At 71.2% G+C, this 56,988-nt stretch carries 51 protein-coding genes (2 of these 51 only partly in view); 22 read left to right on the forward strand and 29 right to left on the reverse strand.

The window, feature by feature from the left end:
- The 3 genes from ACFY1P_RS10245 to ACFY1P_RS10255 all read left to right on the forward strand — a co-directional run.
- Nucleotides 1–308: the 3' end of a gamma-glutamyltransferase family protein gene (locus tag ACFY1P_RS10245; RefSeq protein ID WP_390750378.1), read on the forward strand. The gene continues 1,504 nt to the left of window position 1, outside the view; the window shows 308 of its 1,812 coding nt (coding positions 1,505–1,812); its start codon lies off the left edge, out of view; its stop codon occupies nt 306–308.
- 82 nt (nt 309–390) lie between these two features.
- On the forward strand, nt 391–1,218 hold the full coding sequence (locus ACFY1P_RS10250; protein WP_361527713.1) for an inositol monophosphatase family protein: 828 nt from the start codon (nt 391–393) through the stop codon (nt 1,216–1,218).
- Between the two features lie 28 nt (nt 1,219–1,246).
- Entirely contained in the window at nt 1,247–2,695 is a 1,449-nt protein-coding gene (locus ACFY1P_RS10255; RefSeq protein ID WP_361527711.1) for an NAD(P)/FAD-dependent oxidoreductase, read from the forward strand.
- Here ACFY1P_RS10255 and ACFY1P_RS10260 read toward each other — a convergent pair.
- From ACFY1P_RS10260 to ACFY1P_RS10275, 4 genes are all read right to left on the reverse strand, one after another.
- Nucleotides 2,683–3,267, reverse strand: a complete 585-nt coding sequence (locus ACFY1P_RS10260; protein ID WP_361527709.1) for a Clp protease N-terminal domain-containing protein — start codon at nt 3,265–3,267, stop codon at nt 2,683–2,685. The two genes, ACFY1P_RS10255 and ACFY1P_RS10260, sit on opposite strands and share 13 nt — an antisense overlap.
- A 99-nt stretch (nt 3,268–3,366) precedes the next feature.
- Complete coding sequence (locus ACFY1P_RS10265; RefSeq protein ID WP_361527707.1) at nt 3,367–4,173, reverse strand: maleylpyruvate isomerase family mycothiol-dependent enzyme; 807 nt, start codon at nt 4,171–4,173, stop codon at nt 3,367–3,369.
- Nucleotides 4,174–4,195: 22 nt separating this feature from the next.
- Complete coding sequence (gene ggt / locus ACFY1P_RS10270) at nt 4,196–6,046, reverse strand: gamma-glutamyltransferase (RefSeq protein WP_390750379.1); 1,851 nt, start codon at nt 6,044–6,046, stop codon at nt 4,196–4,198.
- Between the two features lie 885 nt (nt 6,047–6,931).
- Complete coding sequence (locus ACFY1P_RS10275; protein WP_390750380.1) at nt 6,932–7,831, reverse strand: SGNH/GDSL hydrolase family protein; 900 nt, start codon at nt 7,829–7,831, stop codon at nt 6,932–6,934.
- 152 nt (nt 7,832–7,983) lie between these two features.
- Here ACFY1P_RS10275 and ACFY1P_RS10280 point away from each other — a divergent pair, with 152 nt between their 5' ends.
- The 6 genes from ACFY1P_RS10280 to ACFY1P_RS10305 all read left to right on the forward strand — a co-directional run bounded on the left by ACFY1P_RS10280 (nt 7,984) and on the right by ACFY1P_RS10305 (nt 15,599).
- Nucleotides 7,984–9,003 (forward strand): IPT/TIG domain-containing protein, encoded by a 1,020-nt coding sequence (locus ACFY1P_RS10280; RefSeq protein ID WP_390750381.1) that lies wholly within the window; start codon nt 7,984–7,986, stop codon nt 9,001–9,003.
- Between the two features lie 146 nt (nt 9,004–9,149).
- Nucleotides 9,150–9,980: a TIGR03619 family F420-dependent LLM class oxidoreductase gene (locus tag ACFY1P_RS10285; RefSeq protein WP_361534753.1), complete on the forward strand. Its 831-nt coding sequence runs from the start codon at nt 9,150–9,152 to the stop codon at nt 9,978–9,980.
- A gap of 443 nt (nt 9,981–10,423) precedes the next feature.
- On the forward strand, nt 10,424–12,055 hold the full coding sequence (gene hutH, locus ACFY1P_RS10290; protein ID WP_390750382.1) for a histidine ammonia-lyase: 1,632 nt from the start codon (nt 10,424–10,426) through the stop codon (nt 12,053–12,055).
- Nucleotides 12,056–12,119: 64 nt separating this feature from the next.
- Nucleotides 12,120–12,572 carry an RrF2 family transcriptional regulator gene (locus ACFY1P_RS10295; protein ID WP_390750383.1) on the forward strand — a complete coding sequence of 151 codons (453 nt, stop codon included), beginning with the start codon at nt 12,120–12,122 and terminating at the stop codon, nt 12,570–12,572.
- Nucleotides 12,573–12,656: 84 nt separating this feature from the next.
- Nucleotides 12,657–13,847, forward strand: a complete 1,191-nt coding sequence (locus ACFY1P_RS10300; protein WP_390750384.1) for a globin domain-containing protein — start codon at nt 12,657–12,659, stop codon at nt 13,845–13,847.
- A 171-nt stretch (nt 13,848–14,018) separates the two neighbouring features.
- Nucleotides 14,019–15,599, forward strand: coding sequence for a CocE/NonD family hydrolase (locus ACFY1P_RS10305; RefSeq protein ID WP_361525987.1), 1,581 nt, complete (start codon nt 14,019–14,021; stop codon nt 15,597–15,599).
- Nucleotides 15,600–15,657: 58 nt separating this feature from the next.
- On the opposite strand, the gene ACFY1P_RS10310 is transcribed toward ACFY1P_RS10305, so the two are convergent.
- Entirely contained in the window at nt 15,658–16,827 is a 1,170-nt protein-coding gene (locus tag ACFY1P_RS10310) for a tryptophan dimethylallyltransferase family protein (protein ID WP_390750385.1), read from the reverse strand.
- 453 nt (nt 16,828–17,280) lie between these two features.
- Between ACFY1P_RS10310 and ACFY1P_RS10315 the strand changes: the two genes are divergently transcribed.
- The 3 genes from ACFY1P_RS10315 to ACFY1P_RS10325 all read left to right on the forward strand — a co-directional run bounded on the left by ACFY1P_RS10315 (nt 17,281) and on the right by ACFY1P_RS10325 (nt 26,272).
- The gene (locus ACFY1P_RS10315; protein ID WP_390750386.1) at nt 17,281–24,783 is read left to right on the forward strand and encodes an amino acid adenylation domain-containing protein; all 7,503 of its coding nucleotides are present in this window, start codon (nt 17,281–17,283) and stop codon (nt 24,781–24,783) included.
- Nucleotides 24,784–24,845: 62 nt separating this feature from the next.
- Nucleotides 24,846–25,076 (forward strand): MbtH family protein, encoded by a 231-nt coding sequence (locus ACFY1P_RS10320; protein WP_361525978.1) that lies wholly within the window; start codon nt 24,846–24,848, stop codon nt 25,074–25,076.
- Nucleotides 25,073–26,272: a cytochrome P450 gene (locus ACFY1P_RS10325; RefSeq protein ID WP_361525975.1), complete on the forward strand. Its 1,200-nt coding sequence runs from the start codon at nt 25,073–25,075 to the stop codon at nt 26,270–26,272. Before ACFY1P_RS10320 ends, ACFY1P_RS10325 begins: the two co-directional genes overlap by 4 nt.
- 86 nt (nt 26,273–26,358) lie before the next feature.
- Here ACFY1P_RS10325 and ACFY1P_RS10330 read toward each other — a convergent pair whose 3' ends face one another.
- Genes ACFY1P_RS10330 through ACFY1P_RS10350 form a run of 5 tightly spaced genes read right to left on the reverse strand, consistent with a single transcriptional unit; the run spans nt 26,359 to nt 30,611 of the window.
- Complete coding sequence (locus ACFY1P_RS10330) at nt 26,359–27,375, reverse strand: aldo/keto reductase family protein (RefSeq protein WP_390750387.1); 1,017 nt, start codon at nt 27,373–27,375, stop codon at nt 26,359–26,361.
- Nucleotides 27,376–27,423: 48 nt separating this feature from the next.
- The gene (locus ACFY1P_RS10335; protein ID WP_361525970.1) at nt 27,424–28,290 is read right to left on the reverse strand and encodes an amino acid ABC transporter permease; all 867 of its coding nucleotides are present in this window, start codon (nt 28,288–28,290) and stop codon (nt 27,424–27,426) included.
- The gene (locus ACFY1P_RS10340; protein ID WP_361525967.1) at nt 28,287–28,931 is read right to left on the reverse strand and encodes an amino acid ABC transporter permease; all 645 of its coding nucleotides are present in this window, start codon (nt 28,929–28,931) and stop codon (nt 28,287–28,289) included. Before ACFY1P_RS10340 ends, ACFY1P_RS10335 begins: the two co-directional genes overlap by 4 nt.
- Complete coding sequence (locus ACFY1P_RS10345) at nt 28,928–29,848, reverse strand: glutamate ABC transporter substrate-binding protein (RefSeq protein WP_361526001.1); 921 nt, start codon at nt 29,846–29,848, stop codon at nt 28,928–28,930. The genes ACFY1P_RS10340 and ACFY1P_RS10345 overlap by 4 nt, the downstream gene beginning before the upstream one ends.
- A 19-nt stretch (nt 29,849–29,867) precedes the next feature.
- The gene (locus ACFY1P_RS10350) at nt 29,868–30,611 is read right to left on the reverse strand and encodes an amino acid ABC transporter ATP-binding protein (RefSeq protein WP_390750388.1); all 744 of its coding nucleotides are present in this window, start codon (nt 30,609–30,611) and stop codon (nt 29,868–29,870) included.
- Nucleotides 30,612–30,818: 207 nt separating this feature from the next.
- Between ACFY1P_RS10350 and ACFY1P_RS10355 the strand changes: the two genes are divergently transcribed.
- Nucleotides 30,819–31,565, forward strand: coding sequence for a GntR family transcriptional regulator (locus ACFY1P_RS10355; protein WP_361525962.1), 747 nt, complete (start codon nt 30,819–30,821; stop codon nt 31,563–31,565).
- A gap of 21 nt (nt 31,566–31,586) precedes the next feature.
- Here the strand turns inward: ACFY1P_RS10355 and ACFY1P_RS10360 are convergent, their stop codons facing one another.
- Nucleotides 31,587–32,027 carry a DUF6278 family protein gene (locus tag ACFY1P_RS10360; protein WP_361525959.1) on the reverse strand — a complete coding sequence of 147 codons (441 nt, stop codon included), beginning with the start codon at nt 32,025–32,027 and terminating at the stop codon, nt 31,587–31,589.
- Between the two features lie 148 nt (nt 32,028–32,175).
- On the opposite strand from ACFY1P_RS10360, the gene ACFY1P_RS10365 reads away from it, so the two are divergent.
- Nucleotides 32,176–34,011, forward strand: coding sequence for an SGNH/GDSL hydrolase family protein (locus ACFY1P_RS10365; protein WP_390750470.1), 1,836 nt, complete (start codon nt 32,176–32,178; stop codon nt 34,009–34,011).
- A 24-nt stretch (nt 34,012–34,035) separates the two neighbouring features.
- On the opposite strand, the gene ACFY1P_RS10370 is transcribed toward ACFY1P_RS10365, so the two are convergent.
- Genes ACFY1P_RS10370 through ACFY1P_RS10380 form a run of 3 tightly spaced genes read right to left on the reverse strand, consistent with a single transcriptional unit; the run spans nt 34,036 to nt 37,114 of the window.
- Entirely contained in the window at nt 34,036–34,815 is a 780-nt protein-coding gene (locus tag ACFY1P_RS10370) for an exodeoxyribonuclease III (protein WP_361525957.1), read from the reverse strand.
- Nucleotides 34,816–34,846: 31 nt separating this feature from the next.
- Nucleotides 34,847–35,485, reverse strand: coding sequence for an MBL fold metallo-hydrolase (locus ACFY1P_RS10375; RefSeq protein WP_361525954.1), 639 nt, complete (start codon nt 35,483–35,485; stop codon nt 34,847–34,849).
- A 24-nt stretch (nt 35,486–35,509) separates the two neighbouring features.
- A complete protein-coding gene (locus tag ACFY1P_RS10380; protein WP_390750389.1) occupies nt 35,510–37,114 on the reverse strand; it encodes an alpha/beta fold hydrolase in 1,605 nt (534 codons plus the stop codon).
- 408 nt (nt 37,115–37,522) lie between these two features.
- On the opposite strand from ACFY1P_RS10380, the gene ACFY1P_RS10385 reads away from it, so the two are divergent.
- The 4 genes from ACFY1P_RS10385 to ACFY1P_RS10400 all read left to right on the forward strand — a co-directional run bounded on the left by ACFY1P_RS10385 (nt 37,523) and on the right by ACFY1P_RS10400 (nt 41,390).
- A complete protein-coding gene (locus tag ACFY1P_RS10385) occupies nt 37,523–37,786 on the forward strand; it encodes a CopG family transcriptional regulator (RefSeq protein WP_361525949.1) in 264 nt (87 codons plus the stop codon).
- The gene (locus tag ACFY1P_RS10390; RefSeq protein WP_229348399.1) at nt 37,783–38,196 is read left to right on the forward strand and encodes a PIN domain-containing protein; all 414 of its coding nucleotides are present in this window, start codon (nt 37,783–37,785) and stop codon (nt 38,194–38,196) included. The genes ACFY1P_RS10385 and ACFY1P_RS10390 overlap by 4 nt, the downstream gene beginning before the upstream one ends.
- Before the next feature lie 914 nt (nt 38,197–39,110).
- Nucleotides 39,111–40,223, forward strand: a complete 1,113-nt coding sequence (locus ACFY1P_RS10395) for a helix-turn-helix domain-containing protein (RefSeq protein ID WP_390750390.1) — start codon at nt 39,111–39,113, stop codon at nt 40,221–40,223.
- A gap of 3 nt (nt 40,224–40,226) precedes the next feature.
- On the forward strand, nt 40,227–41,390 hold the full coding sequence (locus tag ACFY1P_RS10400; protein ID WP_390750391.1) for a hypothetical protein: 1,164 nt from the start codon (nt 40,227–40,229) through the stop codon (nt 41,388–41,390).
- 14 nt (nt 41,391–41,404) lie between these two features.
- Here the strand turns inward: ACFY1P_RS10400 and ACFY1P_RS10405 are convergent, their stop codons facing one another.
- The 10 genes from ACFY1P_RS10405 to ACFY1P_RS10450 all read right to left on the reverse strand — a co-directional run bounded on the left by ACFY1P_RS10405 (nt 41,405) and on the right by ACFY1P_RS10450 (nt 51,546).
- Nucleotides 41,405–42,022 carry a hypothetical protein gene (locus ACFY1P_RS10405; protein WP_361525940.1) on the reverse strand — a complete coding sequence of 206 codons (618 nt, stop codon included), beginning with the start codon at nt 42,020–42,022 and terminating at the stop codon, nt 41,405–41,407.
- A gap of 1,350 nt (nt 42,023–43,372) precedes the next feature.
- Entirely contained in the window at nt 43,373–44,767 is a 1,395-nt protein-coding gene (locus ACFY1P_RS10410; protein WP_390750392.1) for a DEAD/DEAH box helicase, read from the reverse strand.
- Between the two features lie 201 nt (nt 44,768–44,968).
- A complete protein-coding gene (locus tag ACFY1P_RS10415) occupies nt 44,969–45,310 on the reverse strand; it encodes a TNT domain-containing protein (RefSeq protein WP_390750393.1) in 342 nt (113 codons plus the stop codon).
- Nucleotides 45,307–45,750 carry an Imm63 family immunity protein gene (locus tag ACFY1P_RS10420; RefSeq protein WP_390750394.1) on the reverse strand — a complete coding sequence of 148 codons (444 nt, stop codon included), beginning with the start codon at nt 45,748–45,750 and terminating at the stop codon, nt 45,307–45,309. The genes ACFY1P_RS10415 and ACFY1P_RS10420 overlap by 4 nt, the downstream gene beginning before the upstream one ends.
- A gap of 156 nt (nt 45,751–45,906) precedes the next feature.
- A complete protein-coding gene (locus ACFY1P_RS10425; RefSeq protein ID WP_390750395.1) occupies nt 45,907–46,476 on the reverse strand; it encodes a hypothetical protein in 570 nt (189 codons plus the stop codon).
- Nucleotides 46,473–47,591 carry an ROK family glucokinase gene (locus tag ACFY1P_RS10430; RefSeq protein ID WP_390750396.1) on the reverse strand — a complete coding sequence of 373 codons (1,119 nt, stop codon included), beginning with the start codon at nt 47,589–47,591 and terminating at the stop codon, nt 46,473–46,475. Before ACFY1P_RS10430 ends, ACFY1P_RS10425 begins: the two co-directional genes overlap by 4 nt.
- Nucleotides 47,592–47,778: 187 nt before the next feature.
- Nucleotides 47,779–48,567 (reverse strand): ATP-binding cassette domain-containing protein, encoded by a 789-nt coding sequence (locus ACFY1P_RS10435; RefSeq protein ID WP_390750397.1) that lies wholly within the window; start codon nt 48,565–48,567, stop codon nt 47,779–47,781.
- Nucleotides 48,564–49,604 (reverse strand): ABC transporter permease, encoded by a 1,041-nt coding sequence (locus tag ACFY1P_RS10440; RefSeq protein ID WP_361528258.1) that lies wholly within the window; start codon nt 49,602–49,604, stop codon nt 48,564–48,566. The genes ACFY1P_RS10435 and ACFY1P_RS10440 overlap by 4 nt, the downstream gene beginning before the upstream one ends.
- Complete coding sequence (locus tag ACFY1P_RS10445; RefSeq protein WP_361528260.1) at nt 49,601–50,581, reverse strand: sugar ABC transporter substrate-binding protein; 981 nt, start codon at nt 50,579–50,581, stop codon at nt 49,601–49,603. The genes ACFY1P_RS10440 and ACFY1P_RS10445 overlap by 4 nt, the downstream gene beginning before the upstream one ends.
- Nucleotides 50,582–50,826: 245 nt before the next feature.
- Nucleotides 50,827–51,546: a GntR family transcriptional regulator gene (locus ACFY1P_RS10450; RefSeq protein WP_361528294.1), complete on the reverse strand. Its 720-nt coding sequence runs from the start codon at nt 51,544–51,546 to the stop codon at nt 50,827–50,829.
- A 283-nt stretch (nt 51,547–51,829) separates the two neighbouring features.
- Here ACFY1P_RS10450 and ACFY1P_RS10455 point away from each other — a divergent pair, with 283 nt between their 5' ends.
- Entirely contained in the window at nt 51,830–52,459 is a 630-nt protein-coding gene (locus ACFY1P_RS10455; RefSeq protein WP_361528262.1) for a LysE family transporter, read from the forward strand.
- Between the two features lie 130 nt (nt 52,460–52,589).
- Nucleotides 52,590–53,279, forward strand: a complete 690-nt coding sequence (locus ACFY1P_RS10460; protein WP_390750398.1) for a DUF6875 domain-containing protein — start codon at nt 52,590–52,592, stop codon at nt 53,277–53,279.
- 197 nt (nt 53,280–53,476) lie between these two features.
- Here ACFY1P_RS10460 and ACFY1P_RS10465 read toward each other — a convergent pair whose 3' ends face one another.
- Nucleotides 53,477–53,698, reverse strand: coding sequence for a hypothetical protein (locus tag ACFY1P_RS10465; RefSeq protein ID WP_390750399.1), 222 nt, complete (start codon nt 53,696–53,698; stop codon nt 53,477–53,479).
- A 133-nt stretch (nt 53,699–53,831) separates the two neighbouring features.
- Here ACFY1P_RS10465 and ACFY1P_RS10470 point away from each other — a divergent pair, with 133 nt between their 5' ends.
- Both ACFY1P_RS10470 and ACFY1P_RS10475 read left to right on the forward strand, forming a co-directional pair.
- The gene (locus ACFY1P_RS10470; protein WP_390750400.1) at nt 53,832–54,653 is read left to right on the forward strand and encodes a Scr1 family TA system antitoxin-like transcriptional regulator; all 822 of its coding nucleotides are present in this window, start codon (nt 53,832–53,834) and stop codon (nt 54,651–54,653) included.
- On the forward strand, nt 54,650–54,844 hold the full coding sequence (locus tag ACFY1P_RS10475) for a DUF397 domain-containing protein (protein WP_390750401.1): 195 nt from the start codon (nt 54,650–54,652) through the stop codon (nt 54,842–54,844). The genes ACFY1P_RS10470 and ACFY1P_RS10475 overlap by 4 nt, the downstream gene beginning before the upstream one ends.
- A gap of 40 nt (nt 54,845–54,884) precedes the next feature.
- On the opposite strand, the gene ACFY1P_RS10480 is transcribed toward ACFY1P_RS10475, so the two are convergent.
- The 4 genes from ACFY1P_RS10480 to ACFY1P_RS10495 form a co-directional block, all read right to left on the reverse strand.
- Nucleotides 54,885–55,349 (reverse strand): hypothetical protein, encoded by a 465-nt coding sequence (locus ACFY1P_RS10480; protein ID WP_390750402.1) that lies wholly within the window; start codon nt 55,347–55,349, stop codon nt 54,885–54,887.
- A complete protein-coding gene (locus tag ACFY1P_RS10485; protein WP_390750403.1) occupies nt 55,346–55,630 on the reverse strand; it encodes a hypothetical protein in 285 nt (94 codons plus the stop codon). Before ACFY1P_RS10485 ends, ACFY1P_RS10480 begins: the two co-directional genes overlap by 4 nt.
- A 28-nt stretch (nt 55,631–55,658) precedes the next feature.
- Complete coding sequence (locus ACFY1P_RS10490) at nt 55,659–56,225, reverse strand: hypothetical protein (protein ID WP_390750404.1); 567 nt, start codon at nt 56,223–56,225, stop codon at nt 55,659–55,661.
- Between the two features lie 755 nt (nt 56,226–56,980).
- On the reverse strand, nt 56,981–56,988 hold the 3' portion of the coding sequence (locus ACFY1P_RS10495) for a polymorphic toxin-type HINT domain-containing protein (RefSeq protein WP_390750405.1). It continues 643 nt past the right edge of the window; only the last 8 of its 651 coding nucleotides appear in the window; the start codon falls outside the window, past its right edge; the stop codon is at nt 56,981–56,983.

The following is a 56,988-nucleotide window of genomic DNA, read 5'->3' on the forward strand; positions in this document are numbered from 1 at the left end:
CGGCCACGCTGCGCCCCGCCGTGCGCGGCGGGCCCGACCTCCAGGGCGCGATCGACGCCCCCAACTGGCACCAGGAGTCGTTCCCCAGCTCCTTCCACCCGCGCGCGACGCGGCCCGGCTCGGTCACGGTGGAGGCCCGGATCGGGGAGCCGGTCGTCGAGGAGCTGCGGCGCCGGGGCCACGACGTGACGATCGCCACATCGTGGTCGGAGGGGCGGCTGTGCGCGGTGGCGCGCGACCCGGAGACGGGCGTGCTGTCGGCGGCCGCCAATCCACGGGGCATGCAGGGCTACGCGGTCGGCCGCTGACCACGAGTTCCCTTCACCTGGAAGACATTCTGTGGCCATGACCACGCCCCCGGATGTCGGTGGGGCGTGGTTCGATGGACGCATGATCGATGAATTTCTCGCAGGTGATCTGAACAACGTCGAGGAGGCGATCCGCAAGGCGGCCGCCGCCGAGATCATGCCGCGTTTCCGGCAGCTCGCCGCCGACGAGATCGTCGAGAAGAACGGGCCGCACGACCTGGTGACGGTCGCCGACCGGCTCGCCGAGGAGCATCTGACCGCCTCGCTCACCACCCTGCTGCCCGGCTCCGTCGTCGTCGGCGAGGAGGCCGTGCACGCCGATCCCGGCATCCTCACCGCGCTGCGCGGCACCGACCCGGTGTGGATCGTGGACCCGGTCGACGGCACCCGGCAGTTCGTCCACGGCGACCCCGGCTTCACCACGCTCGTCTGCCTGGCCCACCACGGCGAGCTGCTCGCCTCCTGGACGTACGCGCCCGCTCTGGAGCTGATGGCGACCGCCCGCCGCGGCGGCGGTGCGGCGCTCAACGGCACCCCGCTGCGCTCCGGCTCGCCCGAGCCGGGCAAGGTCCTCGAAGTCGCGACCTCGCACTACGACTTCACGAACGACGAGCAGAAGCGCGTCCTGGCCGCGCTGCGCACGGACGGCGTCGCACCGCGCCCCTGCGGCTCGGCCGGGCTCGAATACCTCAACGTGGCGCGGGGTCACATCGACGCGCTCGCCTTCTCCTGGGAGAACGCCTGGGACCACGCCGCCGGGCTGCTGCTGGTCGCCGAGGCGGGCGGCGCGAGCGGTACGGTCGCGGGCGAGCCGTTCCGGATAGCCGGCGGCAACGCCCTGCCGTTCGCCGCCGCGCGGGACGAGGTGACGCTCCGGCATATCCTGGGCCTGCTGGCGTCCGCCGGCTGATCCACGGGGACGAGGGGAGTTGCGTCCGGTGCCCACCATGCTCGACGCGGTCGTCGTAGGTGCCGGGCCCAATGGGCTCACCGCGGCGGCCGAGCTGGCCCGCCGGGGCCTGGCCGTGGAGGTGTTCGAGGCCGCGGAGGGGATCGGCGGCGGGGCGCGCACGGAGGAGCTCACGCTCCCCGGCTTCCGCCACGACCCCTGCTCGGCCGTGCACCCGCTGGCGGCGGGCTCGCCCGCCTTCACCAGGATGCCGCTGGGGCGGCACGGCCTGGAGTGGATCCACCCCGAGGTGCCGATGGCGCACCCCTTCCCCGACGGCAGCGCCGCCGTCCTGTCCCACAGCGTCGGGGAGACGGCACACTCGCTGGGGCCGCGCGACGCGGGCACGTACCGGCGGCTGGTCGCGCCCTTCCAGGGGCACTGGGACGCGGTGGCCGGTGACTTCCTGCGCACCGCCTGGCAGGGGCTGCCGCGCGACCCCGTGCTCTACGCGCGCTTCGCCCTGCTCGCCGCGCAGCCCGCGGCCCTGCTGACGCGCCGCTTCCACGACGCGAAGGCCCGCGCGATGTTCGCCGGGCTCGCGGCCCACGGCATCGCACCGCTCAGCGGCTTCGGCACCGGCGGCATGGCCCTGATCTTCGCGCTCGCCGCGCACGCGGGCGGCTGGCCGGTGCCGCGCGGCGGCTCGCAGTCGATCGCCGACGCCCTCGGCTCGTACGTACGGGAACAGGGCGGCGCCCTCCACACGGGCTTCGAGGTCAAGCGCCTCGACGACCTCCCGCCCGCCCGCGCCTATGTCTTCGACACCTCGCCCACGGCCCTCGCCCGCATCGCCGGGCTCGGTGACGCCTATCGCAACTTCCGCTACGGCCCCGCCGTCTTCAAGATCGACTACGCGCTGAGCGGTCCCGTGCCGTGGGCGTCGGAGGCAGCGCGCCGTGCGGGCACGGTCCATGTCGGCCCGACGTACGAGGAGATCGGCTCCGCCCTCGGCGCCGCGCTCCACGGCGCCGACCCCTCGGTCCCCTTCCTCATCACCGCGCAGCCCAGCATCATCGACCCCACCCGCGCCCCGGAGGGCAAGCACACCTTCTGGGTGTACGGACACGTGCCCAACGGCTGGCGGGGCGACGCGACCGAGGTGATTGAGCGTCAGATCGAGCGCTTCGCACCGGGCTTCCGCGACCTGGTGCTCGCCCGTGCGACGGCCGGACCGCCGGAGCTGGCCACCCGCAACGCGAACTATGTCGGCGGCGACATCGCCTCGGGTTCCGTGGCGGGGCTCCGCTTGGTGATCCGCCCCAAGCCGGCGCTCGTGCCGTACGCGACGGCCCGCCCGAACGTCTTCCTCTGCTCCTCGTCCACGCCGCCCGGGCCGGGGGTGCACGGCATGTGCGGGCACCACGCGGCGCGGGCGGTCTGGCGCCAGCTCGGGGGGCGCCGGGGGCGGGCCGCCGGCGCGGGTTACGCGGCGTAGTACCGCACGAGGTCGGCCAGGGCCTCCGCCCGCACGGCCTTCGCTTCCGTGCCCATCCGGCGGAACATCCGGACGATCACCTCGTCCTCGGGGTCGAGGATGCCGTAGAGCACGTGCTCGGGCGCGATGCGGCTGTCGCCCTGGGGCACGGGCACGTCGCCCGCGTCCTCCAACGCCCTCTTGCCGTTGAGCGTGAACGGCAGGTGCTGCTGCATCTGCCGTGCCCGCACCACGGCCGGGTCCTCCCGCGGCTCCGCCTTGCGGCGGCCGAAGAACGACCGCCGCTGCCTGGGCTCGGGGGCGGTGTCCCCGGGCAGCAGGATGCCGAACTGGCGCAGCATCGCCGCGTCCCCCGCGGCCAGGCCGGCACCGCCGCGCACCTCGGCGACGAGCGCCTCCCGGCAGGCGTCGGCGGCGATGCCGTAGCGGGTCAGCGCGGGCGGCACGCAGCCCTCGCGGAAGAGTCCGAGCAGCAGGTGTTCGCTGCCGATCCACGGGTGTTCCAGCTCCCGGGCGACCTCCTGGGCGCGTATGACCGCCATCCGCGCGTTCATCGTCATCCGCTCGAACATGCCTTGCCTATCTCCTGAAGTGCTCGCCGTGGGCCCGGCCGACGTCACGGACCCGCACGTCAACCTACCGTGACACGCGGGCGGGGCCGGGCCCGGCGGTCACCGGGGAGGGACGAGGGCGAAGTACCGGTCGAGCACGCCCCGGTCGCCCGTCACATCGAGCCGGTCGGCGGGGATCCGGCCCCAGAGGAACAGCATCAGGTCCGAGGCCGTACCGGCCAGTTCGACGTCGGCGCCCGGATCGGCGCCCTCCGTGAGGTGGATCGCGTCGCCGTCGAACCGGGCGGTCCAGTCGCCCGTGCCGTCCGTCCGCCGGAACCGGAAGCGTTCGCCCGCCCCCGCCTGGGCCGGTGCCCAGGCACGCCAGGCCGGTGCCGTCACCTCGAACATCTGGGCCACGGCGTCCGCCGCGAGCTCCTCGTCCACCGGCCGGGCCGTGCCCATCGCGTTCTCGGCGTCCCAGCGGTGCACGGCCGCTTCGATGGCCTGCGTCCGCGTCCAGAAGGCGACGCTCCCGTCGGGCGCCCACGACCACACGCTCTTCGCGGGACCGGCCTCCCGGAACGCCTCCTCCAGGTCACGGGCCCCGGCCGCGAACCAGTCGGCCATGTTCTCCGGCACCGGCCCGAGGTTCGGCGCCCGGTCCGGTTCCGGCCAGCCCGCATGGCCCGCCGGGAGCCGCAGGAACGGGAGGCCGAGGGAGAGGGAGAGCCCGGCCGGTGGCGCGCCGGCCCCCTCCCTGACCACACCGGTCACAAAGCGATGCACCGCTCCCAGATGCAGGGTCAGGTCGGCCACCGACCACGCGGGGCACGTCGGCACCGGCGCCGCGCTCGCCCCGGCGGCCCGCCGCACCACGGCCTCGAACGCCTGCGCCTCACGGCGGAACTGCGCGAGAGAGTCCATGGCGTCACCCTGCCACGCACCCTCAGTGCGCCGGAAGCCGTCCGGCCGGTCGCACCACCATCGCCGAGCCACCGCCGCGCCGCACCTTCTCCGCGGCGGCCACCCAGCGGCCGTCGGGCAGGCGTTGCACGCCGGTGGCCGCGCCGATCTCCGGGTTCTCCGTGAAGGCGTGGCCGATGGCTTCCAGCTTGCCGCGCAACGGGCTGTTCCACAGGGCCGGTTCGAGCTCGGTCTTCGTCGCGTTGCGCTGGCTGGCGCGGGGCGCGGCGATCGCGTCGACCAGGGACATGCCGCGATCGACGTGGTTGAGCAGGGTCTGGAGGGCGGTCGTGATGATCGTCGCGCCGCCGGGCGAGCCGAGCGCGAAGGCGGGCCGGCCGTGGTCGAGGACGATCGTCGGCGAGATGGAGGACCGCGGCCGCTTGCCCGGCCCCGGCAGGTTCGGGTCGTGGACGCCCGGGGTGACGGGCACGAAGGAGAAGTCGGTCAGTTCGTTGTTGAGCAGGAACCCGCGGCCGGGGACGGTGATGCCGCTGCCACCGGTCTGTTCGAGGGTGAGGGTGTACGCGACGACGTTGCCCCATTTGTCGGCCACGGTCAGGTGGCTGGTGTTGTCGCCCTCGTACGGGGTGGCCGCCGCCTTGCCGCGCGTGCCGCAGGGCACGGGGTGGCGGGGGTCGCCTGGTGCGAGCGGGCTGGTCAGGACGTGGTCGTCCGACATCAGGCAGGCGCGGGAGGCGGCGAACGCCTTCGAGGTGAGCGCCTTGGTGGGCACCTTCTCCTGCGTGGGGTCACCGACCCAGCGGTTGCGGTCGGCGAAGGCGATCCGGCTTGCCTCGATGTAGCGGTGCAGATAGGTCTGTTCGCTCAGCCGGGAGAGGTCGCCGCGCTCCAGGATGTTGAGGGCCTCCGCGACGGTCGTGCCGCCGGAGGAGGACGGGGCGATGCCGTACACGTCCAGGCCGCGGTAGCCCGTACGGGTGGGGGCCTGCTCCTTGGCCGTGTACGCGCGCAGGTCCCGCTCCGTCAGGTCGCCGGGGCGGGCGACGCGGCGGGACTTCGGGTCGACGGGGGGTTTGCGTACGGTCCGCACGAGGTCGCGGCCCAGGTCGCCGCGGTAGAGGGCGCCGGTGCCCTGCCGGCCCAACTGCTCGTACGTACGCGCCAGATCCGGGTTCCTCAGCGTGCTGCCGACCGCCGGGGGGCGGCCGCCGGGGAGGTAGAGCGCCGCCGTGGCCGGGAAGTCCTTGAACCGCGACTCGTTGTCCGCGGTCTGCTTGCGGAAGGTGGCGTCGACGGTGAAGCCGGTGCGCGCGATGCGTTCTGCGGGCCTGAGCACCTGGCCGAGCGAGCGGCTGCCCCACGAGCGCAGCGCGGTGTCCCAGGTGGCGGGCGTGCCGGGGGTGCCGACGCTGAGGCCGCTGGTGACGGCGTCGGCGAACGGGAGCGGCTTCCCCTTCTCCAGGAAGAGGTCCTTGCCCGCGCTGAGCGGTGCGCGCTCGCGGCCGTCGATGGTGGAGACGCGGCGGCTCTTCGCGTCGTAATAGACGAAGTAGCCGCCACCGCCTATGCCGGCGGAGTACGGCTCGGTGACACCGAGCGCCGCCGCGGTGGCCACCGCGGCGTCCACGGCGTTGCCGCCCTTGCGCAGCACCTCGATGCCGGCGGCGGAGGCGTCCGCGTCGACGCTGGCCACGGCGCCGCCGTAACCGGCGGCGACGGGGGTCTTGGCGGGGGTGGGTGCGGGTGCGGCGGCGGGCGCGGCGGCGGTGGCGGGTGTGGGGCCGAGGCCGGCGATCAGGCCGATCAGGCCGGCGGTGGTGGCGGTGGCGAGCTTGGGCAGGTGCCGACGGGGCGTTCTCGCGCGGACCATCCCTACCTCCTTGCGGGTCGCGGGGCCCGGAGCCTACCCGTGGCTCGCTGGGCGCGCCACGGGTATGGGCCTGTCGTGGGACGGCGTCTTCCTTCTGTTTCCGCCTGCGGCGGGACGCCCTTACGGGCGTGGCCTCAAACGCCGGCCGGGCTGTGGTGGTGGGTGCCGGTGCGGGTCCGTTGCGCCTGCGGCGGGCGGCCTCAAACGCCGGCCAGGCTGTGGTTGTGGGTGCCGGGGGTGGGGCCTCCGGGCTGAGGACCTGGAACGCGGTGCGGGCACCGTTCTGCGTTTTGGGTGCCGTGAAGTCGCACCGCGTTCCAGAACCCCACCCTCCGACCCCACCCCCTCCCACCGGAGGGCAAGTGCGGGTTGCGAGGTGCGCCGCGTCCTTCTTTTCGCCCGTGCGGGGCGCTCATTCCAGCCCGGGTGCGCCATGCTTTTGTCTTTCAGCCTGTTGGGGGCGCCTCCCAGCGGTAGCTGGGGGAGTTTGAGGACGCGCACGCTGGGGGCACCTCCCAGCGGTAGCTGGGGGAGCTCCCGCCGCAGGCGGCAACGGGCGTGCAGGTCCGGGGTCTGGGGCAGAGCCCCAGTTTTGGGGCGCGCGATTCAGCCCGTCCGGCGTTTGAGGACACCGCGCGAAGCGCGGTCAGGGGGTCTGGGGGCTTGCCCCCAGTTTCGGGAAGGGGCGGGGTAGGGGAACAAAGCGCCGCAGGCCCCCCACGCGGCGGAGCCGCCCATCAGGTGCAGCCGGGAAGGGGCGGGGTGGGGGAACAAGCCCGCCGCAGCGCGCCCACCCGCCCACAAGCCGGGAGCTGGGGCGCGTGCCCCAGTGGGGAAGGGGCGGGGCCAGGGCGCGAACCCGGCCCCGCCCCCGCACCGCTGGTCTCAGCGCGTGCCGCCCAGCGTCGTCTGCACCGCCGTCGCCATCGCCGCCTCACCCCTCGCGTTCGGGTGGAAAGGAGCCGCCGGACTCTCCGGCTGCACACCCTCGATCCAGCGATCCGCCACGGGGGCGCACGTGTCGTAACCGACCGTCGGCCCGTAGGTGTCGGCGTAGCGGACATGTGCCTTGTCCGCCTGCTGCTTCAGCATCGCGTTGAGGGCCTTCTCCGTGTCCCGGAGGTAAGGGACGTCGCCCGCCGCGATCGGCACAGCCGGGAAGCAGCCGATGCCGCTGTCCGGCATGATCGAGGGGTAGCCGACGAGCGCGACGCGGGCGCGCGGTGCGCGCTGGTGCACGGCCTGGAGGACGGCGGCTATCTTGCGCGAGGCGCCCGCGATCCGGGCCGTGAGCTGGTCGCTGCCGTCCGCGTCGGTGAACTGCTTCTTGCAGGGCGCGCCCGTGGGGTCGGTCTGGGACAGCTTGGCGCAGGTGCCGATGATGTCGCTGAAGCCGATGTCGTTGCCGCCGATACCGACGGTGACGAGTGTGGTGCGCTTGTCCAGGGCGTTGAGCTGCGCCGGGTTCGCACCCTGCGCGCGCCACATGTCGTCGGTCTTGGCCCCGCTGCAGCTGACGTCCTTGAAGGTCGCGACGTGCCGCTTCGCGGCGGTCAGCGCCGGGTAGTTGACGCTGGAGCGGAGGCAGTCGCCGCCGGACTGCTGGGGGATGCCGGGGCCGGAGGTGTAGGAGTCGCCGAGGGCGACGTAGCGCTCGCCGCCGCTGCCCGGCGTGGCCTCGGCGGCCGTCGCGGGGGTGGCGGCCGTGGCCGCCAGGGCCGCGGCCGCGCCGAACGCCGCCACTGCCTTGCCGTACTGCCCACCGCGTCTGTGTACCTGTGCCACCAGTGCCTCCGATGTCGTTCCACGGTCCGTTCGACCGTCAATGCGTCGCAAGACTCGCTTCGTGGTGACCGTCTGTCAATGTGGCTCGATGACGCCGTCGTGGCGCGGGAGCCGTAACGGGGCGGGCGAACCGGGCGATGACGGGCCATGTGATGACTCGCATAGCAGCATCCTGTGTGGCGGCCACGCTCGCCACGATCGCTCTGGTGACGGCACCCTCCGCGGTGGCCTACGAACCCGTCCAGGGACCCGACGTGTCCGTGGGACAGGCGGGCAACTACCCGACGAGACCCGGCGACCACGGCAATTTCTCGGTGTCGTGGAAGTCAGAGGGAACCCAGGACGTCACGGGGGTGACCCACCTCACCGTGGACCTCCCGCCCGGCGTGACGACCAGCGGCGCGCTGATGTATTCGACGCCTTACGACTACACCTTCACCGAGACTGTCTCGCCGGACGGCCGCCACCTGGACGCCACCTACGTCGGCACGATGGTGCCCGGCCGGAGCCATTTCATGAAGGTGCAGGTCACCGCGGGGACCGCCGCTCCGTCCGGGGTGATCAGGGCGACCGTCGCCAACGCCGAGGACGTCAACCCGCAGAACAACGTCTCCACATACGCCCTCGACGGCCCGTCCGAGCCCCCGGTGGCCGCCCCGGAGCCGGTGGTGAGCGGGGTCGACACGGTCACCGGCCCGGGGGCGGGCGGGACCACCGTGACGGTCACGGGCTTCGGCCTGGACTCCGGGGTGGTGCTGTTCGGGGACGACGCGGCGCGGACGTCGTGCACGAACACCACGTGCACGGCGGTCGCCCCGGGCGGCACGGGTGCCGTTCCCCTCGACGTCCTCACGCCGGGAGGGGCGGCCGAGGCCGGGCAGTTCACGTACACGGGCCCCGGGCCGGCGGCCCCGCCCGCGCCCGTCGTCCAGCACCTGTCCGTGCGGGGCGGGCCTGCGGCGGGCGGGACGGCGGTGGCCGTCCTCGGCACGGATCTGACCCACGGCACCGTGCGATTCGGAGGCCGGCCGGCCGAACACTCCTCCTGCGGGCGGGACTACTGCAGCGCGGTCTCCCCCGCCGGCACGGGCACGGTCGACGTGACCGTGGAGACGGCGGGCGGTACGAGCGCGGTGGGCGCGGCGGCGCGTTTCACGTACGCGGCGAACTGAGCGGGTAATTCGCACCGTGGACAGGCACCGGGCGGGCTTGATTTCGCGGAGGTGGTGCGTGAATTCAAGGCTACCCGTCCGGAATCCCCGGTGAATTGGCGATGTTGTCGCTGACATCGTCACCGCCGTTTCACCGAGGAGCCACTGTGCGACTGCATGTCATCCTTCCCGACGAATCAGCCACGATGCCCGCGGCGCGGCTCGTGGAACTCGCCCAGGAAGCGGAATCCCTGGGATTCGCCGGGGTGTGGCTCCCCGACCACGTGCTGCCGCCCGCGGCGTACGGCCCGGTCTACGGCGGTGTGTACGAGCCGCTGACGACGCTCGCCCATCTGGCAGCCGTCACCACCCGTGTCACTCTGGGCACTTCGGTGCTCGTCCTGCCGCTGCGGGAGCCCCTCGTGCTGGCCAAGCAGACGGCCACGCTGGCCCATCTGAGCGGTGGCCGGTTCGTGCTGGGTGTCGGGGCGGGCTGGGAGGCGTACGAGTTCGAGGCCGTCGGGGCGGACTTCGCCGCGCGCGGCGCCCGTACCACCGAGGCGCTGCGGATCGTGCGCCACCTGCACACGCGGGGCGGCGGGCCGTACGCGGACGACGTGCGCTCCTTCGACGGGCGCGCCGTCTTCCAGCCGGTGCCCGCCGCGCCCGTGCCGTTCCTGATCGGCGGGAACTCCGACGCGGCGCTGCGCCGGGCCGCGCGCGTCGGGGAGATGTGGCAGGGCGTCGGCCTGACGCCCGAGGAGTTCACCGCCCGCCGGGAGCGGCTGCGGGAGCTGGGCGGGGAGCACGTCTCGGCGGGGGCCCGGGACCACTGGAACGACGACGCGCGCCCGGCCGGGGAGGTGGCGCGGCGCGTGCGGGACTGGGACCGGGCCGGCGCCGAGGACCTGGGGCTGCACTTCGGGCCCGTCGAGGGCTTCGGGCGGCGCATGCGGACGCTGGCGGCCCGGGTGCCCGAGCTGCTTCCCGGCGGCTGACCGGCGCGGGTGCGGTGCCCGCGGCCGTGGCCGGTTCCCCGGGCAATGGCCGGATCCAATTCCCCGGCATTACCATCCTGTGATCAAGGCCATAGCCGTGGCTCCAGGCCCTTTTGATAGGTTTTCGAATACCGCTGCATTGCAGCCGAGTTCGAACCGGGGGGACGAACTGATGCCTTCTCAGCACGCCGTCGTCCCGGCGGCCGGAGCCGCGCACCGCTCCTGCTCCGCCCTTCTGTAGCCGCGTGGACGGCATCGCCGTCAGCACGCCGCGGGCGCGAGCCGTGAAACCGCGCGATCCCGCTCCTCTCCGCGCCGCATTCCCCGGAAAAGCCGATCCCACGCCACAAGCGTCACACGGGCACGCGAAACGACCGGCGCCACACCCGCCGGTCCGGCGCGCTCCGCTCCACCCCGCCCCCACGGAAGGAATTACGCACATCATGCATGGCTCCACGGCAGCAGACGCCCGGTCCAAGACCGAACTCACCATCGACGGACACACCCTGACGGTGAGTGATGTCGTCGCCGCCGCACGGGGGAAGGACGACGCGCCCCGCGTGACCCTCGCCGAGGACACGGTGCGCCGCATGCTCAAGTCGATCGAGCTGAAGGGGCAGGTCATCGAGGCCGGCATCCCGGTCTACGGGGTGACCTCGGGCTTCGGTGACAGCAACACCCGGCAGATATCGGGGAAGAAGGCGGAGGACCTCCAGAAGAACCTCATCCGCTTCCTGTCCTGCGGCATCGGCCCGGTCGCCGCCGAGGACGTCATCCGCGCCACGATGGTGATCCGCGCCAACTGCCTGGCCCGCGGCTACTCCGCGGTCCGCCCCGAGGTCGTCGAGCTGCTCCTCGAGTGCCTCAACCACGACATCCTGGCGCCCATCCCCGAGCGCGGCTCGGTCGGCGCGAGCGGTGACCTCGTCCCGCTCAGCTACATCGCGGCGCTCGTCACCGGCCAGGGCCGGGCCCTGCACGAGGGCGAGGAGAAGAGCTCGGCGGACGCCCTGGCGGCGGCCGGCCTCACCCCGGCGGTGCTGGAGGCCAAGGAGGGGCTGGCGCTCGTCAACGGCACGTCCTTCATGTCCGGGTTCGCGGCGCTGGCCCTCCACGACGCCACGGAGCTGGCCTTCGCGGCGGACCTGTCGACCGCGCTGACCTCCCAGGTGCTCCAGGGCAACCCCGGCCACTTCGTGCCGTTCGTCTTCGACCAGAAGCCGCACACGGGCACGCGGCGCAGCGCGCACACCATCCGTGAGCTGCTCGGCAACCCCGAGGACCGCGACCCGGGCGTCGCGCAGCGCGACGCGTCGCTGTCGGAGGCGGGCTTCCGCGAGCTGGAGGAGCCGATCCAGGACCGGTACTCCATCCGCTGCGCGCCGCATGTGAACGGCGTGCTCCGCGACACCCTGGACTGGGCCACGAACTGGGTGGACATCGAGATCAACTCCACCAACGACAACCCGCTGTTCGACATCGACGCCGGCGTCGTCCGCAACGGCGGCAACTTCTACGGCGGCCATGTCGGCCAGGCCATGGACTCGCTGAAGACCGCGGTCGCCAGCGTCGCCGACCTGCTCGACCGCCAGCTGGAGCTGGTCGTGGACGAGAAGTTCAACAACGGCCTGACGCCCAACCTGATCCCCGACTTCGACGCGGACAGCTGGGACGCGGGCATGCACCACGGCTTCAAGGGCATGCAGATCGCCGCCTCCGGGCTCACCGCCGAGGCGCTGAAGAACACCATGCCCGCGACCTCGTTCTCCCGCTCGACCGAGGCGCACAACCAGGACAAGGTCAGCATGGCGACCATCGCCGCGCGGGACGCCCGTACGGTCGTCGAGCTGGTCCGCCAGGTCGCCGCCATCCACCTGCTCGCCCTGGCCCAGGCCGCCGACCTGCGCGGCACCGAGGTGCTCAGCGGCCCGACCAGGGCGGCGTACGACCTGATCCGCTCGGTCTCCCCGGCGCTGGAGGGCGACCGTCCGCTGGAGGGCGACATCCAGCGGGTGGCCGCGCTCATCGGCTCCGGCGCCCTGCGTGCCGCGGCCGAGGCGGCCGTGACCGGCTGAGACGGCCCTCTTCAAGACGCCCCTTTAATTGGTCTCTCGGATTCCAATTAGCTAAAGTCGTACCGTGCGACTCACCAAGGGCACCGACATCGCGCTGCGCATCGCCATGCGTCTCGCGGTGACCGGAGACTCCGCCGGCGCGGAAGCGCCGACCACCCGCGAGGTGGCCGGCGCGGTCGGCGTGCCGTACACGCACGCCGCCAAGGTCGTCAGCAGGCTTCAGCACCTGGGGGTCGTCGAGGCCCGCCGGGGCCGGGGCGGCGGGCTCGCGCTCACCGCCGCCGGCCGCACGGCCTCGATCGGCCGCCTGGTGCGCGAGCTGGAGGGCGCGGGTGACGTCGTCGGCTGCGAGGACGACCCGCCGTGCCCGCTGCGCGCCGCGTGCAGACTGCGCGGCGCGCTGCGCGAGGCCCAGGAGGCGTTCTTCGCCGCCCTGGACCCGATCACCGTCGAGGAGCTGACCGCTCCCCCGACCGGCCCCCTCCTGCTGAGCCTGGGCACCCGCCCGGGCGAGTGACCCCCGGCCGCCCCCTCGCGGTCGCATCGCACCGTTAAATACGACTCTTGGATACCAATTCAAATCGAGCGTCAAGGAGCCCCGATGCTGTCCCCCAGGTCGACCGAGATCGTCCGCGCCACCCTCCCCGCCGTCGGCGGCGCCATCGGCGAGATCACCCCGCTCTTCTACGACAAGCTCTTCGCCGACCGACCGGAACTGCTGCGCGACCTGTTCAACCGGGGCAACCAGGCCAACGACACCCAGCGCCAGGCGCTCGCGGGCGCCATCGCCGCCTTCGCCACCGCGCTGGTCGAGCACCCGGAGACCCGGCCCGACGCGATGCTCTCGCGCATAGCCCACAAGCACGCCTCGCTCGGGATCACGCGGGATCAGTACCCGCTGGTGCACAAGCACCTCTTCGCCGCGATCGTCGACGTGCTGGGCGACGCGATCACCCCCGCGGTCGCCGCCGCCTGGGACGAGGTCTACTGGCTGATGGCCAACGCCCTCATCGCCATCGAGGCCCGCCTCTACGCCGAGGCCGGCACGCCGGACGGCGACACCCGCGTCCCCTGCGTCATCACCGGCCGGATCCAGGAGACGGCCGAGGTCATCACGTTCCTCGTCCGGCCACTGGACGGGCGTCCGCTGCCCGTGTCCCGCCCGGGGCAGTACGTCTCGGTCCAGGTGGAACTCCCCGACGGCGCCCGGCAGATCCGTCAGTACAGCCTCTCCGGCCACCCCGACGACGCGCTCCAGTTCTCCGTCAAGCGGGTGGCGGGCGACCCGGACGGCGAGGTCTCGCAGCACCTCCACGACCGGCTCGGCGTGGGCGACACGCTGCTGGTCAGCGCCCCGTTCGGGGATGTCGCCCTGGAGGACGGCGACGGGCCCGTCCTGCTCGCGTCCGCGGGCATCGGCTGCACCCCGATGATCGGGATGCTCTCCCACCTGGCGGCCACCGGCAGCACCCGCCGGGTGATCGCCGTCCACGCCGACCGCAGCGAGTCGACGCACGCCTTCCGCACCGACCTCCGCCAGCTGACGGCCAAGCTCCCGGACGCGGTCGCGCACGTCTGGTACGAGGAGCCGGAGGCCGGCCACCCCGCCGACCGGACGGGCCGTGCCGACCTCTCGCTCGTCGACATCCCCGCGGGCACCACGGCCTACCTCTGCGGACCGCCGCCCTTCCTGCGCTCGGCCCGGACCCAGCTCCTGGCGGCGGGTGTGGCGGCGGCCGACATCCACTACGAGGTCTTCGGCCCGGACCTGTGGCTGGGCGAGGGCGCCTGACGGCCCATCGGCGGAGCGCGGCCGGCGGCACCCCGGGGCGGATCGTTACCCACGCGTAACTCACGTGACTATTACCCCTGGTAAGTGATCGAGGTTACCGTCGGGTCACTTCGCTTCGGAGTGCCGCACCCCCCGCACCGCAAGCGCGGCACCGACCCCAGGAGTGTGACCGTGCGACACCCTCGCAAGGCCCTGCGCGCCACAGCCGTCGGCGCCGCCTCCGCCGCGCTGCTGGCCGGCACCGCCCTCGGCTCCGCCCCCGCGGCCCAGGCCGTCCCGCACCGCCCGGCCGCGGTGGCCGACGCCGCCGCGTCCGTGCGGTTCACCGACCTCCCCGGCTCCGGCGGCATCACCCTGAAGGGCAACGTCTTCACCCCCGGGGACACCGGCGGCGGCCGCCGCTACCCCCTGATCGTGCTGCCCACCAGCTGGGCCATGCCCCAGCTCGAATACCTCGCCCAGGCCAAGCAGCTCGCCGAGTCCGGCTATGTCGTGGTCAGTTACACCGCCCGCGGCTTCTGGCTCTCCGGCGGGAAGATCGAGACCGCGGGGCCGCAGGACATCGCCGACGCCTCCTCGGTCATCGACTGGGCCCTCGCCCACGCGCCCGCCGACCCCGGGAAGATCGGCATGGGCGGGGTCTCCTACGGAGCGGGCATCAGCCTGATGACCGCGGCCTTCGACAAGCGCGTCAAGGCGGTCACCGCGCTGAGCGGCTGGGCCGACCTCATCGAATCGATCTACGGCAGCCACACCCAGCACAAGCAGGCCGCCGAGCTCCTCGGCGGCCTCGGCGGCCTCACCGGCAGACCGGGCGACGAACTCCAGCGGATCCTCAAGGAGTTCCTCGGCAACGACCTCTCCAAGGAGAAGGAGATGCTGGCCTGGGGTGCACAGCGCTCCCCCGCCGCGTACGTCGACCGCATCAACGCCCAGGGCACCGCCGTCATGCTGGGCAACGCCTGGGGCGACTCGCTCTTCACCCCGGACCAGTACGCCAAGTTCTACGAGCGGCTGACCGGGCCCAAGCGCCTGGAGTTCCGCCCCGGCGACCACGCCACCGCCGAGGCCACCGGGCTGCTCGGCCTGCCCAACGACACCTGGACCCACGCCCACCGCTGGTTCGACCGCTATCTGAAGGGCGACGCCAACGGCATCGACCGCGAGGCGCCCGTCCAGATCTCCTCCCGCACCGGCGGCGGCTACGAGTCGTACGCGAACTGGCCGGACGTCGAGCGGAACCGGCGCACGGTGGCGATGGACGGCGCGCGGACGATCCGCACCGGTGTCGACTCGGGCGCCAACGGCGGCACGGTCATCCTCTCCAACGCGCTCGACCAGTTCCTGAAGATCCCGCCCATGGTGTCCGTGCCGCTGCTGCCCCGGACGTACGCGGCCGTGTGGCAGACCGGTCCGTACGGCTCCGGGCAGCGGATCCGGGGCAGTGTGCGGGTGAACACGACGGTGACGAGCGACAAGGAGACGGGGACGGCCGTCGCCTATCTCTACGACGTGGGGCCGCTGGGCGTGGGCAAGTTGATCAGCCACGCGCCGTATACGTTCCGGGACCAGGTGCCGGGGCAGGGCTTCGGGGTGGATCTCCCGCTCTACGCCACGGCGTACGACGTACCCGCCGGGCACCGGCTGGCGCTGGTCGTGGACTCGGTGGACCCGCTCTACCTCTCGCACAACCCGGCGGGGGCACAGCTGTCCTTCACCGCACCGACCCTGTCGGTGCCGGTGCGCGACTAGGCGGTCCTGCCGAAGTCCCGTGCGGGAGTACCGCACGGGACCCGGCCCGTCGGGCGGTCTACGCCTCTCGGTAGAGGCCCGGGGCGAGGTAGACCGAGAACCTCGGTGTCTCACCGCCCCGGTACGAGATGAAGTTCTGCGTGCGGGAGTGCTCCAGCGGGCCTTCCGCCAGTGCGCTCAGCACGGACTCGTAACCCCTCGCGTCCAGGCCCTCGGACCGCAGGAACGCCGCCACCCGGTCCCGCGCCGCGGCGTCGTTCTCGTGGACGGGGATCACCGGGATGTACATCGTGGCCACCGGCGTCGCCCGGCCGCGCTGGAGCGTGAAGGTCGTGACCGGTGGCTTCCGCTTCCATTCGGGGGCGTCGTCCGGGCCGTTGACCGCCCGGAGCGCGCGGGCGAAGGAGCCGGGCGTGTGACCGGGGTCGGCGGCGGCCTTCGCGTCGATGTCGGCGGCGGGGACGCCGGAGTGCGCGAGGTAGACCTGGGTCCGCAGTTCCTCGCCGGGCACGAGGTCCATGGCGAGGGCGACGGGTTCGTGCTCCGGGCCGTAGGAGCCGCCGAGGTGCTCGGTGAGTGCGCGCCAGGGGTGTTCGAGGCCGAGGCGGATCAGGGCCTCTTCCGTGCGGGCGGCCGCCTGTTCCCGGCCGTGGACCGCCGGGTTGAGGAAGATCTTGTAGACGGGGTCGGCGCCGGGGGCCCAGGCCACCGCGTGGGCGATGGTGAAGTAGCCCTGCGGGTCGTCGGCGAGGAAGAGCTCCTCGACCTTGAGGTAGGGGTCGATATCGACGCCGGGGCGGCCGGCGAGGCGGCGGGTGAGCTCCATGCCGTCCTCCATCCGGCGCTTCGCCGGGCCCCTGGGGGACTCCAGGGAGAGCCGGACCCCGGCCTTGCGCCCGGCCCAGGCGATCGACGTCTCCAGCGGCATGCCGTCGATGGAGACCCAGCAGGCGTCCTCGGGAGGGGTGCCGACGGGGAGTTCGCCCCAGGGCGTGGTCAGTTCCCGCAGGAAGGCGAGGAGCGACTCCCGGCTCCCGGCGTCGATCCCGAGGCTCCGGCGGGCGCGCCAGACCTTGTCGCAGGCGACCTCCGCGTAGCAGGTGGCGGGTGGGTAGCGGTCGGAGTCGAAGCGCAGCGGGCGGCCGACCATCTCGGCTATGACTCCGGTGTCGGAGGTGAAACCACCTGACCGGAGGGGCGGTTGGGGACCGGGGCCTGCGGACTCCATCGTGTCTCCCTGCGTCGTGACGGCAAAAACGAGCGCGATCTTCCCACCGTGGGGCGGGGCCTGTCAGAGCTTTGCCCGACAATTGCCCGGGAGCCCGTTATCGGGTCTATGTTCCGGCCAATTTGCCGCCCTTCGCGCGTACGGTCGATCCGCTCCAGCTCGCATCGGACTCCGGCCGGGGATCCGGCCGGACCACGGCGGCGGAGCATCCGGCACCCCCGCCCATACCTGCGCCTTACCGGCGGTTACCGCAAGGCTTGGGCATGACTTCACCAGAACGGCCGGATCGTGCACGGCGGTGGTCCGCATCACGACGTTCTGCGACATGATCGCTACACATCGTTCGCTGGTGCATGCCGCTCGCGAATGGATGTGCCCTGTCCACATGCGGCCCACCGGAGACTGTCGGCGCCGCCGTGCTCCGGGAAGCCTGTGCAGAGGAGTTGTTGACGCGTGTCCGCACAGCACCACTCCGCCCGACCCCGGCCCACCGCCGGTGCTCCGCGCTCCTTACCCCCCACCGACACCGCCGGACCGTCCGGCGAGGCGCTCCCCGCGACGCTCCCGGAGGCGTTCGCCCGGCAAGCGGCCCTCACCCCCGACGCGACCGCGCTGGTGAGCGGCGCGGACACCATCTTGACCTACCGTCAGCTGGATGCCCTCGCGGACCGGCTGGCACGGCGGCTGACGGCACAGGGCATGGAGCCGGGCGGCACCGTGGCGGTGCTGATGGACCGTTCGGCCGAGCTCGTGATCTCCCTCCTCGCGGTCGCCAAGTCCGGTGGCTGCTACGTCCCGCTGGACCCCCGGCAGCCCGTACCCCGGTTGCGGTGGATTCTGGAACAGACGGCCACGGACATCGTCTTGACGTCCGGTCAGGAGCCGGACGCGCAGCTCACGGCGGGCCGCCGGGTGCTGCCCGTGGCGGTGGACACTCCGGACACCGAGCGGCCCGCGGGCGGCGAGGCGCCGTGCGTGCTCCCGCACCAGCTGGCGTACGTGATGTTCACCTCCGGGTCCACAGGCACGCCCAAGGGCGTCGCCGTGACCCACGAGAACGTGGTCGGCCTCGCCCGGGACCAGGCGTGGCGCGGCGGTGCGCACGGCCGGGTCCTGCTGCACTCGCCGCACGCCTTCGACGCCTCCACGTACGAGCTGTGGGTGCCGCTGCTGTGCGGCGGCGCGGTGGTCGTCGCGCCGCCCGGCGACCTGGACGCGCGGAGCATCGCCGCCGCCGTCACGGATGCGGGGATCACCGGGCTGTGGGTGACGGCGGGCCTGTTCTCGGTGCTGGCCGAGGAGGCCCCCCGGTGCTTCCTGGGGGTGCGGGAGGTGTGGACCGGCGGGGACGCGGTCTCCCCCGCGGCCGTCCGGCGGGTGCTGCTGGCGTGCCCGGAGACCGCGGTCGTCAACGGCTACGGCCCGACGGAGACGACCACCTTCGCCACCTGCCACCGGGTGGCCGACCCCGGCGGTCTGGGCACGGTCGTGCCCATCGGCGCGCCGATGGCCGGGATGCGCACGGAGGTGCTCGACCGCGAGCTGACGCCGGTACCGCCCGGCGAGGTCGGCGAGCTCTACGTCGGCGGCTCGGGGCTGGCCCGCGGCTACTGGAACCGCCCGGGGCTCACCGCGGAGCGCTTCGTGGCCGACCCGCTGGGCGAGCCCGGTGCCCGGCTGTTCCGCACCGGTGACCTGGTGCGGCACGGCCCGGACGGGCTCCTGGAGTTCGTCGGCCGCAGCGACGACCAGGTGAAGATACGCGGCTTCCGGGTCGAGCCGGGCGAGGTCGAGGCCGTCCTCGCCGGGCACCCCGGGGTCGCCCAGGCCGCCGTCGTCGTCCGGGAGGACAGGCCCGGACAGAAGCGGCTCGTCGGCTACGTCGTCCCCGCGGAGGAGAGCGCGGACGCGGGGCCCGCGGACGGCGCTGACCGGGTCGGCGAGTGGCAGGAGATCTACGACTCGCTGTACAGCGACGTCGCGCGGGCGCGCTTCGGCGAGGACTTCTCCGGCTGGAACAGCAGCTACGACGGCGAGCCGATCCCCCTGGCGCAGATGCGCGAGTGGCGGGACGCCACCGTGGCCCGGATCCGTGAGCTGCGCCCGCGCCGGGTGCTGGAGATCGGCGTGGGCACCGGCCTGCTGATGTCCCGGCTGGCCCCGCACTGCGACTCCTACTGGGGAACGGACCTCTCCGGTCAGGTGATCGAGGCGCTGCGCCGGCTGGTCGGGCAGGACGCCGAGCTGGCGGACCGGGTCGAGCTGCGGGCCGGTGCCGCCGACGACACCGCGGACCTGCCGTCCGGCTTCTTCGACACCGTGATCATCAACTCCGTGACGCAGTATTTCCCCGACGCCCACTACCTCGCGGACGTCCTGGCCAAGGCCGTGGGACTGCTGGTGCCGGGCGGGTCGGTGTTCGTCGGCGACGTCCGCAATCTGCGGCTGCTGCGCTGCTTCCACACCGATGTCCGACTGCGTCAGGCGGAGTTGCCGGCCGACCCCGGCGCCGTCCACGCGGCCGTCGAGCACGGCATGGTGCGGGAGAAGGAACTGCTGGTCGACCCGGCGTTCTTCACCGAGCTCGCGGCCGGCCTGCCGGACCGGGTCGGCAGTGAGGTGCGGGTGAAGCGCGGGCGGGCGGTCAACGAGCTGACGCGCTACCGCTACGACGCCGTCCTGCGCAAGCTGGCCCCCGAGGAGCAGGAGCCCCTGCCCGTACGGGAGTTGCCGTGGGGGCAGGACGTCTGCACGCTCGACGACCTCGCCGCCCGCCTGCGCACGGACCCGCCGTGCGGCGACGTCCTGCTGACGGGCGTGTCGGACAGCAGGCTCGCGCCGGTGGCCGACGCGCTGCGGGCGCTGGAGGGCGGTACGGGCCGGGTCCGGGCCCTGAGCGCGCGTGACGACACCGACACCGACACCCTCGAACGCCTCCACGAGCTGGCGGACGAGCTGGGCCTGCGGGCCTCCGCCACCTGGTCGGCGGCCGACGACGGCACCCTGGACGTGCTCCTGACGCCGCGCCGTCCGGGCTCGGTGAGCGGGGTGCCGAGTGGCGCGGGCGCGCCGCTGTCCTCGCTGGTCAACGCCCCCGCGTCCGCGCGGGACACCGGCGCGCTGGTCTCGTCGGTCCGGGCCTATCTGCGCGAGCGGTTGCCCGACTATCTCGTCCCCGCCGCGACGGTGGTGCTCGAAAGCCTGCCGCTGACCCCGAACGGCAAGGTCGACCGGCGCCGCCTGCCGGAGCCCGGCACCGGGTCCGCCGAGGGCGGCCGGGCGCCCCGCAATCCGCTCGAAGAGCTGCTGTGCGGGCTGTTCGCCGACATCCTGGGGGTCTCCGGGGTGACGATCGACGACAGCTTCTTCACGCTGGGCGGGCACTCGCTGTCCGCGACCCGGCTGAGCACCCGGCTGCGGTCCGTCCTCGGCCTGGAGCTGCCGGTGCGCGCCGTCTTCGAGACGCCGACGGTCGCCGGGCTGGCCGAGGCCGTGCGCCAGGCGTCGGCCGGGGACCGCCCGCCGCTCGTGCCGGCGGCGCGCCCGGAGGAGGTGCCGCTGTCGTTCGCCCAGCGCAGGCTGTGGTTCCTCGACCACCTCCAGGGCCCGGGTGCCGCCTACAACGTCCCCCTCGTGCTCGATCTGGACGGCGAGCTGGACCGCACGGCGCTCGAAGCCGCGCTGGGTGACGTGCTGGCCCGGCACGAGAGTCTGCGGACGGTCTTCCCGGAGACCGCCGGGGTGCCCCGGCAGCTGGTCCTGGACACGGCGGCCGCGCGCCCGCGGCTCGACGTCAGCACGGTCGCGCCCGAGGAGCTGGACGCGGCGGTGGCCGCCGCGGTCCGCCACCCCTTCGACCTGGCGGCCGAGATCCCCGTCCGGGCCCAGCTGTTCACCACCGGCCCCACCCGGCACGTCCTGGCGCTGGTCGTCCACCACATCGCGTGCGACGGCTGGTCGCTGGCGCCGCTGTGGCGCGACCTCGCCACCGCCTACGCCGCCCGCCGCGCCGGCACCGCGCCCGACGCCGCCCCGCTGCCGGTGCAGTACGCCGACTACACCCTGTGGCAGCACCGGCTGCTGGGCGACGAGGACGACACCGACAGCTTGATCTCGCGTCAGATCGCTTATTGGAGCGAGACGTTGACCGGGCTGCCCGAGTGCGCCGAGCTGCCCGTGGACCGGCCGCGGCCGCAGGTGGCCTCGCACCGGGGCGACACCCTGCACTTCACGGTCGACGCCGATCTGCACCGGCGGATCACGGAACTGGCCGCGGGCTGCGGGGCGAGCCCCTTCATGGTCGTGCACGCCGCGCTGGTGACACTGCTGACGAAGCTGGGCGCGGGGCCGGACATCGCGGTCGGCACCCCGGTCGCGGGCCGCACCGACCACGCGCTCGACGGGCTCGTCGGCTTCTTCGTCAACACCCTGGTGCTCCGCACGGACATCTCCGGCAACCCCGCGTTCCGTGACCTGCTGGCGCGCGTCCGGGAGACCGACCTGGCGGCGTACGCCCATCAGGACGTGCCCTTCGAGCGGCTGGTCGACGCCCTCGCCCCGGTGCGCGGCCTCGCCCACCACCCGCTGTTCCAGGTGCTGCTGGCGATGCAGAACGCCCCCCAAGGCGCGGCGGAGCTGCCGGGCCTGAGCGTCGCGGAACGGGCGGTGAGCACCGGGGCGTGCCGGTTCGACCTGTCGCTGAGCCTGCGCGAGCGGCACGGCGCGGACCAGCGGCCGCTCGGGATCGACGGGGTCGCGGAGTACAGCACCGATCTCTTCGACCGGTCCACCGTGGAGCGCCTCGTCCACCGCTTCCTGCGGCTCCTCGACGCGGTCACCGCCGACCCCGGCCGCCGGCTCGGCTCGCTCGACGTGCTGCTGCCCGACGAGCGTGAGCGGCTGCTGGCGCGGAGCGGCGACGACGCCCTCACCACGCCGCTCGGGCATCTGCCGGAGCTGTTCGAGGCACAGGTGCGGCGGACGCCCGACGCGAACGCGCTGATCCACGACGACGGCACCGGCTTCATCCGGACGCTGACGTTCCGTGAGCTGAACGCGCGGGCGAACCAGCTCGCCCGGTATCTGATCGGGTGCGGCGCCGGCCCGGAGCGGTTCGTGGCGATCGCCCTGCCGCGTACGGCCGACTCCGTCGTCGCGACGCTCGCGGTGCTCAAGGCGGGGGCCGCCTATCTGCCGCTGGACGCGGGCTATCCGGCGGCCCGGCTGGCCTGTATGGCCGAGGACGCCCGGCCCGCGATCCTGCTCACCGACTCCGGCACGTCCCTGCCACTGCCGGGCGGCACCGGGATGCGGACGATCGTCCTGGACCGGGAGGAGACCCGGCGGGCCGTCGGCCTGTGCTGGGAGGCCGATGTCACCGACGGCGAGCGGCTCGCTCCGCTGACCTGCGCGTCGCCCGCCTATGTCATCTACACCTCCGGTTCCACCGGCCGCCCCAAGGGCGTCGTGGTCACCCACGCCGGGGTCACCGGTGTGGTCGAGGCGCAGGTGCGGCGGTTCGGGGTGACGGCGGCGAGCCGGATCCTGCAGTTCGCCTCGCACAGTTTCGACGGCGCGGTGTGGGAGCTGTGCGGCGGGCTGCTGACCGGTGCCACCCTGGTGATGGCGCCCGCGGAGCTCACCGCGCCCGGCCCGGAGCTGGCCACGCTGGTCGAACGGCACCGGGTCACGCACGCCACGCTCCCCCCGGCCGCGCTGTCGGTGATGGAACCGGACGACCTGCCCTCGCTGCGCTGGCTGATCACCTCGGGCGAGGCGCCGTCCGGGGAGACGGTGCGCCGCTGGTCGGCGGGGCGGAAGTTCCTCAACGGCTACGGCCCGACCGAGACGACGGTGTGCGCGACGCTCAGCGCCCCGCTCTCCGGCGGCGGTACGCCCCCGATCGGGCGGCCCACCGTGGGCGCCCGCGCCTATGTGCTGGACCGTGACCTGTGCCTGGTGCCGCCTGGGGTGCCCGGTGAGCTGCACGTGTCGGGCGCCGGGCTGGCCCGCGGCTATCTGCACCGCTCGGCGCTGACGGCGGAGCGGTTCGTGGCCGACCCGTTCGGGGCGCCGGGCGAGCGGATGTACCGCACCGGGGACACCGTGCGGTGGAACGCCGACGGCGAGCTGGAGTTCATCGGCCGGACCGACGGGCAGATCAAGATCCGCGGCTTCCGGATCGAGCCCGGCGAGGTCGAGGCCGCGCTGGGCGGCCAGCCGGGCGTGGCCCAGGCGGTCGTCGTCCCGCGCGAGGACGCCCGCGGCGGCACGTATCTGGCGGCGTACGCGGTGCCCTCGGCCGACGCGGCGGGCAGCCTGGACGGGGCCGCGCTGCGCGACCGCCTGGCCGGGCTGCTGCCCGGCTACATGGTGCCGTCCGCGGTCGTGGTCCTGGACTCCCTGCCGGTGACGGCCACGGGCAAGGTGGACCGTTCCGCGCTGCCCGAGCCCGACTTCGGGGCGCTGTCCACGGGCCGGGAGCCCCGCAACCCGCGCGAGCAGATCCTGTGCGAGCTGTTCGCCGAGGTGCTGGGGGTGCCCCGGGTGACCATCGACGACAGCTTCTTCGACCTGGGCGGGCACTCGCTGCTGGTGACCCGCGTGATCAGCGGGGTGCGCCGCCGCCTCGGCGTGGAACTGCCCGTCCGCACTCTCTTCGAACGGCAGTCGGTGGCCGCGCTGCTGGAGGCCGTCGACGCGCCGGCCACGGCCGGCGGCGCGCCCGCCCGGACCCGGGTGGACCTCGCCGCCGAGGCCGTGCTCGACCCGGCGATCACCGTGGGCACGAGGGCGCGGAGCGGGCGGGCCGACGGGCGGGAGACGATCCTGCTGACCGGCGCGACCGGCTTCCTCGGCGCGTTCCTGCTGCGTGAACTCCTGGACCGGACGAGCGCGGACATCCACTGCCTGGTGCGCGCCGACGACGCCGCGCAGGCGGACCGCCGGATCCGGCGGAACATGGCGGAGTACGGGCTGTGGAACGAGTTCTCCCGCAGCCGGATCGTGGCCGTCCCCGGCGACCTGGAGAAACCGCTGCTCGGCCTCTCCCCCGAGCGCTTCGAGGCCCTGGCGGGCCTGGTCGACGCGGTCTACCACAACGGCGCGCGCGTCAGCGCGGTCGACGCGTACGAGCGGCTGCGCGCGGCGAACGTCTCCGGCACCCGGGAAGTGCTGCGCCTGGCGGCCCGGTTCGCCACCCCTGTGCACCACGTCTCCACGGCCGCCGTGGCGGTGGGCACCGACGAACACCCCGGCCCGGTGCCGGAGTCGCGCCGGGTGCGGCCCGAAGCGGTGCTGCCCGGCGGCTACACCGAGAGCAAGTGGGTGGCCGAGCAGCTCGTCCGGCAGGCGGCCGAGCGCGGGCTGCCGGTGACCGTCCACCGGTGCGGGCGCATCAGCGGACACACCGTCAGCGGGGCCGGTTCGAGCCGGGACGTGTTCTGGCAGCTCGTACGCGCCATGCTCGTCCTCGGCGCCGTGCCCCGCCCGGCGGCGGACGGCACGGAGCCGGTGGTCGACCTGATCCCCGCCGACTGGACCGCGGCCGCCATCGTCCACCTCTCCCGCACCCCGGGCACCGAGGGCCGCACGCACCACCTCACCTGCCCGTCGCCCGTCCCCTTCGAGACCGTCCTCGGCCACCTGCGGGAGTACGGCTACCGCCTGGACAGCCTCTCCCTCGACGACTGGACGCGCCTCCTGCGGGAGCGGGCCGACACGGCGGCGGAGGGCGGACCGGCCGCGGGCGAGGGCCTGCTGGACGCGGCGGTGCTGCTCACCGACACCCTTCCCGCGCTCGCCCGCGTGGGCCGGATCCACCTGGACCGCGCCAACACCCTCGCGGGACTGGCCGGTTCGGGCCCGGAGTTCCCGCCGCTCGACGGGGAACTGATCCGCCGTTACGCCGACTTCTTCGTCTCGTCGGGCTTCTTCCCGCCGCCCGCCACGCGCTGAGCGGCGCCGTCACCGTGCCGGGGCCCCGGCCCCGGCACGCCCTCCACGGAAAGGTACGCATCGTGAGCAACCCCTGGGACGACACCGAGGGCACCTTCCTCGTGCTGGTCAACGACGAAGGACAGCACTCCCTGTGGCCGTCCTTCACCACTGTCCCCGCCGGGTGGACCGCCGTCCGCGGCCCCGCCACCCGCGACGAGTGCCTCGCCTACATCGAGGAGAACTGGACCGACATGCGCCCCAAGAGCCTCGTCGAGCACCAGTCCCGGCTCTCGGAGGTGCGGTCCGCATGAACAACGACGAACGCGCCCCGCTGAGCTACCCGTTCAACGAAGCGGTCGCCCTGGAGGTCGACCCGCTCTACGCGAAGCTGCGCGCCGAGGAGCCCGTCGTACGGGTCAGCTGCCCTTTCGGCGAAGACGCCTGGCTGGTCACCTCGCACGCGGACATGAAGACGATCCTCGCGGATCCCCGCTTCAGCCGGGCGCTGGCCGCCGAGCACGACGAGTCGCGGCTGACCCCGCTGCCCATCCACACCAGCATCCTGGGCATGGACTCCCCCGACCACACCCGGCTGCGCCGGCTCCTCGCCAAGGTCTTCACCATGCGCCGGGTCGAGCTGCTGCGCCCGCGCGTCGAGGAGGAGGCGAACCGGCTGATCGACGAGCTGGTCGCGGCGGGGCCACCGGGTGACCTGATGGAGGGCTTCGCGGTGCCCTTCGCGGGCACCGTGGTCTGCGACCTGCTCGGCGTGCCCTTCGAGGACCGGGAGCAGTTCCGCGGCTGGCTGGACGCCTTCTCCGCCACGACGGTGATGACGGAGGAGGAGATCGAGGCGGACACCGAGCGGCTGCACGGCTACATCGCCGAGCTGATGGTGAGCCGGCGCGCAAAGCCGCAGGACGACCTCATCAGCGCCATGGTCAAGGCCAGCGACGAGGAGGAGAAGCTCTCCGAGAAGGAGCTCGTGGAGCTGGCCAGCGTGCTGCTGATAGCCGGCCACGAGACGGTCTCCTCACAGCTGATCGACTCCCTGCACGTGCTGTTCACCCACCCGGAACAGCTGGAGCTGCTGCGGAGCAGGCCCGAGCTCATGCCCGGCACGGTCGAGGAGCTGATGCGCTACGTCCCGCTCATCTCCCATGTGACCTTCGCGCGTTACGCGACGGAGGACGTGGAGCTGAGCGGGACGCTGGTGCGCGCGGGCGAATCCGTGCTGCCCGCGATCCCGTCCGCGAACCGCGATGAATCGGTCTTCGAGAACGCCGACCGGTTCGACCTCACGCGGGAGCACAATCCGCATCTGGGATTCGGTTACGGAATCCACCGCTGCCTGGGCGCGCCGCTGGCCCGGCTGGAAATGCAGGTGGCGCTGGATTCGCTGCTGACGCGGCTGCCGGGGCTGCGGTGTGCCGTTCCCGCGGAATCGCTGGAATGGAAGGACGGCATGCAGGTGCGCAGCCTGCTGGAGCTGCCGGTCGTCTGGTGACGGGGCGGTAAGAAAACCCCCTCGCTGAGAAAAAAAGGGGGCCTCCTCGCGGCTGCGAGGAGGCCCCTCCTTTTTCGCCATGTGCCTCAGGCGAGGCGCCAGTCGGGGGCCGTGGGGCTGCTGTCCCGGGTGGCGCCCGGGTCGCGGCTCACCACCGGGTCGAGGGCCGCGTCGATCGCCGCCATGACGTCCGCCTCCAGCCGGACCTCGGCCGCCTTGGCGTTGTCGGTGATCTGCTCGGGGCGGGAGGCGCCCAGCACGGCGGAAGCGACGTTCGGGTGCTGGAGGACCCAGGCCAGGGAGAGCTGGGCGACCGTCAGTCCGAGGTCGGTGGCGACGGGCCGCAGCTGCTGCACGCGGGAGAGCACGTCGTCCTTGAGCCAGCCCGCCAGCACCGGCGAGCCGTCGTTGGAGTCCAGGGCCCGGGACTGCTCCGGCCACCGCTGGCCGGGCAGGTATTTGCCGGTCAGGACGCCCTGAGCCAGGGGCGACCAGACGATCTGCCCGACACCGAGCTCCTCGCAGGCGGGCATCACCTCCCCCTCCGGCACCCGCCACAGGGCGGAATACTGCGGCTGGTTGGAGACCAGCGAGACCCTCAGCTCCCGGGCCAGCGCGTGCCCGCGCCGGATCTGGTCGGCGGTCCACTCGGAGACCCCGATGTAGTGCGCCTTGCCGGCGTGCACCACGTCGGCGAACGCCTCCATGGTCTCCTCCAGCGGGGTGGAGGGGTCGAAGCGGTGGGCCTGATAGACGTCGACGTGGTCCGTGCCGAGCCGGCGCAGGGAGTTGTCGATGGACTCGAAGATGTGCTTGCGGGAGAGGCCGAGGTCGTTGCGGCCGGGGCCGGTGGGCGCGAAGACCTTGGTGAGGATCTCCAGCCCTTCCCGCCGCTCGCCTTTCAGCGCCTGCCCGAGGGATTCCTCGGCGCGCGTGTCCGCATAGACGTCCGCGGTGTCGAAGGTGGTGATTCCGGCGTCGAGCGCGGCCCGCACACAGGCGACTTCCGTCTCCTCACCTCTCGAAGAACTCCGGGTGAGCCAGTTGCCGTAAGCGACCCGGCTGACTATCAGTCCACTGCGTCCCAGGTGACGGAAATCCATGGGGCCACATTAGCAACGGAGTTGGGCCCGTCCGCCAGAACGCGGAATTCACGGACCGTGCGCTCCGGCGCCCGGCAGCAGCGTTCCGGGCTCGGGCTCCGCGACCTCGACGGCCTCGGTCTTGAGGCTGCCCCGCTGCCTTCTGGCGGCCACGTGGGCGAGCCAGGAGAGGAGCATGCACATCCCGATGTAGATCGGCGAGATGATCATGACGACGGGGATGAACGGGAGCCCGTAGTCGAGATTGCTGGCGATCAGCTTGCCCGCGTGCAGGAACTCCTCGTAGGTGATCAGGAAGCCCAGCGAGGTGTCCTTCAGGGCGACGACGAGCTGGCTGATGATCGTCGGCAGCATCGCCCGCAGGGCCTGCGGCACCAGCACATAGGTCATCACCTGGGTCTTGTGCATGCCCAGGGAGTACGCCGCCTCCCGCTGGCCGCGCTCGACGGAGTGCACGCCGGTGCGGAAGACCTCCGCGAGCACCGAGCCGTTGTAGAGGGTCAGGCCGGTGACGAGGGCGGGCAGGGGCTGCACCTTGAGGGCGACGAAGACGAAGAAGATCATGACGAGCACCGGCATGGCGCGGAAGAACTCCACGACCAGGGTGGCGATCCAGCGCACGGGCCGGTGCTCGGAGAGCCGGGCCGTGGCGAGCAGCCCACCCAGCGCCAGGGAGAGCACGGCGGCGTAGGCGAAGGCCTTGAGGGTGTTGCCGAGCCCGCGCAGCAGCAGCTCCTGGATGCCCTTGTAGGTGAAGGGATCCCACTTCTGGACAGTGAACTGGTGGGTGTCGAGGAGGAGATAGACGAACCAGGCGACGAGACCGACGATCACGGCGGTCGCGGCGAGGCCGTAGACCAGGTGCCGCCGCCGGGCCTGGGGGCCCGGGATGTCGTAGAGCGCGGTCGTGGTCATCGGGCGACTCCCCAGCGCTTCTCCAGCACGTTGAAGACCCCGCTGATGGTCAGGGTCACGATCAGATAGCCGACGGCGATCCAGACGAAGGACCAGATGATGCTGTAGCCCAGCTCGTTGAGGGTTTTGTAGGTGCCGAGCAGTTCGGTGACGCTGAACGACCCGGCGATCGCGGAGTTCTTGGCGAGGGCGATGAGGGTGGAGCCGACCGGCGGGATGACGGAGCGGAACGCCTGCGGCAGCACGATCGCCCCGAGGGTCTGGGTGAAGGTCATCCCGAGGCTGCGCGCGGCCTCGCCCTGGCCGGTGGGCACGGTGTTGATGCCGGAGCGTACGGCCTCGCAGATGAAGGCCGAGGTGTAGCAGCCGAGGGCGAGGACCGCGAAGAGCTGGAAGGGCAGCACCACGCCGAACCTGGGCAGGCCGAGCAGCACCGCGAAGAACAGCAGGGTGAGCGGGGTGTTGCGCAGCACCGCCACCCACACCGTGCCGAAGACGCGCAGCGAGCCGACGGGGGCGACGCGGAAGGAGGCCATCACGAAGCCGAGGACGAGCGCGAGCAGGGAGGCGTAGACGGTGAGTTCGACGGTGCCGAGCAGCCCCTTGCCGTAGAGGGACCAGTTGTCGGTCAGGACGTTCATGACGTGCTCCCGTAGCGGTCGACGGCCGGGGGCGGCGGGGCGGGCACCCCGGAGAGGCCGAGGGTCGCGTCGTACGCCTTCTTCCAGTCGCCGTTCTTCTCGTGCGCCTCGATGGCGTCGTCGAGTGCGAGGCGCAGGGCGGTGTCGCCGCGGGGCACGCCGATGCCGTAGGGCTCCTTGGAGAAGGGCTTCCCGGCGATCCGCAGCTCGTCGGGCGCCTTGGCGGCGAAGCCCATGAGGATGGTGTCGTCGGTGGTGACGGCGTCCACCTGGAGGCTGAGGAGGTTGTCCACGCAGATCGAGTACGTGTCGTAGGCGACGGCGATCGCCTTGGGGTAGTCGCGCTCGATGCGCTGGAGCGGGGTGGAGCCGGCCGCGGAGCAGACCTTCTTCCCCGCGAGGTCCTGCGGCCCGTCGATGCCCTTCTCGTCCTTGCGCACCAGCAGCGACTGTCCGGCGATGTAGTAGGGGCCCGCGAAGCCGACCTGGCGTTTGCGCAGGTCGTTGATGGTGTAGGTGCCGACGTAGTAGTCGATCTGGCCGTTCTGGAGGGCCGTTTCGCGGTTGGCGGAGGCGATGGTGCGGAAGCGGATCGTCCTGGGCGGGAAGCCGAGCGAGGCGGACATCATCTTGGCGATCTCGATGTCGTAGCCGGAGTAGACGCCGGTCGCGGGGTCCTTCTCGCCGAGATAGGGCTGGTCCTCCTTGGCGCCGACGACGAGGTGACCGCGGCTCTTCGCGGCCCGCCAGGTGGCCGAGTCCGTCAGCTCGAAGCCGGTGGCCACGTGGTAGACGGGCAGCTGGTCGGCGCGGGGGCCCTTGACGGGCGGGCTGCCCTCCTTGCCGCAGGCGGCGGGGAGCAGGGCGAGGGCGGCGAGGGCCAGGGCCGCGGTCGTGCGGCGCGTACGGCTCGTCATCAGGGTGTTCACCGGCCCCTCAGTGCTTGAGGATCTTGGAGAGGAAGTCCTTGGCCCGGTCGCTCTCGGGGGCGGTGAAGAAGTCCTCCGGGGTGCGGTCCTCGACGATGCGGCCGTCCGCCATGAAGACGACGCGGTTGGCGGCGGAGCGGGCGAAGCCCATCTCGTGGGTGACGACGACCATGGTCATGCCGTCCCGGGCCAGCTGCTGCATGACCTCCAGCACCTCATTGATCATCTCCGGGTCGAGCGCCGAGGTGGGCTCGTCGAAGAGGAGCGCCTTGGGGTCCATCGCGAGGGCGCGGGCGATGGCCACGCGCTGCTGCTGGCCGCCGGAGAGCTGGGCGGGGTACTTCTCGGCGTGGGCGAGCAGTCCGACGCGCTCCAGCAGCTCGCGCGAGCGCTTCTCGGCCTCCTCCTTGCCGCGTTTGCGGACCTTGATCTGGGCCAGGGAGACATTGGCGAGCACGGTCTTGTGGGCGAAGAGGTTGAAGGACTGGAAGACCATGCCCACCTCGGCGCGCAGCCGGGCCAGCTCCCGGCCCTCGTCGGGCAGCGGGTGGCCGTCGAGGGTGATGGTGCCGGACTCCACGGGCTCCAGGCGGTTGATGGTCCGGCAGAGGGTGGACTTCCCGGAGCCGGAGGGGCCGATGACGACGACCACCTCGCCCCGGCCGACCGTCAGGTCGATGTCCTTGAGGACATGCAGTTTCCCGTAGTGCTTATTGACATTCCGCAGCTCGATCAGAGGATCGACGGCCATACCCAGCCCTACCCACTCTCAGCTGTCCCGCGGTCGACACACGCTATCGGCGCAACCTACCGGCCCCGTACCGGACTTCACCGCTGACACGCTCATATATGCGGATTCGACGCGCTACGCCCGCCATTTGCCCTAGGTACACAGACCGGCCTGGGTACCTAGCCTGTGTAGCGTCGGACCGGGGGAGCTCGGGGGAAGGAGCCGGGGGTGGGCGACAGCAGGCCCGTCTACCAGCGCATCGCGGATGATCTGCGCCGCCGCATCGACGAGGGAGGGCTCGCCGTGGGGGACCGCATCCCCTCGCGGTCGGAGCTCAAGCGCGCGTACGCGGCCAGCGACCAGACCGTGGACCGCGCGGTGCGCGTCCTGAAGGCCGCGGGATACGCGGAGGGCCAGTTCGGGCGCGGCGTCTTCGTCACCGACCGGGTGCCGCTGGGCAGCCTGCTGCGCTCGACCGGTGCCGTCGACTCCCCCTTCGCCGCCCGGATGACGGCCCGGGACACGGCCCTGACCTGGGAGGCGTCCTCCACCGAGACCCCCGCCTCGGACCGGGTCGCCGAGCGGCTGCGGATCGGGCCGGGCGACCGGGTGCTGTGCACGCAGTACGAATACCTCGCCAACCGGCACCCCGTGCAGCTCGCCACCAGCTGGGAGCCGCTCGCCATCACCGAGGGCACCGACGTGGTGCTGCCCGAGCGCGGGCCCTACGCCCGGCGCGGCGTGCGCGGCAGGCTGGCGGCCATCGGCATCCGGGTCGTCCGCGCGCAGGAGCTGGTCGGCTCGCGCCCGGCGACGACACCGGAGGCGGAGGCGCTCGGCTGCGCGGCCGGGCAGTGCGTCACCGTCATCGAGCGCACCCACTTCGACGGGGACGGCCGGGCGGTGGAGACCTCCGACATCGTCGTCCGCGCCGACCGCTGGCGGCTGGAGTACGACATCCCCTTCATCAGCTGAGGCGGCCGGCCCCCGGCCCGGTCAATTCTCCGCGAGCTCGCCGTAGAGCTGGGACAGCTCCGGCGCGCCGTCGGCCGCCCAGCTCTGGCCCGCCTCGACCACGTCGATCTCCCGGCCGTTGGCGAGCCGCACGACCGGCTGGCCGTCGGAGCGGATCCACCAGCCGGCCCCCTCCACCGCGCGCACGACGACCGTGCCCAGATACAGCCCCGCGTCGTTGCCCAGCCACGGCAGCAGCTCGGGATCCTCGCGCCAGCGCGGCTGGAGCTGGTCCAGTGCCTCCAGGGACATCGGCGAATCGTCGAGGGTGACCCCCGCCGACTCCGCGTGCGCGCGCAGGAGTTCGCATTCCGACAACAGCTCGGCCAGGCCCTCCGGGTCCCGGTCGACCGCGTCCGCCAGCGCCACCCCGCGGGCCGGGGCGTGCCGCTTGCGCCAACTGTCCAAGAAGGGAATGTTCATACCGGACAGGATCGCACTCGCACGGATGGCCTCACCACAGGCGCGCGGCGCCCGACGTGGCCGGTTGGCCTCCTTGACGTCCCCCAGGCGTCTCCTTAGCTTCATCCCGCCACATTCAGAGCGGGGAACGCTGGGAGGCATGACTCACATGCTCCGGACATCGAGGCTCGGCGGGGTACGGCACAGACGGTGGACGGCGGCCGGGGTCGTCGCGGCGGGCGCCGTCTGCGCCATTGCCGCAGCGAACACCCCGGCGCTCGCCAACACCGCGCAGCGTGGAAGAGAGCCGCTCCCCCTGGAGCGGCTCTTCGACAACACGGCGGTCCGCGGGGACACCCACCCGGGCGACGCCGATTTCGACGGCGCGGGCAACGCGCTGTCGGCCAAGGACCTGGACGCCGCGGGCTGGAGCCCGGGCCACGCCCTGGCCATCGACCGCTCCCCCCTCCGCTGGCCGCGCTCCGCCGCAGGTCAGCCCGACAATGTGCGGGCCGCGGGGCAGGTCGTGCGGCTGCGCGGCAGCGGCGAGGCGCTCTCCTTCCTCGTCGCGGGGACCACCGAGGGCGAGCCCGGCCAGGACGTCAGCGGCACCGGCACCGTCCGCTACCGCGACGGCTCCCGCAGCACCTACCGGCTGACCGCGCCCGACTGGCGGCGCGGCCCGCTGACGACGAAGGCCGTCGGACTCCCCCACCTCGCCGCGCCCGGCGGCCAACGGGCGGAAACCACACGGCTGTACGCGGTGACGGTCCCGGTCGCGCGCGGCCGCGAGGTCGACTCGGTCGTGCTGCCGGACGAGGCGGAGCGGGAGACGGCCCTGCACGTCTTCTCGATGGCGTTGCGGGGTCCCACGAACGGGTGGACCGGCAGCTGGGCGGCTTCACCTTCGGGTTACGCCGCGGTGGGACCGTGGACCGACCGGACGCTGCGGCTGGTCGTGCACGGCAGCGCGGGCGGGCCGCGCACCAGGATCCGGCTGGAGAACACCTTCGCGCCGCGCCCGGTCCGCATCGGGCACGCGAGCGTGGCGCTCCAGGAGCGCGGCGCGGCGGCGGCCGGCCGGCCCCGGGCACTGACCTTCGACGGGCGGCCCGGGGCCGAACTGCCCGCGGGCGCACAGCAGTTCAGCGACCCACTGGGGTTCCGCGTGCCCGAGGGCGCCGACCTCCTGGTGAGCATCCACCTGCCGGGCACGGTCCGGGCACTGCCCGTGCACAGCTACATCGACTCGGTGTCCTATCTGACGGCCGACGGCGCCGGTGACCGCACGGGCGACCGCGGCGCGGGCGCGTACTCCGCGAAGCTCGACTCCTGGCCGCTGCTGACGGGCGTGGACGTCGGTGACGGCGCCGGCTCCGTGGTGACCCTCGGGGACTCGATCACCGACGGCGAACGGTCGACGCCGGGCACCAACGGCCGCTGGCCGGACCTGCTGGGCAGGCGGCTGCGCGGACAGCAGTCCGTGCCGAAGTTCGGGGTGCTCAACGAGGGGATCTCGGGCAACCAAGTGGTGAACGACCGCTATCCCGGTGACAACACCAGCAAGATCCTCAGCGGGGTCAGCGCGGGCCACCGGCTGGAGCGCGACGTGCTGGCGCAGACCTCGGCCCGTACGGTCGTCGTCTTCGAGGGCGTCAACGACATCCGGGCGGGCACCACGGCCGCGCAGGTGATCCCCGCGCTGCGGGCGATGGCGGAGCGGGCGCACGAGCGCGGCATGCGCTTCGTCGCCGCGACCATCGCGCCCTGCGGCGGCTTCCACGACTGCACGCCGGCGGCCGACGCCGAGCGCACCGCCATCAACCGGGACATCCGGGCGAACGGCGGCGCGTACGACGCGGTGCTCGACTTCGACGCCGCCATCCGCGACCCGCGGCAGCCCGACCGGATGCTGCCGGCCTTCGACGGCGGTGACCACCTGCACCCCAACGACGCCGGGATGCGGGCCTTCGCCGACGCGATCGACCTGCGCAAGCTGATCTGACGACGCGAGCGGGGCGCCCGGACCTCAGACGTCCAGATCCACGACGACCGGGGCGTGGTCCGAGGCGCCCTTGCCCTTGCGCTCCTCACGGTCGACATAGGCGTCCTTCGCCGCCTGGGCGAAGGGGGCGTTGCCGTAGACCAGGTCGATGCGCATGCCCTTGTTCTTGGGGAAGCAGAGCTGGCGGTAGTCCCAGTAGGTGTACGGACGGTCGTACTTCAGGGGGCGGGGCACGACGTCGGACAGGCCGAGGTCGCGCAGGGCGCCGAGGGCGGCGCGCTCGGCGGGCGTGACGTGCGTGGCGCCCTCGAAGACCGCCGGGTCGAAGACGTCCTCGTCGGTCGGCGCGATGTTGAAGTCACCGAGCACCGCGAACGGCCGCTCCCCCTCGGCGTCCGCGGCGACGGCGTCGCGCAGGGCCTCCAGCCAGCGCAGCTTGTAGGCGTAGTGGTCGTGGCCGACCTCGCGGCCGTTGGGCACATAGACCGACCAGAGGCGGGCGCCCCCGCAGGTCGCGGAGATCGCCCGGGGCTCCTGCGCGCCGTCGTAGTCGGGGCCGCCCGGCAGGCCGGAGACCACGTCCTCCAGGCCCACTCGGGAGAGCAGGGCCACGCCGTTCCACCGGCCGGTGGCGTTGACCGCCGCCTCGTAACCCAGCTCGCGGAGCTCGTCGAACGGGAAGGCGTCCTCCCCGCACTTCGTCTCCTGTATGCACAGCACGTCCGTGCCGCTGCTCTCCAGCCAGGCCAGGAGCCTCGGGAGACGGGCGGTGATCGAGTTCACGTTCCAGGTGGCGATGCGCATGGGCCAACCCTAACGGCCGGGTCTGACAACGTCAGAGAGTGACGGTCTCGCCGGGCGCCAGCCGGGTGTGGTCCGTGCCGCCCGGCCCCTCCGGACCCAGCATCCGGTCGTAGACGGGCCGGGCCAGGTCGGTCAGCAGCGCGTCGTGGATGTCGATGGCGCGCCGCGGGCTGACCTCCCGGAGGTAGTCGATGACTTCGGAGACCTTGTTCCACGGGGCCATGACCGGGACCATCAGGGTGTCGACGGGCCGGCCGGGCACGGTCAGCGCGTCGCCGGGGTGGAAGACCGAACCGTCCACGAGATAGCCGACGTTGGTGATCCGGGGGATGTCCGGGTGGATCACCGCGTGCAGCTGCCCGTGCACCTCCACCTCGAAACCGGCGGCGGTGAAGGCGTCCCCCTCGCCGACGGTGTGCACCCGGCCGGGGAAGGCCGCGGAGACCTGCTCGGCGACGCTGCGGAGCGTCCACAGCTCGGCGGCCGGGTTGGCGTCCAGGGCGGCCCGCAGCCGGTCCTCGTTGAAGTGGTCGATGTGCTCGTGGGTGACGAGGATCGCGTCCGCGCCGACGGCCGCGTCCTCCTCGCTGAAGGCGCCGGGATCGATGACGAGCGTGCGGCCGTCCTTCTCCAGACGGACGCAGGCGTGACTCTTCTTGGTCAGCTTCATGATCCCCATACTGCTACGGCCGGGCTACGCGTGCGGGGGCGGCCCTTCCGCGATGACGCGCCGCGCGACCTCGAAGGCGGCACCGGCGGCGGGCACGCCGCAGTAGACGGCCGTGTGCAGAAGCGTTTCCTTGATCTCGTCCGGGGTGAGGCCGCAGCGCAGTGCGGCGCGCGTGTGCACGGCGAGGTCGTCGAGGTGGCCGCCCGCGGTGAGCGCGGTCAGGGTGATCAGGGCACGCGACCGGCGGTCGAGCCCCGGGCGGTCCCAGACCGCGCCCCAGGCATAGCGGGTGACGAAGTCCTCGAAGTCGCCGGTGAGCTCGTCCCCGGCCGCTTCGGCGGCGTCGGCGTCGGCGTCACCGAGGATCTCGCGGCGGACGCGCGTGCCACGGTCGTACGGGTCCGGGGCGGCTGGTTCCGGTTCCAGGGTGGGCGGCGGCCCGAAACCGGCGGGTGCGGGGGTGGGTTGCGGGGCGGCGGGCTGCTGGGCGTGCGGCTGCTGGGCGAACGGCTGCTGGGGCAGGGGCGCGAACATCCCGCCCGGGGCGGCGGGCGGGAACCCGTACCCCGAGGCGTGCCCGGGAGCAGCCTGGCTCGGCGCGGGGGCCGGCGCCGGTGCTTGGGGGGAGATCCGCACGGTGTCCGGGTTCAGGTCCTGGCCCGAGGCCTTGCCGGGGATGCGGACGGTGTCCGGATTCAGACCGTGGGCCGGGGCGGGGGCGGGGGCGGGGGCCGGGGCCTGTGCTTGAGCCGGGGCCGGGGCCGGGGCCTGGGCCGGGGCCGTAGCGGGGGCGGGGGCGGGGGCCTGGAACGGTGCCTGCTCCTGGTCGGCCGGCCGGCCCGGGGCATGGCCGAACGCCGGGCCGGGCGCCGGGCCGGGCGCGGGAGCCGGCGGCGTCGCCTGCGGCATGGGCGCGGCGACCGGGGAGAGGCCCTGCTGGGTGGAGAGCTGCCAGGCCGTGGTGAAGTGGCGGACCAGCAGGTCCGTGACGGCCGCGGGCTGCTCCACCGGGGCGAGGTGCGAGGCGCCGGGCACGACCGCGAGCCGCGCGTCGTGGATGCCCGCGACCAGGACCCGGGCGTCGGCGGGCGGCGTCACCTGGTCCTCCGCGCCGACGAGCACCAGCGCGGGCACGCCGATCCGGCCGAGCTCGGCGCGGACGTCGAAGGCGGCCAGCGCGTCGCACGCGGCGACGTAGCAGCCGGGGTCGGTGGTGCTGACCATCTGCACGGCCCAGTCCACGATGGCGGGCTGGGCGGCCGCGAAGCTCGGGGTGAACCAGCTCTCGGGCGCCGACCGGGCGATGGGGTCCATGCCGTTGTTGCGCACGGTCTCACCGCGCTGCCGCCAGGAATCGGCCGTGCCCGATCGCGCGGAGGTGGCGATCAGGGCCAGCGCGGCGAGCCGGTGCGGGTGCCGCAGGGCGAGGTCCGCGCCCATCGCACCGCCGATGGAGCAGCCCGCGTAACCGAAGCGGTCGACGCCGAGGCCGTCGAGCGTGGCGAGAAGCCGGTCGGTGAGCTCACCGACGACCGGCGCGGGCTCGGCGGGCGCACCGCCGTGTCCGGGCAGATCGAAACGGAGGACACGCCAGTGACGGGTCAGCTCCGGTATCTGCCGGTCCCACATGTGCCATGTGGTACCCAACGCGGGCCCCAGGACCAGGACTGGGGCGTCTTCTGGCCCGTCAGAGCGGTATTGGAGGGTGTTCGCCGGTGTCTCACTCACCCGCCAGACCCTCTCATCTGTCACGACAGCCCCTATAACGGGGGTCATGACAGTGCGGGTCCGATCTCCTTGATACGGCGTTCGTAGTAGTCCTGGGTGCGCGGGTCGCAGCGCAGACGGGTCTGCACGATCCGGTGCAGGGCGGCGCTCTTCCGCCAGTCGCCGCCGCGGTTGCCGGACTCCGCGTGCTGTCGTGGACTACTGCACCAAGCCCATTCACCGACGGGGCGCCAAAGGCACGGTTCACCGCCTCGGCAGAGCCGGGCCTCTTCTCACCACACGAGGAGGACTGTTGGTAGGATTGGTGGCATGAGTGAGCCTACCGGCAAGTACTCGATCACCATGCCGCGCGACATCGCGGAGGCAGCCCGGACCCGCAGCGGCCCGTCCGGCCTGTCCGCGTACGTGACTGCCGCCGTCGCCCGCCAGATCGAACGCGACAACCTCAACGAACTCATCGCCGTCGCCGAGGCCGACCACGGCCCCATCACCGACGACGAGGTCCAAGCGCTGCGTGACCAGCTCCACCAGGCCCGGCAGGAACAGGGCCACGGCGGGGCGGACGCCGCGTGAACCGCTCACCCGCCGCGCCCGGCGGCACCCTCGTCCTCGACAGCGAGGGACTGGCGAAGGCCGTCCTGCGCGACCGCACGGTCACCGCGTGGCTCGCCCTTGCCCGCGCCGATGATCTCCGTGTCATCACCTCCGCGGCCACCCTCGTCGAGGTGGTCCACCCCCGCATCAACCGGCCGGCCCTGGAGTGGACCTTGTCCCGCCTCGTCGTCGAACCGGTCACCGAACCGATCGCCCGCCATGCTGCCGCGCTCCTGGCCGACGCCGGACTGCACGGGCACAAGTACGCCATCGACGCCATGCTCAGCGCCACCGCCCTCGTCGCTCCCGGCCCTGTCACGGTCCTCACCTCCGACCCCGAGGACCTCACCGCCCTGTGCGGCGCACGCGTCACCGTCATCAAGGTCTGAGCCGGATCGCCGTCGCGCGTGCCCGGTTACACGAACAGCGCGCACTCGCCCTGTGACAATCGCCGGATCAGCCCTCTCCGTCGAGTTGTGCGGCCAACTATCAAGCGGAGGAGGTCAGTCCACGCACTGGCTCGCCGCTGGGGGTGAGCCTGGTCCAGGGCGGGAACCAGGCTAGGGGGCGGGTTCGGCGGGGCCGTGTTACAGGACAGTGGCGCCGGCCTCAGTCTCCAGGACCGGGGCGTAGCAGGCCGTGCGCAGTGCAGCCAGGGACCGGTCGGGCGGTGCGACGGGGATGGGGACGGGTGGGCGCGATGCACCGCAGGCCCGGCTTCGCGAACCCACGCGCCTGGGCGGCTTCGACGATCAACGTTGTGTCGTCGGAGCGGACATAGCAAGCCGAGCGGAGGTCCACGTCCTCTTCCTCTGCAAGGTGCGCCCGTATCCCCTGTCTCGCCTCGCTCGAACGCTTTCGATAATCGCATCACGCGCGACGACAGGTGCCATACGCGGGCACCGGCCGCCCTGGCCGACATGACGGCCCCGGTTCTGGCTGTGGTGGTCCGATGAGGTGGGAGACTCCCGGGCTGCGTGGCGTTTGAGGCGCCGGATGACTTCGCGCCGAGTCTTGCCCGCTTTCGATCCGACGCTCGTAGTAGTTCTGCATGCGCGGGTCGACTCGCAAGCGGGTGAACACGATGTGGTGGAGCGCGGCGTTGGCCTGCCGGTCGCCACCACGGTTGCAGGTGAAGTCCTCGCCCTCCCTCAACGAGGGTTAACAAAGGTGCAGTTGGACTGTCAGTGGCGCATGGCATCCCTGAAGGCATGGCATCTTACGGATCATGCCCGGAATATTTTGAGGGATAAAACCCTGTACCCTCAGGGGAGTTGAGACTTGTCAGGGTTGGAGGTGAACCGTGAGTGATCAAAAGGAGTTGCTCGCGGATCCCGCCATGCTCGCCCTGGCGCGCGACTCTCGGGGGTGGACCCAGTCCGACCTGGCCGAGCAGATGTCGCACGTGGAGGGCAGCCGCATCACGCAGGGGTACGTTAGCCGGGCCGAAGCCGGCCGGATCCCGGTCCGGGCCGAGCGGGTGCTCCTGTTCGCTGCCGCGCTTCGCTTCACCCCCGAGATGCTGTGCCAGGCCACTGATGCGGCCGGGGTAGGCATCGGGCTGATACACCACCGCAAGCGGGCCTCACTGGGAGCCCCCGCGCTGCGCCGGATCCATGCGACGCTGGCGCTCACCCGCCTTCAGATCGAAGCGGTGACGCAGGCAGCGGCCCTCCACCGTCCCCATCGGTTCAGGCCCATTGAGGTCAGCGACTTCGACACTCCCGCGGACGCTGCGGAGACGCTGCGCGAAGAGTGGAACGTTCCCGCCGGCCCCATCGACGACCTGATCGCGCTGCTCGAAGACGCCGGCGCCCTGGTCGCCGTCCGTGATCTAGGCACCACCGAACTCGACGCCGTCAGCCAGTGGCCGCACGACCGGACGCCACTGATGCTCCTCAACTCCGCTGCCCCTGCCGATCGTTCACGCTTCAGCCTTGCTCACGAGCTGGGCCATCTGATCATGCACCGCGAGCCGGGCGAGGGACGTACACAGGAGACCCAAGCCGACCGGTTCGCCGCCGAGTTCCTCATGCCACACGAAGTGATCCTGAGCGAGCTCAAGCCTGGCATCGACGTCGCCCGCCTCATGGATCTCAAAGCCCGCTGGGGAGTCTCGATGGCCGCTCTCATCCGGCGTGCCGTTGACCTGGGCGTGATCAGCGAATGGCAGTACCGCACGCTCATGGTCGAGTTGTCCGCACTCGGCTACCGCACCAACGAACCAATCGTCATCCGGCGCGAGACCCCGCGCCATATCGCTCAGGCCGTCACCCGGCTTGAGGGACAGCACCACCTCAGTGCGACCGAGACCGCTCACCTGGCGGGTCTGGGCCGTGAGGAGTTCCACGAGATCTACTTGTGCGCTTCTTCTCCGTCCGGACACAAGGACGTGCCGGACCCTTCTGCGAGGTGATTCATGAGCAACGCCCCCGATCCCAGGCGGCGACCACCCGCCGTGAAGACGCTCGACCACACCGTGGCAGCGGTGCCGCTCCTGCAGGGACGCGTGCTGCTGCACGAACATGCCCAGCCAATTCCCCGGCCTCGCCCTGCCCTGGATGATGAGCTGGGCGGCGTGGTCATGACCGGCCTCAACGCCGACGCACGCGCCTTCCAGCTCCGCGCCGATGCCGGCTTCACAGGCACGCTTCTAATCGACAGCGCCGCGTACACCACTTACACGGCAACGGCGGAGGAGCCGTTCATGGCTCCCCCCAACGAACTGTTCGCCACCGTGCACGACTCCTTGAACTTCCAGAAGGCTCGGGGGGCAAGCGCAGCGCTGACACCCACCGGCTACATACCACCGGCGAACTCCCGTGTCCTCAAGGCAGTACTGAGGGAAGCCAATCGGATCGATCGGGCAGACACCCTGGTCTCCCTACCGATCGACGTCACCTGGCTGAACCGGGAGAACATCAGTCAGCTGATCGCGGTATGCGCCAAGATCCGCCACCCCAAGGCCGTCATCCTCTTTCGCCAGTTCGACCCGCTGGAACAAGCGAAGGACGTTCCGGCCAACCTGCGGCGGCTGTTCACCGAGGTCGAGCACATGTCGCTCTTGCGTACAGACCTCGCAGCACTCGACGTGCTGGCGCATGGCGCCCTCTGCGCGGGAATCGGCGTCCGAAGCTCACTCCGCCACGCGATACCGCCCGACGAGAAGGCCCAGATAGGCAAGCGAGGTGGCGGACCAACGTATCCGCACGTGCTGATGCCGCAGCTGATGTGCTTCAAGGGCGCCGAGTCGTTGTCCACGCTCTACGCCAACGCGGTTCCGGCGACCTGCGCCTGCGAGGAGTGCAACGGGCGGAGTCTCGACCGCTTCTTCCTGTCTGACGGCGACACACGACGTGAGGCCGACAGTCACAACATTTTCACCTGGAGCGAATGGGTTGGCGACATGGCCAGCTACCGGGCGGGCACCGAGCGCAAGACGTGGTGGCGCAACAAATGCGCTGCGGCCGTCGATCGCTACGCGCTGGAAAACCAGCGCATCGGCCTGGGCGCGAGCCCAAGGTCCGGGTTCCAAGTACCCGCGCCGCTCAGGGCATGGGCGACACTGCGGGTCACGCCGTAGCCGGACGCGATCCCTCAGGCCAGCTGACGGTGGACGTCTTCCAGGAACTTCCAGCCGGCAACCGTATGGCGCCTGCTTACGAAGGGGCTTGGCGGCACAACGACCTCGACCGCAGCCTCTTGGACGTGCAGCAATCCGATGCCGTAGAAGTCAGCGCGCATCACAGCCTCGTCCTTGCGCCGCAACACACCATCGACCAATATGGAACGAGCAGTGAATGGTGTAAACCGCTCGGCATGCTCCATCGCAGACTCCCAGCTACGTCCGGGCACGAACACCATGTCGACGTGGACCGGCTGGGTCGCCTGTCTGGTAATCAGTCCGTCGCGTCGAATCACTGCCCCCTTCGGGAGGCACCGCAATGCCCGGCGTTCCCTGTCGCTCAGTGATCCGGCAGGAACAGGCTCGCCGAGGGGCAGCGCCATCAAGAGGTTCAGGGCATCAGGTCGCGTCAGCGGAGCCATGCCCGCAGCAGCCCGTCGCTCCCGCTCTCCCGCATCAAATCGGTAGGCCGCAACGACTTTCGCTCCAAAGGCTTCAACGACTGCCAGGCTCGCTTCGCGGGGTACGAGATCGCCGGGAGCCAGCGCTCCTGCAACCACACCCAAGGGCTCTCGTGCCGCGATCGCCATCGACCAACCCGCTCTCGTCCTGCACCGACGCTCTCCCCAGCAAGGCTGTACACGCACATCCTTACCGCTTGCCCCGCACCACCGGAAGCAGCCTCAGCAACAAACCAACGGACCTCAACCGGCCCTAGACACGGGAACGCGTCCAAACGAACAGCAAGGCTAGTACGGACACTCGTGCGATCGCCGACCGCCTCCCCAGATAGCTCGGCATCGATCATCCGCCGCCCTCTGGCTGCACAATCTGCACCCACAAAGGGTCGCGGACGGGCAACTGCGATCGTAACCGTCTCGCGCCATGACACCTACGGTTGTTCGAATTATTGGGCCGCCCTGACCCATCGGAAGCACCTATTTCAGGCCGCCGCCAACCAGCGCCGCGTCATCGGCCCCGCGGGCAGAACCCCCGCCGAAACAAGCCGACGGGGGTCAACATCTGTCACGCCCGAGTCACCAACAGCGTCGACGCGCCTGGCCAGCAAGGTCCGAACTCGGTCAAACGCTCCCGCCCTGGACCACATGGGCGCCAGAAGACGCTTCCACCTACCTGTGCCATGTGGTACCCAGCGCCGGCCCCAGGACCAGGACTGGGGCGTCTTCTGGCCCGTCAGAGCGGTATTGCAGGGTGTTCGCCGGTGTCTCAGTCACCCGCCAGACCCTCTCATCTGTCACGGACGCCCCTATAACGGGGGGTCGGTAGTCACCGCCCCGACCAGGTGGAAGACCTCGCGGGCGGCATATCGCTTGCGGCATCGGATGATCTCACGACTGGCTTTGCCCTCCTGGGTGCGGCTTCCAGGAATACTCGATGGGCCCGGCTCCACACAGAGCGGCGAAAGACGCCTCCGTGCTCAGCCGCTCCCGGCCACCTTGCGCTCGACGTCGTCGGCGCAGTCCCCGGCGTGGGGTCCATCGCCAACAGTGTCAACTGTGCCTGGTACGGCGCGGAGGGCGACTACTCACGCCGGCTGTCACCCGCCGCTGCCATCCCCTTCGCGGGCGAAGGCGCCACTGCGCTCAAGCTCGCCAAGCCGATCAAGGACGTCAAGGCCGGCGACAAGGTCGTGGTCACCGAACCCATCACGGGCAGTACCGAAGCGCGATCGGTCGACCCGGGCGGTCGCCGACGCGTCGCTCACCGGCCGCCTGGACGGCCGAACCAGGCCGGCCGCTCGGCAGACCGCAGCTGCGGACGCGCCCTCCAGGCGGCAGCCCAGGGCCGTGGGGAAGGTCTTGTTCAGGCTTTGGGATTCACCAACGGCGCCGGTGGATGGCGAATTGGCCTCGGTCCGGCTGCCGGGCCGGGATCAAGGCGCTCCCGAGCATGCGGTCGGCAATCCGCGGCGGTGGCTCTCAGTCGCCGCGCCGTACCCGGGCCGCCTTGCGGGCCTCGGCGAGCATGCGGGCCTCGCTGGACTTGCGGGACTTGCCGCCGGTGGCGCGGGTGGCGCCCTTGCTGGTGCCCAGGCCGCGGAAGGGAGCGTTGGTGTTCTTGGGCCGGGATGCGGCAGGCCCGCCGTCGAGCGGGGTGCCGGAGGGGGCCTTGGCTCCGGTGATGCGGCTCAGCTCCGCCTCGCCCGAGCGCACCTTGGTGACCGTCGGCTCGATGCCGGCCTCGGCCATCAGCCGGCTCGTCTCGCGGCGCTGGGCCGACACCACCAGCGTGACGACGACGCCGGACCGGCCGGCCCGGGCGGTGCGGCCCGCGCGGTGCAGGTAGTCCTTGGGGTCGGTGGGCGGGTCGACGTTGACCACGAGATCGAGGTCGTCGACATGCAGGCCACGGGCCGCTACGTTGGTCGCCACCAGGGCGGTGACCTGGCCGTTCTTGAACTGTGCGAGGGTCCGCGTGCGCTGAGGCTGGGACTTGCCGCTGTGCAGGGCCGCGGCGTGCACTCCGCCGGCCCTCAGATGCCGGGTGAGCAGGTCGACCGCGTGCTTGGTGTCCAGGAACAGCAGTACGCGGCCGTCGCGGGCGGCTATCTCCGTGGTGACGGCGTACCGGTCGGGGCCGTGGACGACCAGCAGATGGTGGTCCATCGACGTGACCGCGCCCGCGGACGGGTCGACCGAGTGGACGACCGGGTCGTGGAGGTAGCGGCCGACCAGCTGGTCGACGTCGCGGTCCAGGGTCGCCGAGAACAGCATCCGCTGGCCGTCGTGGTGCACCTGGTCGAGCACCCCGGTGACCTGCGGCAGGAAGCCCATGTCGCACATCTGGTCGGCCTCGTCGAGGACGGTGATCCGTACCCGTCCCAGGCGGCAGGCCTTGCGCTCGATGAGGTCGTGCAGGCGGCCGGGGGTGGCGACGACGACCTCGGCGCCGTCGCGCAGAGCAGCGATCTGCCGTCCGATCGACATGCCGCCGACGACCGTGGCCATCCTCAACCTGAGCGCGGCGGCATACGGCGCGAGCGCCTCGGTCACCTGCTGGGCCAGCTCCCGGGTGGGCACCAGGATCAGGGCGAGGGGCTGCTTCGGCTCCGCACGCCGACCGGCCGTCCGTACGAGCAGCGGCAGGCCGAAGGCGAGCGTCTTGCCCGATCCCGTGCGCCCGCGCCCCAGGACGTCGCGTCCCGCGAGGGCGCTGGGCAGCGTGGCTGCCTGGATCGGGAAGGGCTCGCGCACGCCGAGCTCGGCGAGCGTTCGCAGCACCTCGGCCGGCAGTTCCATGCCGGCGAAGGCAGCCGGGGACACCGGCCGGGCGAGGTCGCCGTGCGAGGCGCCGGGGCTGTCCGAGTGGTTCATGAAGAGCCTTCCGCAGGGGGAACGTACCGAGGAAAGGCCCGGCAGGAATGAGCAGCCGACGAACAAGGGAGGCGCGCGGACGGAGTCGGCGACCGTCACAGCCGTCCAAATATTCGATGCTAACACAAAGTGATGTTCCGACCCCGGGCCAAGGAGGTCGAGGACGCCGGGCGGCACCGGTTCACCGACGACCGGCTCCGATCACCGCACAGGTTCCTCACGGATGTAGCCCTGGTCGATGAGCCACTGCACCGAGATGCCCTCCGGGAGCATGAACTGCGTTCCGCCGCCGGGCTGGCCGAACCAGGGAGCGACCTTGCCCCCTTGAATGACGCCGTACTTCTCGGCGTCCTCCTGACTCCACGACCGGATCCAGCTGTACACGTGGTACTCGCAGGCCACGTAGGTGGGAGGCAGGGAACGCTGGGCGAACGGCGTTCCCCTCGGGTGCGCGAACCTCCCCAGCGGGCTCCCGAACCGGTCCCACACCTCCGCTTCCCCCGCCGACCGCTCCTGCCCGCGCCTGCGCCGCCACAGCCTCACGACCGCCCCCCGGCCGGATAGGCGTCCACGTCCTCAAGGCGCACTCCCGGGCACTGCTGCGGGATCTGCGCCCGGAACCTGTCCGCCCACTCGGGCCGGACCAGCCTCAGCAGCCGGACCTGCCTGGCCAGCCACCCCACCCGGGTGTCGTCGCAGCCGGGCAGCAGATCACGGTGGTCGAGCTCCCAGCGGGAGGCGGCGTCACGAGTGGTGTGCAGAGCCGCCCAGTACAGGAACTCGTCCAGATCCCCGGTCGTACGGCGCTCCACTTCCTTGCCGCGCTCCCGCACCACCCAGTGGACAACGCCGTCGCGGACCTCGGCACGGGGGTAGCCGGCATCGGGCGGGCCGTTACCGACGACGTCCGCGCCGTCGAGTTCTTCGATGCCCGACAGCATGCTGTGAACGGCTGCGTAGACGCCCTCGAGAGATATCGTCATGCAGACGATTATCCCCTCACCTATGGGACTCCCCGTATGGGCTCGGTCACAAAGGTCCAGCGATGTCGCCGAGAACCCACTGCCCGGTCGTCACCCGCACCGCCTCCGCAGTGGCCGCCACCCTCCTCGCCGCTCACGCCGTCCGGGCGCGCGCGTTCAAGGGGTGGTCGTCGAGATGACGAAGACCTGGGGGTAATCCGGGTTGTCCAGGTTCGCGGTGACGGCGAGCGTCGGCTTGGGCTTGTCTTGTTCCCGGACCGTACCCGCCCAGTGGTGTCCGGAGCCGAACTTCCAGCCGACCTGGGCCGCCTGGTCGTCGTCGATGGTGACGTCGCCGTCCTTGAGCGCGGAGGCGCTCGTGCCGACGTCGGTCAGCCACTTCGCGAACTTGGCGCGGGTGGTGGTGAACTGGAGGAAGAGCGAGCTGGACTTCCACGAGTTGGTCTCGTAGCTGGCCACGTTCTCGGCGTACGACGGGACCGTCACCTCGTAGATGCGGCGCTGGAGCTGGGACGGCCAGCCCTCCTCCAGGCCGGTCGCCGCGGCCTGTTCCTTCTTCGAGTCGCTGCCGCCGCGGCTCTGCATCGCGGAGATGTAGAGGTAGCCCGCCGGGATCGTGATCAGCAGGAAGACGATCACGGCCTTGAGCCAGCGGCGCCGGGGGCGGCCGTCGCCCGGCTCCGGCAGTGGCGCGGTGCGCTCGGGGAGCTCCATGGTGGCCGTCACCCGCGGCCCGCCTGTGCGTAGCGCTCATAGCGCTCGACGCGGCGCCGGTTGGCGCGGCGGAAGCGGCGGGCCACGAGCCGGGCCAGGTCCGCCGCGCCGACCATGCCGGCCTCGGGGCCCAGCTGCGCCTTGACGATGCGGGCCTCGGGGCGGTAGCCGCGGCCGGTCAGGTGGCGGCGGAAGGCGTCCCGGGCGGGGCCGATGAGCAGGTCGTCGGCGGCGCTGACGCCACCGCCGATGACGAAGCAGGACGGGTCGAGGGCGGCGGCGAGGTTGGCGATGCCCACGCCCAGCCACTGGCCGATGTCCTGGAGCAGCTCGACGCACATGGCGTCGCCGGAGCGGGCCAGCTCGGTGATGAGCGGCCCGGTGATCTCCTGGATGTTGCCGCCGACGCGGTCGGTGATGCCGTACGCGACCGGGGACTCGGCGGCGGCCAGCTCACGGGCCTCGCGGACGAGGGCGTTGCCGGAGCTGTACTGCTCCCAGCAGCCGCGGTTGCCGCACGGGCAGCGGTGGCCGCCGGGCACGACCTGCATGTGCCCGAATTCGCCCGCCACCCCGTACTTGCCGCGCTTGACCTGGCCGTCCTCCAGGATGGCGCCGCCGATGCCGGTGCCGAGGGTGATCATCACCAGGTGGTCCTCGCCGCGGCCCGCGCCGAAGCGCCACTCCGCCCAGGCGGCGGTGTTGGCGTCGTTGTCGACCATGACGGGGACGGCGAGGCGGCCGGCGAGGCGGTCGCGCAGCGGCTCGTTGCGCCAGGACAGGTGCGGGGCGAAGAGCACGCGATTGCGGTCGGCGTCGACCCAGCCGGCCGCGCCGATGCCCACGGCGTGCACGTCGTGCCGGTCGGAGAGGTCCAGGACCAGCTCGGTGATGGTGTCCTCGACGACCTTGGGGCTCTTGGACTTGTCCGGCGTCTCGGTGCGGATCTTCTCCAGGATGGTGCCGTCGGCGTCGACGACGCCCGCCATCACCTTGGTGCCGCCGATGTCGATGCCGACCGTGGGGACGCGCGGGGCGGTCAGGTGCGACCGGCGCTCGCGGGTGCCCACCGTACGCAGCACGGTCGCTCTGGCCGCACCTCTGTGGAGCTCGCGGTACATGCTCATCGTGCCTCCACTGCGTGGGGCCTGGCGGTACGGGGGCGTGCTCGCACGAGTCGGTGTCCCTGCGCTGGTCTCTGGAGGCGGGGCCTCTCATGGATACGGTCGGTGCGATTGTGCCTCACTGAGCCGTTCGGCACCGCATCGTGGGGGTACGCAGCGGGAGCCGGGCGGCCGCGCCCGGGGCCCGGGATCACGCGTCGCCCGAGGCGGCCCTCTCCAGCTCGTGGCTGAGCTGGTCGAGCTCGCTGCCGCCCGCCATCTGGCGGGTCAGCTCGTCCAGGGCGATCTCCGACTTCGCGTGGCTGCCGGCCATCGCCCCGCGCTTGAGCAGGACGAACCGGTCACCGACCAGATACGCGTGGTGCGGGTTGTGCGTGATGAGCACCACGCCGAGCCCGGCGTCGCGCGCCGCGGCCACGTACTTCAGCACGACGCCCGACTGCTTGACGCCGAGCGCGGCGGTCGGCTCGTCCAGGACCAGGACCTTCGCCCCGAAGTAGACCGCCCGGGCGATGGCGACGCACTGCCGCTCGCCGCCGGAGAGCGTGCCGATGGGCTGGTCGACGTCGCGCAGGTCGATGCCCATGCGCAGCAGCTCGGCCCGGGTGGTCTCGCGCATCCTGGCGACGTCGAGCCGCTTGAAGGGGCCGGCGCCCTTCGTCGGCTCGGAGCCGAGGAAGAAGTTCCGCCAGACCGGCATCAGGGGGACGACGGCGAGGTCCTGGTAGACGGTCGCGATGCCGCGGTCCAGGGCCTCGCGGGGCGAGCCGAGCCGGGTCTCCTCGCCGTCGATCGCGAAGGTGCCCGCGTCGTGCTGGTGCAGCCCGGCGATGATCTTGATGAGGGTGGACTTGCCCGCGCCGTTGTCACCGAGGACGCAGGTGATCTCGCCCGCGTGGACCTCCAGGGAGACCCCTTCGAGGGCGCGGATGTTCCCGTAGAACTTGCTGACGTCCGCCAGCTCCACCAGAGCGGTCACTTGCTCGCCTCCGCACGCTTACGGACCCACGCGTTCAGCAGCGTCGCCAGCAGCAGCATGGCGCCGAGGAAGAACTTGAACCAGTCCGGGTTCCACTGGGCGTAGACGATGCCCTTGCTGGTCATGCCGAAGATGAACGCGCCGACCGCGGACCCGATGGCCGAGCCGTAGCCGCCGGTCATCAGGCAGCCGCCGATGACGGCCGCGATGATGTACAGGAACTCGTTGCCGACGCCCTCGCCGGACTGCACCACGTCGTACGACATCAGCAGGTGCTGGCCGGAGATCCAGGCGCAGAAGGCGACGGCCATATAGAGGCCGATCTTGGTCTTGTTGACGGGGACGCCGACCGCGCGGGCCGCGTCGGCGCCGCCGCCGACCGCGAAGATCCAGTTGCCGACGCGGGTGCGCAGCAGCACCCAGGTGGCCAGGGCCACCAGGCCGAGCCACCACAGGATGGTGACCTGGAGGTCGACGTCACCGATCGACAGGTGGGAGGCGAAGACCTCGCGGGCGGACTCGAAGCCGTCCATGTCGCCGATGGTCTTGGTGGAGACGGTGCCGCTGATGAGCTTGGTGAAGCCGAGGTTGAGGCCCGTGAGCATCAGGAAGGTGCCGAGCGTGATGATGAAGCTGGGCAGCTTGGTGCGGGTCAGCATGAAGCCGTTGAAGAAGCCGATGGCCAGGGTGGCCAGCAGGGACACCCCGACGCCGACCCAGACGTTGGCCGTCATCTGATAGCTGAACATCGAGGAGATCAGCGCGGAGCTGGTCACCATCACACCGGTCGACAGGTCGAACTCGCCGCCGATCATCAGCAGCGCCACCGGCACCGCCATGATCCCGATCGTCGAGGACGCGTAGAGCACGGTGGACAGGCTGGACGGCTGGAGGAAGCTGTCGGCGACGAACGAGAAGAAGAGGAAGACCGCTGCCGCGCCGACGACCGAGCCGAGCTCGGGGCGGCCCATCATGCGGCGCAGGTAGCTCCGGCGCACCAGGCGTTCGTCGGCCCGCTCGGTGGTGGCTGTACTCATCGGGTGCCCCGCTTCGCGAACTCCGCCAGGGCCTTGGCGTCGTCCTTGGTGATGATCTGCGGGCCGGTGAGGACCGGCCGGCCACCGCCGAGCATGTCGCGGTTGTACTTGTAGAGCCAGAGCAGGTCCACGGCCTCGTACCCCTGGAGGTACGGGTCCTGGTCGACGGCGAAGCCGAGCGCGCCGCTCTGGAGGTCCTTGGCGACCTGGGCGTTGAGGTCGAAGGTGTCGACCTCGGCCTTGCTGCCGGCCTGCTCGGCGGCCTTGACGGCGGTGGGCGCGAAGGGCGCACCGAGCGTGACGACGGCGTCGACGTCCTTGTCGGACTGGAGCTTGGCCTCGATCGAGGACTGCACGTTGGGCATGTTCGTGCCCTCGACGTAGAGGTTCTGCACGTCGCCCTTGAAGGACTTCTTCACACCGGCGCAGCGCTGCTCGTGGCCGACGTTGCCCTGCTCGTGCAGGACGCACACCGCCTTCTTCCGGCCGCGCTTGTTGAGCTCGTCGCCCACGGCCTCGCCCGCGATCGTCTCGTCCTGGCCGACGTGCGTGAGCGCCCCGAAGTCCTTGGACTGCTCGGAGCCCGAGTTCACGGTGATCACCGGGATGCCGGCCTTGACCGCCTTGGCGACGACGTCCTTCATGGCGTCGGGCTTGGCGAGGGTGACGATCAGGCCGTCGACCTTCTGGTCGATCATGGCCTGCACGTTCTGTGCCTGCTTGTTCCCCTCGACGTCGTGCGCGTAGAGGAACTTGATGTTGTCCTTGGCCGCCGCCTGCTTGGCACCGCTCTGGACGATGTCCCAGAAGGTGTCGCCATCACCCGAGTGGGTGACCATCGCGAAGGTCCAGCGGGGCGTGGAGACATTGGCACGCCCCTGGGACGCCTTCGCGGCCCGCTCCTCGGCGCGCTTTCCGCCCGTACTGCTGCACCCCGCCAAGGTGGCGCCGAGCACCGCTGCCAGCACGGCGCTCACCGCACGTACGCCTGTCCGAACCCTTGCCACGAGGAGTTGCCCTTCTCACTGTCTTTCACGGTGCGGCCGGACCCCGCACCGCGGGACCGACCGCCCAAGTATCCGTCACCATCCGTCACCGCCGTCCGCCGGGGTTTCGGCGGGACCGTGCGGGGCTGCCGCCCGTGGGTGAGTTCTAGTGGCGGACGCCACACCCCGTCAATACTTTGTCCGAACATTCTGACGGACTGACCTGTTCGCCGCCCCTAAGGGCGCACCAGGAGCTGGAAGTCGAAGGAGTAGCGCGACGCCCGGTAGATGTGCGAGCCGAATTCCACCGAGCGCCCGGTGTCGTCGTACGTCGTCCGTTCCATCGTCAGCAGCGGCGCGCCTTCCGGCTCGCCGAGCCGCTCCCCCTCCTCGGCGGTGGCCGCGCGGGCGCCGACCGTCTGGCGGGCGCTGTGCAAGGTGATGCCCGCCGCGCGGATCAGGCGGTAGAGGCCGGTTTCGGCCAGCTTCCCGCCGTCGAGGTCGAGCAGGCCCACAGGCAGGTGATTGCGCAGGTGGGCCATGGGCTCGCCGTGCGCGAGGCGCAGCCGCTCGACGAGGACGACCTCGGCGCCCTCGGCGACCCCGAGCGCCGCGGCCACCCGTGCCGTGGCCGGCTCGACCAGATGGCGCAGCACACGCGTGGCGGGCTGCTGCCCGGCGGCCTCCAGGTCGTCGTAGAGGCTGCTGAGCTCCAGCGGGCGCTTGACCTGGCTGTGCAGCACCTGCGTACCGACGCCCCTACGCCGTACGAGCAGGCCCTTGTCCACCAGCGACTGGATGGCCTGCCGGACGGTGGGCCGGGAGAGGCCGAGCCTGCCGGCGAGGTCGATCTCGTTGCCCAGGAGGCTGCCGGGGGCGAGCGCGCCTTGCTCGATGGCCGCTTCCAGCTGCTGCGACAGCTGGTAATAGAGCGGTACGGGGCTGCTGCGGTCCAGGCTGAACTGGAGGGATCGATGGGTCGCCACGAAGGGAGCGTAGCCGGGCGACCGGATGACGGGAAGTTCGGAGGTCAGGTTGTCCAGACATGAACGGAACCCGGTCTCTCCGTTACCGGCACGGGTGACCGCTTTACCGGTACGGGTGACGTCGCCGTCAACTCCGCGCCGACGACTCGCGTCTTGTGCGGTACGGATGCCAACGTAGATATCAGTGAATATGCGCTGATTTCGCATGTGCTCCTGTCCTGCCCGGCCGAGTGGCCCGAGGGGAAGGCGAGTCATGGAAGAGCTGGCTCTGGGGGTGGCGCTGGGCTTCAGCGCGGGCATCAGTCCGGGCCCGCTGCTCGCCCTCGTGCTGTCGGGGACGCTGCGCGGCGGGCTGGGCGTGGGCCTGCGGGTGGCGGCGGTGCCGCTGATCACCGACCTGCCGGTGATCATCCTTTCGGTCACCGTGCTGGCCGTGCTGCCGGGCCGGGCGATCTCCGCAGGCGGCGTGGTCGGCGGCCTCTTCCTGGCCTGGCTGGGCGCCTCGACGCTGCGCGAGTCCCGCACGGCGGAGATCCCGGCCGCCCGGGAGGCCGCCGTGGCCCGTGCCGAGGGGCGGCGGACGCTGTGGCAGGGGGTGGTGGTCAATCTGCTGAGCCCGCACCCCTGGGTCTTCTGGCTGACGACCGGGGCGCCGCTGCTGGTGGCCGCGTGGCGGGACAGCCCGCCGGGCGCGGGCGGCTTCCTCCTCGGCTTCTACGCCCTGCTCGTCGGCAGCAAGGCGGCGCTCGCCCTGATCGTGGCCCGCGCCCGCCACCGGATCGGGACGCGCGGCTACCGGCTGCTCCTCGGCGGCTCCGGCGTACTGCTGCTGGCGGCCTCCGCCTTACTGCTCGTCGAGTTCGGGTCCGCGCTGGTGGCGTAGCCACCGTGGGCACGAATAAGGGTGCGCCACCGGCACCCCCGTGCGACTTTCGCCCTCCCGCTCAACCGCGCCTCCACTCCGGCCCGTTTCTGTCTTCGAAGGCACCACGACACAACGGGGGAACCGCATCATGAGCCACGGCTACGCGTACGACACCCCTCTCGCCCCGCCGCCGCTACGGCTGTACGACCAGCGGGCGGCGGCCACCCACAACCACCTCCGGCCGGTGGCCGACTGGGTCTCCGGCCACGTCGCCCGCCCGCACCCGGACCTCGGCCGCCGCGGAGCCGTCTGCCCTTTCGTCCCGCTGGCCCTACGCCTGGACCTGCTCCGCTTCGCCCTGGCAGACCCGCCCGCGACCGATGAGCCGACCCTGCTGGCGGCGACGACCGCGCTCAAGGCGCACTGGCTGGCGATGGAACCGCTCACCGGCCCGCACACGATCGACAAGTCCATCATCCTGGTACTCCCCGGCGTCCCGGCCGACACGGTCGTCCGCGTCCACGACCGCCTCAAGCCGTCGTTCGTCGCGGACGGCATGATGCTGGGCGAATTCTTCCCCGGCCACCCGGGCCCGGGCCTGCGCAACCCCTCTTTCCGCCCCCTGCACAGCGACACTCCCCTGCTGGTCGCCCGCAGCATGGTCCCCAACGACCTCCCGTTCCTGACGGAGAAGCGCTATCCGCCGGCGCGGCGGGCGGGCTTCGTGGCGGCCTTCCTGAAACACCAGGGGTCGGCGAGCGCGGCTGTGCGGGAGAGGGCGCGGGAGGAATTGGAGGTGGCGCGGGGGGAGATGGGGCGGTGCCCGTTCCTGGACTAGGCGCTGCTACGGGGCTGCGTGCTCCCGCCCCCAGTGGCGGTGGAACGCGCGCCCCGCGCGGGCGGCCGCTGCATGGTCGGCTGTCGCCCATGCCCGGTGCCGGGCGTTCCTCAGGCTGACGCAGGTGGGGCATCGATCGGCCGCACCGCCGACCACGACGCCGGGACCGGAAGTGTGCGGCAGGGAGATGACGCCCATCAGTTCACGCCCCGAGGGCCGATCCCGAGCTTCGCGCGCTCCTCCGTCGTGGCGATGCGCAGGCGTGACGCGTGCGCCGTCCACAGGGACCCGTCGCGCACCGACTTGACCGTGTAGACGCGCTCCGTCGCTCCTTGCGTCACGCCCACTTCGCCAGTCTCCTTGTCGACCACCAGCGCGCCGGAGCGGTAGCCCGTCCCCCACGACGTCACATTCGTCATCTGTTCGAACCTCCGTGTGCCGCTCATGCGGAGCGGGCAACTCCCTGTTGTGTTCCGAGAGTTGCGTCACATCACTTACGGTGGCTAGACCAGAACTCATGACACCGGCACCGTCATGGAAAGGGTCAAACATATGGCCGAAGAGACCGGCTCGGAACCGGACCCGACGCGCTCACTCCTCGCCTTCTTCGGGTCCGAGGCCGCCCGGCTGCGGATCGAGGCGGGCATGTCCCAGGAGGCGCTGGCGGAGAAAGCGCACACCACGCAGTCGATGATCAGCAAGGTGGAAGCGGCGAAGAGGGTCCCTTCCAAGGACCTCGCGCGGGACCTGGACCTGGCGTTGAGGACGGGCGGGCACTTCGGGCGACTGCATCCGCTGGTGCTTACGTTCGCGTATCCGTCGTGGTTCTTGCCGTATGTCGAGCTCGAAGGCGAAGCCAAGTCCATCCGGTCCTTCCAGGCGCAAATCCTGCCTGGAGTTCTCCAGACGGAGGATTACGCGCGGGCCATGCTGGATGCCGTACGCGCGATCAACCTCGACGATCTGGTCGCCGCCCGCATGTCCCGGAAATCAATTTTCGAGCGCGAGTCTCCGCCTTCATGCTGGTTCGTGCTTGACGAACACGTCCTGCTCCGCCCCATAGGAGGGCCGGACGTGATGCGCGCCCAGTTCCAACACCTCCTGGAAGCCGGCACGGACCCACGCAACGTCATCCAGGTCATCCCCCGCCAGGTAGCCGCACACCCGGGCGTCGCGGGGCCGTTCACTCTCCTCAGCTTCGACGAGGGCGAGGACGTGCTGTTCGTCGACGGCTTCTCTCAGGGCCGATTGGCCCTGGAACCCCGTGAGGTCGCCGACGGCGCGCATGCCTACGATCTGCTCCGGGCGGTCGCCCTGTCGCCCAAGGAATCAGCCGACTTGATCCACGAACACCTGAAGGAGCTGGGCCCGTGATAGCAAGCCAACTGCCCGTGACGTGGCGGAAGAGCAGCTACAGCACCAATGGTGGGGACTGCATAGAGATAGGCGAGGGCCTGGCCGACGTCATCGCTGTCCGGGACAGCAAGGACGCCGACGGCCGGGCCCTGACCTTCGAGTTGGCGGCTTGGGCGGATTTTGTCGCTCGCGTCAAGGCGGTTGCATAGGCCGCGTTCGAGGCGACTCCCCGCTTTTCAAGTCGGCCACCTAGGAGGTCTTTTTGAAGGTAAATCTCTGTGCAGTGTCCACAGAGACGGGGATGGCCAGGCCGTCCCGGGCCCCCTTCCCCCGGACTTTCAGGTAAATACCTATTTTGGATCCGAATACCTCACCGAACGTAAGGTCTATCTCCTGGTCATCGAAGTCGGACTTCGCCTTGAGTTCCCACGTCCCCTTACCGGTAAACGGCTTGATTGGCTGCCCCTCGTCGGAGAAGTCGGTGGGAACCTTCACTGCCCCGAGTGACCCGTCCTCGCGCAGGGTCAGCTCCGCACCCTGGCTCCCATGCCAAGTGCCGACCAGCTCACTTGGCTTCGCCGAGCCCCCCTCGGACCCGAACAAGAAAAACATAACTGCGGCACCTGCAACCAGCACAGCGCCGAGCATGGAAAGCCGTACAACGATCCTCTTCACTGGGCATCCATTCTCAGCATCCTTTTCTTCAGCTTTCACTGCATCCCGGTTGCCGACAATCTCCCTTCCCCCCGCTCAAGAACGAGGTCGAGGTTAGATTCGATCTCTTGATCCGCCGTCAGGTGAAGATGAGAACCTTCGCTCACGCCTTCCTGAGCAAGGGTCAGCAAGTGGCGTGCCAGGGAAGTCAATCCAGCCGGATTCGCCTTGATGACCACATCCATCTCGCTGACTGCCATTTCGATTTCGAAATCGCCATCCCAGGCGAAACGCATCCCTTCTCCAATCCGGCGTTCCGGAATTTCGATCACGATATCCATCGCTATGCCGCTTTCTGTAGTAAATGCGCTACGGCCGACTACCACCCGGAGGTCCATAGTTGGCGGCCAGGGTTGCGGCGTACTCGTCCGGGACACTCCGACCCGCGAAGGTCAACGGGAGATACGACTCCAACGCGCCGGACACGTCCAGGAACGGTCCGAACTGTGCGCACCATTCGTTCCGTGCGGCTAGATCCGGGAAACCCTGGAAAACTGCGACTTCGGGATCCCTTTCGCCCCAGCACCCCCATTTTCCGGAAAGCCCCGTCACAGCGACTACATTCGCCGAGATCGCTATCGACCCCATGACGTCGCCGTCCGGCTCATGACCGATCGCCGGGCACATCCGGTACTCCGGAAAATAGAGCGCATCGCGATCCGGCTCAAGAACCAGCAGTTCGACACGCCTATCGCCATGCCATCGAGCCATCGCACGGAGCACCGGCCAGAATTCCGGGGTAAGAACCGCATCGAACTCACAGAACAGCGAGTCCCCCGCATCCCTTTTGAAGACCTGGCCGGGCAACCTGGCATCAAGATCAAAGGTGACTGCGGTACGGGATCGAATGACCAGATGGCTACTGTGAGCGATCACGCTCGAACCAACCTCCGCTATTTATTCTCACCCAACATGACTCGATGCCAACCTTCCTAGCCCCTGCATTGCAGTGGCCCACCATCCGCCGCTGGCGACTGGCGGTCCCCTTGATGGAACAACTTTGCCCGTGCTTACAGTACCAATGGCCATTCTGCATGGCGAGGGCCGGCCCTCGAGCATAGAGCGCGGGCCGATTTCATCACTCACGCCAGTTGCGCAACTGTACGCGATCCGATACTGCACAGCCCGTGCCCATCCAGGCGCACGGACTGCATAGCTGACAACTACACCAACGTCCCGGATAGACACGACCCAAGGCCGTTGCTGCGACTTCTGCGGAACAATCAGCGACCTACCGAAAGACGCGCCCTCCCGTTCGAGAGATCTCCTATCATCGCTGAGATTCGCGCATGGCCTTCAGCGCTTCGCATGCTGCTGCGACAACACCATGCCATGCTTGGGAATGGATTACCTCTTCGTCACTTGACTCAGATGACGACAGGACCAAATCGAGCGCAGAATTCAGTGATTCCATCGCAGAGATCTCATCGTCATCAACGAGGACATATCCCAGTCTTCCGCGAGGCTCAGCCAACACACCCGAGTCATCGAAGAAGTCCAACATCTCGTCAAGACCGGAGGAAGGCGAGCTTGAACTCACCCAGTCTCTCTCTTGCCAATCCGGGTCAGCCAGTTTGACAAGCCACTCAACCAACTGATCCCGAACCCAGGGGGCCTGGAGATCGCGATATCTAGGGGG

This window comes from Streptomyces sp. NPDC001407 (assembly GCF_042895325.1).
Classification (GTDB): domain Bacteria; phylum Actinomycetota; class Actinomycetes; order Streptomycetales; family Streptomycetaceae; genus Streptomyces.

Excerpts from the sequence above, each read along its gene's own strand:
- ACFY1P_RS10250 (WP_361527713.1), top strand. The coding sequence starts at position 391 with ATGATCGATGAATTTCTCGCAGGTGATCTGAACAACGTCGAGGAGGCG.
- ACFY1P_RS10260 (WP_361527709.1), bottom strand. The coding sequence starts at position 3,267 with ATGTTCGAGCGGATGACGATGAACGCGCGGATGGCGGTCATACGCGCC.
- ACFY1P_RS10265 (WP_361527707.1), bottom strand. The coding sequence starts at position 4,173 with ATGGACTCTCTCGCGCAGTTCCGCCGTGAGGCGCAGGCGTTCGAGGCC.
- ggt (WP_390750379.1), bottom strand. The coding sequence starts at position 6,046 with ATGGTCCGCGCGAGAACGCCCCGTCGGCACCTGCCCAAGCTCGCCACC.
- ACFY1P_RS10280 (WP_390750381.1), top strand. The coding sequence starts at position 7,984 with ATGACTCGCATAGCAGCATCCTGTGTGGCGGCCACGCTCGCCACGATC.
- hutH (WP_390750382.1), top strand. The coding sequence starts at position 10,424 with ATGCATGGCTCCACGGCAGCAGACGCCCGGTCCAAGACCGAACTCACC.
- ACFY1P_RS10300 (WP_390750384.1), top strand. The coding sequence starts at position 12,657 with ATGCTGTCCCCCAGGTCGACCGAGATCGTCCGCGCCACCCTCCCCGCC.
- ACFY1P_RS10310 (WP_390750385.1), bottom strand. The coding sequence starts at position 16,827 with ATGGAGTCCGCAGGCCCCGGTCCCCAACCGCCCCTCCGGTCAGGTGGT.
- ACFY1P_RS10325 (WP_361525975.1), top strand. The coding sequence starts at position 25,073 with ATGAACAACGACGAACGCGCCCCGCTGAGCTACCCGTTCAACGAAGCG.
- ACFY1P_RS10330 (WP_390750387.1), bottom strand. The coding sequence starts at position 27,375 with ATGGATTTCCGTCACCTGGGACGCAGTGGACTGATAGTCAGCCGGGTC.
- ACFY1P_RS10335 (WP_361525970.1), bottom strand. The coding sequence starts at position 28,290 with ATGACCACGACCGCGCTCTACGACATCCCGGGCCCCCAGGCCCGGCGG.
- ACFY1P_RS10340 (WP_361525967.1), bottom strand. The coding sequence starts at position 28,931 with ATGAACGTCCTGACCGACAACTGGTCCCTCTACGGCAAGGGGCTGCTC.
- ACFY1P_RS10345 (WP_361526001.1), bottom strand. The coding sequence starts at position 29,848 with ATGACGAGCCGTACGCGCCGCACGACCGCGGCCCTGGCCCTCGCCGCC.
- ACFY1P_RS10350 (WP_390750388.1), bottom strand. The coding sequence starts at position 30,611 with ATGGCCGTCGATCCTCTGATCGAGCTGCGGAATGTCAATAAGCACTAC.
- ACFY1P_RS10360 (WP_361525959.1), bottom strand. The coding sequence starts at position 32,027 with ATGAACATTCCCTTCTTGGACAGTTGGCGCAAGCGGCACGCCCCGGCC.
- ACFY1P_RS10365 (WP_390750470.1), top strand. The coding sequence starts at position 32,176 with ATGCTCCGGACATCGAGGCTCGGCGGGGTACGGCACAGACGGTGGACG.
- ACFY1P_RS10370 (WP_361525957.1), bottom strand. The coding sequence starts at position 34,815 with ATGCGCATCGCCACCTGGAACGTGAACTCGATCACCGCCCGTCTCCCG.
- ACFY1P_RS10375 (WP_361525954.1), bottom strand. The coding sequence starts at position 35,485 with ATGAAGCTGACCAAGAAGAGTCACGCCTGCGTCCGTCTGGAGAAGGAC.
- ACFY1P_RS10380 (WP_390750389.1), bottom strand. The coding sequence starts at position 37,114 with ATGTGGGACCGGCAGATACCGGAGCTGACCCGTCACTGGCGTGTCCTC.
- ACFY1P_RS10385 (WP_361525949.1), top strand. The coding sequence starts at position 37,523 with ATGAGTGAGCCTACCGGCAAGTACTCGATCACCATGCCGCGCGACATC.
- ACFY1P_RS10400 (WP_390750391.1), top strand. The coding sequence starts at position 40,227 with ATGAGCAACGCCCCCGATCCCAGGCGGCGACCACCCGCCGTGAAGACG.
- ACFY1P_RS10405 (WP_361525940.1), bottom strand. The coding sequence starts at position 42,022 with ATGGCGATCGCGGCACGAGAGCCCTTGGGTGTGGTTGCAGGAGCGCTG.
- ACFY1P_RS10410 (WP_390750392.1), bottom strand. The coding sequence starts at position 44,767 with ATGAACCACTCGGACAGCCCCGGCGCCTCGCACGGCGACCTCGCCCGG.
- ACFY1P_RS10420 (WP_390750394.1), bottom strand. The coding sequence starts at position 45,750 with ATGACGATATCTCTCGAGGGCGTCTACGCAGCCGTTCACAGCATGCTG.
- ACFY1P_RS10430 (WP_390750396.1), bottom strand. The coding sequence starts at position 47,591 with ATGAGCATGTACCGCGAGCTCCACAGAGGTGCGGCCAGAGCGACCGTG.
- ACFY1P_RS10440 (WP_361528258.1), bottom strand. The coding sequence starts at position 49,604 with ATGAGTACAGCCACCACCGAGCGGGCCGACGAACGCCTGGTGCGCCGG.
- ACFY1P_RS10455 (WP_361528262.1), top strand. The coding sequence starts at position 51,830 with ATGGAAGAGCTGGCTCTGGGGGTGGCGCTGGGCTTCAGCGCGGGCATC.
- ACFY1P_RS10460 (WP_390750398.1), top strand. The coding sequence starts at position 52,590 with ATGAGCCACGGCTACGCGTACGACACCCCTCTCGCCCCGCCGCCGCTA.
- ACFY1P_RS10465 (WP_390750399.1), bottom strand. The coding sequence starts at position 53,698 with ATGACGAATGTGACGTCGTGGGGGACGGGCTACCGCTCCGGCGCGCTG.
- ACFY1P_RS10470 (WP_390750400.1), top strand. The coding sequence starts at position 53,832 with ATGGCCGAAGAGACCGGCTCGGAACCGGACCCGACGCGCTCACTCCTC.
- ACFY1P_RS10485 (WP_390750403.1), bottom strand. The coding sequence starts at position 55,630 with ATGGATATCGTGATCGAAATTCCGGAACGCCGGATTGGAGAAGGGATG.